At 35.9% G+C, this 44733-nt stretch carries 41 protein-coding genes (1 of these 41 running past the window's edge); 18 read left to right on the top strand and 23 right to left on the bottom strand.

All coding sequences use genetic code 11. The features are described 5' to 3' along the window. Positions 1 to 111 precede the first annotated feature (111 nt). From AC0QT4_RS03815 to AC0QT4_RS03785, 7 genes are all read right to left on the bottom strand, one after another. A complete protein-coding gene (locus AC0QT4_RS03815) occupies positions 112 to 771 on the bottom strand; it encodes a hypothetical protein (RefSeq protein ID WP_473200396.1) in 660 nt (219 codons plus the stop codon). After that, complete coding sequence (locus tag AC0QT4_RS03810) at positions 768 to 1178, bottom strand: hypothetical protein (protein WP_473200395.1); 411 nt, start codon at positions 1176 to 1178, stop codon at positions 768 to 770. Before AC0QT4_RS03810 ends, AC0QT4_RS03815 begins: the two co-directional genes overlap by 4 nt. Continuing rightward, a complete protein-coding gene (locus AC0QT4_RS03805) occupies positions 1166 to 1672 on the bottom strand; it encodes a hypothetical protein (RefSeq protein ID WP_473200394.1) in 507 nt (168 codons plus the stop codon). Before AC0QT4_RS03805 ends, AC0QT4_RS03810 begins: the two co-directional genes overlap by 13 nt. Before the next feature lie 65 nt (positions 1673 to 1737). Continuing rightward, positions 1738 to 2313, bottom strand: coding sequence for an MFS transporter (locus tag AC0QT4_RS03800; RefSeq protein WP_473200400.1), 576 nt, complete (start codon positions 2311 to 2313; stop codon positions 1738 to 1740). Positions 2314 to 3008: 695 nt separating this feature from the next. Then, the gene (locus AC0QT4_RS03795; RefSeq protein WP_473200393.1) at positions 3009 to 3827 is read right to left on the bottom strand and encodes an abortive infection family protein; all 819 of its coding nucleotides are present in this window, start codon (positions 3825 to 3827) and stop codon (positions 3009 to 3011) included. A gap of 1258 nt (positions 3828 to 5085) precedes the next feature. Continuing rightward, the gene (locus AC0QT4_RS03790) at positions 5086 to 6450 is read right to left on the bottom strand and encodes an MFS transporter (protein WP_473200392.1); all 1365 of its coding nucleotides are present in this window, start codon (positions 6448 to 6450) and stop codon (positions 5086 to 5088) included. A gap of 252 nt (positions 6451 to 6702) precedes the next feature. Further along, the gene (locus AC0QT4_RS03785; protein WP_473200391.1) at positions 6703 to 6951 is read right to left on the bottom strand and encodes a cytochrome P450; all 249 of its coding nucleotides are present in this window, start codon (positions 6949 to 6951) and stop codon (positions 6703 to 6705) included. A 509-nt stretch (positions 6952 to 7460) separates the two neighbouring features. On the opposite strand from AC0QT4_RS03785, the gene AC0QT4_RS03780 reads away from it, so the two are divergent. The 6 genes from AC0QT4_RS03780 (at position 7461) to AC0QT4_RS03755 (ending at position 17083) form a co-directional block, all read left to right on the top strand. Continuing rightward, positions 7461 to 7658: a hypothetical protein gene (locus AC0QT4_RS03780; protein WP_473200390.1), complete on the top strand. Its 198-nt coding sequence runs from the start codon at positions 7461 to 7463 to the stop codon at positions 7656 to 7658. A 378-nt stretch (positions 7659 to 8036) separates the two neighbouring features. Next, positions 8037 to 8444, top strand: coding sequence for a hypothetical protein (locus tag AC0QT4_RS03775; protein WP_473200389.1), 408 nt, complete (start codon positions 8037 to 8039; stop codon positions 8442 to 8444). A 1065-nt stretch (positions 8445 to 9509) separates the two neighbouring features. Then, on the top strand, positions 9510 to 12269 hold the full coding sequence (locus AC0QT4_RS03770; protein WP_473200388.1) for an autotransporter outer membrane beta-barrel domain-containing protein: 2760 nt from the start codon (positions 9510 to 9512) through the stop codon (positions 12267 to 12269). A gap of 995 nt (positions 12270 to 13264) precedes the next feature. Then, on the top strand, positions 13265 to 13576 hold the full coding sequence (locus AC0QT4_RS03765) for a hypothetical protein (protein WP_473200387.1): 312 nt from the start codon (positions 13265 to 13267) through the stop codon (positions 13574 to 13576). A 1031-nt stretch (positions 13577 to 14607) separates the two neighbouring features. Next, on the top strand, positions 14608 to 14817 hold the full coding sequence (locus AC0QT4_RS03760) for a hypothetical protein (protein WP_473200386.1): 210 nt from the start codon (positions 14608 to 14610) through the stop codon (positions 14815 to 14817). Between the two features lie 1900 nt (positions 14818 to 16717). Then, positions 16718 to 17083, top strand: a complete 366-nt coding sequence (locus AC0QT4_RS03755) for a response regulator (RefSeq protein ID WP_473200385.1) — start codon at positions 16718 to 16720, stop codon at positions 17081 to 17083. Between the two features lie 314 nt (positions 17084 to 17397). Here the strand turns inward: AC0QT4_RS03755 and rpsI are convergent, their stop codons facing one another. Together rpsI and rplM are read right to left on the bottom strand one after the other, a co-directional pair. Next, positions 17398 to 17883: a 30S ribosomal protein S9 gene (gene rpsI, locus AC0QT4_RS03750; RefSeq protein ID WP_473200384.1), complete on the bottom strand. Its 486-nt coding sequence runs from the start codon at positions 17881 to 17883 to the stop codon at positions 17398 to 17400. 2 nt (positions 17884 to 17885) lie between these two features. Further along, complete coding sequence (gene rplM, locus AC0QT4_RS03745) at positions 17886 to 18350, bottom strand: 50S ribosomal protein L13 (RefSeq protein WP_473200383.1); 465 nt, start codon at positions 18348 to 18350, stop codon at positions 17886 to 17888. A 307-nt stretch (positions 18351 to 18657) separates the two neighbouring features. On the opposite strand from rplM, the gene recJ reads away from it, so the two are divergent. Beyond that, on the top strand, positions 18658 to 20442 hold the full coding sequence (recJ, locus tag AC0QT4_RS03740; RefSeq protein WP_473200382.1) for a single-stranded-DNA-specific exonuclease RecJ: 1785 nt from the start codon (positions 18658 to 18660) through the stop codon (positions 20440 to 20442). A gap of 14 nt (positions 20443 to 20456) precedes the next feature. On the opposite strand, the gene parE is transcribed toward recJ, so the two are convergent. The 5 genes from parE to AC0QT4_RS03715 form a co-directional block, all read right to left on the bottom strand. Further along, positions 20457 to 22523 (bottom strand): DNA topoisomerase IV subunit B, encoded by a 2067-nt coding sequence (parE, locus tag AC0QT4_RS03735; RefSeq protein ID WP_473200381.1) that lies wholly within the window; start codon positions 22521 to 22523, stop codon positions 20457 to 20459. Between the two features lie 81 nt (positions 22524 to 22604). Beyond that, positions 22605 to 23330, bottom strand: a complete 726-nt coding sequence (gene lipB / locus AC0QT4_RS03730) for a lipoyl(octanoyl) transferase LipB (protein ID WP_473200380.1) — start codon at positions 23328 to 23330, stop codon at positions 22605 to 22607. Positions 23331 to 23480: 150 nt separating this feature from the next. Beyond that, a complete protein-coding gene (locus tag AC0QT4_RS03725; RefSeq protein WP_473200379.1) occupies positions 23481 to 24332 on the bottom strand; it encodes a TPM domain-containing protein in 852 nt (283 codons plus the stop codon). Beyond that, positions 24332 to 24973, bottom strand: coding sequence for a LemA family protein (locus tag AC0QT4_RS03720; RefSeq protein ID WP_473200378.1), 642 nt, complete (start codon positions 24971 to 24973; stop codon positions 24332 to 24334). Before AC0QT4_RS03720 ends, AC0QT4_RS03725 begins: the two co-directional genes overlap by 1 nt. 1039 nt (positions 24974 to 26012) lie before the next feature. Beyond that, a complete protein-coding gene (locus tag AC0QT4_RS03715; protein WP_473200377.1) occupies positions 26013 to 26423 on the bottom strand; it encodes a hypothetical protein in 411 nt (136 codons plus the stop codon). Positions 26424 to 26432: 9 nt separating this feature from the next. Between AC0QT4_RS03715 and AC0QT4_RS03710 the strand changes: the two genes are divergently transcribed. Beyond that, entirely contained in the window at positions 26433 to 26639 is a 207-nt protein-coding gene (locus AC0QT4_RS03710; RefSeq protein WP_473200376.1) for a nucleotidyl transferase AbiEii/AbiGii toxin family protein, read from the top strand. 351 nt (positions 26640 to 26990) lie between these two features. On the opposite strand, the gene AC0QT4_RS03705 is transcribed toward AC0QT4_RS03710, so the two are convergent. The 7 genes from AC0QT4_RS03705 to AC0QT4_RS03675 all read right to left on the bottom strand — a co-directional run bounded on the left by AC0QT4_RS03705 (position 26991) and on the right by AC0QT4_RS03675 (position 31604). Continuing rightward, complete coding sequence (locus AC0QT4_RS03705) at positions 26991 to 27230, bottom strand: hypothetical protein (RefSeq protein ID WP_473200375.1); 240 nt, start codon at positions 27228 to 27230, stop codon at positions 26991 to 26993. Positions 27231 to 27334: 104 nt separating this feature from the next. After that, on the bottom strand, positions 27335 to 27547 hold the full coding sequence (locus AC0QT4_RS03700; RefSeq protein WP_473200374.1) for a hypothetical protein: 213 nt from the start codon (positions 27545 to 27547) through the stop codon (positions 27335 to 27337). After that, complete coding sequence (locus AC0QT4_RS03695) at positions 27541 to 28437, bottom strand: hypothetical protein (protein WP_473200373.1); 897 nt, start codon at positions 28435 to 28437, stop codon at positions 27541 to 27543. Before AC0QT4_RS03695 ends, AC0QT4_RS03700 begins: the two co-directional genes overlap by 7 nt. Positions 28438 to 28440: 3 nt before the next feature. Then, positions 28441 to 28644 carry a P-loop NTPase family protein gene (locus tag AC0QT4_RS03690; protein ID WP_473200372.1) on the bottom strand — a complete coding sequence of 68 codons (204 nt, stop codon included), beginning with the start codon at positions 28642 to 28644 and terminating at the stop codon, positions 28441 to 28443. A 134-nt stretch (positions 28645 to 28778) separates the two neighbouring features. Further along, the gene (locus AC0QT4_RS03685) at positions 28779 to 29441 is read right to left on the bottom strand and encodes a DEAD/DEAH box helicase family protein (protein WP_473200371.1); all 663 of its coding nucleotides are present in this window, start codon (positions 29439 to 29441) and stop codon (positions 28779 to 28781) included. Positions 29442 to 29606: 165 nt separating this feature from the next. Beyond that, a complete protein-coding gene (locus AC0QT4_RS03680) occupies positions 29607 to 31238 on the bottom strand; it encodes a site-specific DNA-methyltransferase (RefSeq protein WP_473200370.1) in 1632 nt (543 codons plus the stop codon). Positions 31239 to 31262: 24 nt separating this feature from the next. Further along, positions 31263 to 31604 (bottom strand): helix-turn-helix domain-containing protein, encoded by a 342-nt coding sequence (locus tag AC0QT4_RS03675; RefSeq protein ID WP_473200369.1) that lies wholly within the window; start codon positions 31602 to 31604, stop codon positions 31263 to 31265. A 540-nt stretch (positions 31605 to 32144) separates the two neighbouring features. Here AC0QT4_RS03675 and AC0QT4_RS03670 point away from each other — a divergent pair. The 3 genes from AC0QT4_RS03670 (at position 32145) to AC0QT4_RS03660 (ending at position 32983) form a co-directional block, all read left to right on the top strand. Continuing rightward, a complete protein-coding gene (locus AC0QT4_RS03670) occupies positions 32145 to 32315 on the top strand; it encodes a hypothetical protein (protein WP_473200368.1) in 171 nt (56 codons plus the stop codon). Continuing rightward, positions 32305 to 32613 (top strand): transposase, encoded by a 309-nt coding sequence (locus AC0QT4_RS03665; protein ID WP_473200367.1) that lies wholly within the window; start codon positions 32305 to 32307, stop codon positions 32611 to 32613. Before AC0QT4_RS03670 ends, AC0QT4_RS03665 begins: the two co-directional genes overlap by 11 nt. Positions 32614 to 32752: 139 nt before the next feature. Further along, positions 32753 to 32983: a hypothetical protein gene (locus AC0QT4_RS03660; protein ID WP_473200366.1), complete on the top strand. Its 231-nt coding sequence runs from the start codon at positions 32753 to 32755 to the stop codon at positions 32981 to 32983. A gap of 294 nt (positions 32984 to 33277) precedes the next feature. Here the strand turns inward: AC0QT4_RS03660 and AC0QT4_RS03655 are convergent, their stop codons facing one another. Then, entirely contained in the window at positions 33278 to 33457 is a 180-nt protein-coding gene (locus AC0QT4_RS03655) for a hypothetical protein (protein WP_473200365.1), read from the bottom strand. A gap of 400 nt (positions 33458 to 33857) precedes the next feature. Between AC0QT4_RS03655 and AC0QT4_RS03650 the strand changes: the two genes are divergently transcribed. The 7 genes from AC0QT4_RS03650 (at position 33858) to AC0QT4_RS03620 (ending at position 43626) form a co-directional block, all read left to right on the top strand. Further along, the gene (locus AC0QT4_RS03650; protein ID WP_473200364.1) at positions 33858 to 34634 is read left to right on the top strand and encodes a class I SAM-dependent methyltransferase; all 777 of its coding nucleotides are present in this window, start codon (positions 33858 to 33860) and stop codon (positions 34632 to 34634) included. Positions 34635 to 36229: 1595 nt separating this feature from the next. Next, positions 36230 to 37855: an ABC transporter substrate-binding protein gene (locus AC0QT4_RS03645; protein ID WP_473200363.1), complete on the top strand. Its 1626-nt coding sequence runs from the start codon at positions 36230 to 36232 to the stop codon at positions 37853 to 37855. A 401-nt stretch (positions 37856 to 38256) separates the two neighbouring features. Continuing rightward, positions 38257 to 39873, top strand: coding sequence for an ABC transporter substrate-binding protein (locus AC0QT4_RS03640; protein WP_473200362.1), 1617 nt, complete (start codon positions 38257 to 38259; stop codon positions 39871 to 39873). 97 nt (positions 39874 to 39970) lie between these two features. After that, positions 39971 to 41044 (top strand): ABC transporter permease, encoded by a 1074-nt coding sequence (locus AC0QT4_RS03635; protein WP_473200361.1) that lies wholly within the window; start codon positions 39971 to 39973, stop codon positions 41042 to 41044. Positions 41045 to 41046: 2 nt separating this feature from the next. Then, the gene (locus AC0QT4_RS03630; protein ID WP_473200360.1) at positions 41047 to 41976 is read left to right on the top strand and encodes an ABC transporter permease; all 930 of its coding nucleotides are present in this window, start codon (positions 41047 to 41049) and stop codon (positions 41974 to 41976) included. Further along, positions 41969 to 42844 (top strand): ABC transporter ATP-binding protein, encoded by an 876-nt coding sequence (locus AC0QT4_RS03625; protein ID WP_473200359.1) that lies wholly within the window; start codon positions 41969 to 41971, stop codon positions 42842 to 42844. Before AC0QT4_RS03630 ends, AC0QT4_RS03625 begins: the two co-directional genes overlap by 8 nt. Further along, positions 42841 to 43626, top strand: coding sequence for an ABC transporter ATP-binding protein (locus tag AC0QT4_RS03620; protein ID WP_473200358.1), 786 nt, complete (start codon positions 42841 to 42843; stop codon positions 43624 to 43626). The genes AC0QT4_RS03625 and AC0QT4_RS03620 overlap by 4 nt, the downstream gene beginning before the upstream one ends. 609 nt (positions 43627 to 44235) lie before the next feature. Here AC0QT4_RS03620 and AC0QT4_RS03615 read toward each other — a convergent pair. Then, positions 44236 to 44733, bottom strand: partial view of an autotransporter outer membrane beta-barrel domain-containing protein gene (locus AC0QT4_RS03615; protein WP_473200357.1) — the final stretch only. It continues 4032 nt past the right edge of the window; only the last 498 of its 4530 coding nucleotides appear in the window; its start codon lies beyond the right edge, outside the window; its stop codon occupies positions 44236 to 44238.

The raw sequence follows: 44733 nt of genomic DNA, 5'->3' as shown, positions 1-44733 counted from the left end.
TTTTCTTAAGCAAAACACTAAAACTACACTGACAGAAAAGAGAAAAAAAGAATAAAGTAGAGAGGGAGAAGACAAAAATATTCATCTAAAGCTATAATCTCAGTCCTCAGCTTATTTAATTTTCATTAATTCCCCATCAATGATCAGAGGATAGTCAGGAGTTTGAACAAAAGATTTTATTTTTGCAGAGCTTGAGGACTGAATGAATTGCGATTTCCTTATAAAACAAATATGAAAAAATTGTGATTTATTGATGATATCTTTTATGAGGTAAGAAGATGAGAGCGATGATAAAAGAACACTTTTTTTAATCTTATAACTTGAATCAATGAACAATAAAATTCCAACACCGTGTTCAAATTTATTTATTATCATGCGTTGAATGTCTGCCGCTGAAATATTGCAGCCGTGAAGATTCAAAACATTTATGATATCGTGAATAGAAATTGAAGCACCCATGACATTATGAAAGGCTGGAGTTCTTCCTCTAAGATGTAAGGTGTGCCCGCGGTATCCACAAATACATGATTGATTACATGCAATGGTAGCAATATCGCCTGTAGCGTGCTCGAGTAACGGCTCATCATCAGGATAAAAAACCGATACAATGAGTTCATCATTTTCAGGATTTGATTTCACTTGAATGTGATCGTAAAGATGATAGAGGTCACCATCAATTTGGAAATACTGAAATCCTAGTGGACCAGTTTCTTGAGGCGTATAAGCAAGAGGCTTAATACGCAATTTAGGAATTATATTATTTGCTTTCAACGCAGATTGCGATTGAAAGGTTTCTCCAAGATAAAAGAGGGTTTTGAGAGATTGTCATTTTTTTCTCGAGAGACCGTAATAAGCTTATCCGCAAAACTTGGAAGGCATATTATAGGATCGCTGAAAAATTCTTCGATGGCTGAATTCAAAGTGTCATAATCAACGATAGATGCAAACGGATAATAGGTAACTTTGAGAAGGCGACAAATTTCATGGGCAAAGTAAAATTCATCCCATAGTCCTCCAGCTGTAAGGCAATTTGCAACGGAGCTTACAGAGCAGTTCTTGAAGACAGTTTTTAGATTCTTTGCGGTAGAGTGTGTTACAAACTCATAATTGAGCCACTTGTGGTGAAATCTTTTGGGAATTCTCGTTGTACCTCCAGTTGTGAAAACTATATATGACATTGAAAATCCTCGTTTTTTTTAGCTTGCATAAGGCACATGGAGGATGCAAATGTAGAGGCAATAATGATCATGAAAAAGATTAAAGAAACATGGCTGTTTAAATGGCTGATTATCCATCCACTCATCCATGAGCCTGCAGCTTGGCCAATATTTGAAACAACAAGGATATAACTAAAAATAACACTAGAAGATAAAAGTGCTGGTGTCTTTCCTGCATTATAATATATTTCTGGAATAATGACAGATTCGTAGACACTGTAAATTAAGGCAATCATGGCGGTAGAGACTCCACCTATGAGGTAGAATGAGGCTAAGCTTCCCGTAAGGCATATCAGATAAAAAGTTGTTTTATCGGAAAGGGTGAGATGTTTATTAATTATCCCCTGCCAGATACAAATACCGATCCCGACAGTTGAAAAGAAAAGACCACTATAAGGAGCGAGATTGCTATCAAATTTACTCAGAAGTGTCGTGGTTGTGAGGAAGATTCCCATAATGGACGAGCAAAGTAAAGCTGTGACCAGTAAATAACGAAGTGAACGATTCCTTATTATTTTTTTTAAAAAAGAAAGAAAAGCCGTTTGTGTTTTTTTCCTTTTTCAAGGGATCTTCTTTTCTGTGGGTAGTTGTAAACAATTTTTATAGAGAGAAAACAAAAAGACAAACCAACGACTACGAAAAAAAACATCATAAAAACGGATTCGTTGTATTTTATGGCACACGTTGCAACAAGAGGGGCAATAAAAACAGCAGCATTTTGAAAAAAAGAATAAAGGGTTAATGCACGTTTAAGAGCTTTTCCATTGAGATGTTCTGTTAAAATCTCTCTTAGAAATGGCTTTGAAATCGCTTTCGAAAGAGCTGTTAAAGTAAAAAAGGCTAACCAAGCAGAAGGCATGACTGATAGAGTCATAAGAAAAAAAGCTGCACTTCTTAAAATAAAGGCGGTAGTCATTAATAATTTACGAGAATATTTCTCAAGGTATTTTGTTGTCGTTACCATGAGAATGCTTTCAAGAATTACTGATCCAGAGAGATAAAAAGCAACATTTTCAGCAGTGATGAGAGAAGAGATTCCAAGAAGAGGGAGGACAAAGAAAAAGGAAAACTCAGAAAGAAAAACGGTACCATATATAAAAAAGTAATTTTATGTTTGCTCATGGGATTTCCTTATAAGCGCAGTTAAATGATCAAAAACGCTTTGTTGTCTATCTTGAGGGAGTTGCAAAAGCCGCTGTTTTAGCGGTGCACATTTCATTGAAAGTATCCCCCCTCTTGATTTCACTCGTCAGTCTCTTGCGAGAATATTGTTTTTTATTTCTTTTACAATGTTTTTAGAAACATCCAACATCTCAGTATAGAATTTTTTCTTGCTGCATGAGGTTATAAAATCTGCATGATTAAGAATAGTTTTTTTGGCCTCCGTGTGCACTGTTTCCAATAGTGCTTTTCCCTTGAAGTTTGCGGAATTCTACAAAAATCAGTTTTCCTGAGTGGAAGAAAAATCTTATATCTTGTGTCTTTTTTATAAAAGGCATTAAAAATATTGAGCAGAGGAGGTTGGGATAAAATTTCCTATACTTATTGCATGTTGTAATCCATCTGACTTAATAACACAAAATCTCATTTCTGAACTGACGGGTTTAAAAATAAAGGATTCATATTCTGATGAAATAAAAGATGGGATCGTAGGGACAGTTTGCTTGTGATAGCTGCCGTATCTTTGATGTCTAAACTATAAAAATATTGAAGTGGAGCAGAAAGGCGTGTATTTATGTTAAGCATCGCATCATTAAAAAATACTTACGATTTCTCAAATAAAATTTTTTATTATACTTCTTTTATGAATTCTAAAATATAGGCTGAAATGGTGTGTGCGGCATGAATAGCTAAACGCGCATGGCGGGGACGAATAGTGTTTTTCCTAAAATCTTCTTCTGACCTGCCATGAGCAGCACTTTTTTTATTTCTTAAATGCATAGTGCCTTTTACAATTTCATATAGTCCAGAGGCGATCTTTCTTACATCTTCATCAGAAAAATTTTTTGGCTGGAGACCAATGTGGGTAGCGACTTTGTCCCATAAATTGGAGAGTGTATCAGATTTTTCTTTATAGACGATAGAATGGTGATTGAGATAAGCTTTACAGGATGCTTCCAGTACAGTTGCGGCATATAGAGCTGCGTTTATTGGATCTTTTTCTACGGTTTCTAACGCTCTCTCAATTTCGATTCCTATTGCGGAGAGTTGCTGTTTTGCAACCTTATCTTGTAACTCTTGTGTAGAGAGGAGTCCTAATTTAGTGATATGTCCCCTACGCAAATACCGCAATCCATCTTTAGTTAAGGTTTCTAGGATTTTACATTGATTTTCTTCTAGTTTCTCCACTGCGTGTAGTGTTTTTTGATCATCAGGTTCTATATCCATAAAATCACCGAGTAGCTGACCAAGGACTTCAAGTGGTTCAGGGCATTCTTTATTGATTGCTTGGAGCCGTTTTTTAATCATAGTCGCTTTACTATCAGAAGGATCTGCGTTAAGAGCAGATGGTGTAAAAAAGAATAAATCATTCAACAGCTTCAATGTGTAATGCATTGATAATATTTGGCTAAGAAGTCCAATAGTTGCGGGAGGAATTTGTGATTTCATGAGAGAAATTTGTCAGAGAGGGTGATGACATATTTTTTATGACATTATAAAGTTTATGAGATTACCTTTTTGAGTGAGAGACTTATTCTCTTATCCTCATGGAGAGTTCTATAAGAGCCTTTGTTCTTAAGTATCGCACATTCTATTTTATAAAATGGTTCAAGAACATAGTGTTGGCTCTAATATCCATATCTTTTATCCAATAACAAAAAGCATATCATGCATGTTGAAAATTGCTTGAGATGAAGCGTATTTACTTTATACTAGGCAAAAACCCTATGAAAAGTTGTCTCAATCATATCTTTGGAAAGTATTACTAAATCTCTTTGCTTTTAACGTACGCGTTGATATTTATTTGCATAGCGTTGTAAAAGCCTCTTTCAATCCCTTGTGCAATTAAAGTCTGTCTTTGTAAAGAGAGGTATAAAAGTGAGGATGGCGGTTCTATAGTGGGAAGTTTCCTGCGTAAAAATGCGATTATGTTTCTTTTTGCATCACCCTCTAGCTTTTCCACTATGCGGTGAATAGCAGAAAGTTGGCTCTATCACACTATTGCTAGCTCCTAATCTTGTAATAGCTTTTGCATTTGAGAGTGTTCATGAGAAGCATTTGGTTGCTTTTCTTCAAGTGTTTTTATCTACATAGAGATCCTATTTGTCATGTGTAAGCGGGTGAGGTTGAGTGATCAACATAAATAGGCGTGAAAGGAGAGAATCTTGTGATATGCGGGATGCTAGTTCAACAGGGAAAACGATGAATTGTTTTTATCAATAAACCTGTTGCTACTATATTGATGATCAGACAAAGGGCGGAATATAGAGGGCGTTTGTTTGGGCTAGTGGTGTGAAAGTAGGGTGCGATTTTTATATCGCGATGCGTGGTAGAGATGGTTAGCATTGAGAGTTTTAGGGGAATCATATCTCTACTACGGCTATAGGGGGCTTTGTTATTGTGCTTAATGGATATAACCCACATTGAAAATGTGTGCTTCCCCCATGAATACCTCCAAGGATACTATCAGAAAATTTTATATTCCATTAGGTTTTTAGAGGTATTCAAAGGCATAAAGAAATCATAAAATGACCAGTTACGCAAGTTATCGGAGGTCCCCATTTAGGAAACCTGTCTGTTCAGTACCTTTCATAAAAATGATGACGAGTGAGATTTTAGTCCTAGCGTACTAGTATTCTTCCGCAATGGTAGAAGCTGTATAAGCTTATGCCATTGTCAATGTTATAAGGACTTTCAACAGAGTATATCATAAATCGGAGTTGTTCTCTTTACGTGATAAGGAGAATGCTAGGCAAAACAGTAAAAATGTAGAGATAGAGAATATGAAGAATATAAGATATGTTTGACTTAAGGAAAGGTATTCTTCTGTTAGAAAATGTATCAAAAAGCCAGCGAATATTCCCCCTAAGGCTCCACCTATTTGCTGTAATATGCGTGTAATAACTGCCGTATCTTTGACATATAAACTGTTGACATATTGGATGGGGGCAGACAGGCACACAATGGTGGTGATGCCAAGACCTATGCCTCTTAGCAAGAATCCTAACCCATCCATACTTATATTATAGCCGAAGCATAATAATCCAAAGCTTGATATGACCAAACCAATTCCGATCATGAAAAAGGGGGATTTTTCTTTCCATTTCTGGTAAATAAATTTTCTTCCAATCCATGCTCCTATCCCTTGTAAAGCAAGAACTGCGCCAATGATGAGAAGGCTATTTTCGTAGTTTCCTTCCATGGAAACAGCTATTGGGAAATAAACGAGGAAGCTATAAAAAAGAAATGAAGCGATAAGCCCCATTATCATGAGTAACGTGTAGCGCGCATTTTGAAACCCGCTAAAGACTATTAATTTGTTTTTTGCTTTCTGATTAGAAACAATGAATAATATGAGGGATGCCACCGCTATAAGTGCTATAATATATAAGGAGTTGTTGTTATTTATATTTCTGGCTTCTGTTAGGTAAAAAAACGAAATAAGAGATATGGAAAACGCTAAAAATGCAAATAAGTTAAATTTTGTTTTTGTTGTTTCGCTGCTCTTTAAATGTTTTGCTCCAAGGGTGAGTGCCAATAAAATGAGCGGAATATTTATAAAAAATAACAAACGCCAAGACACATACTGAGCAAGTGAGGCGCCCACCAGCGGTCCAAAGGCAGGAGCAAAAACCGTTGGTACTGCTATGGTGCCCATGGCTTGACGTACCCGTTGTTGTCCAAATTGCAAGGCAATAATGGTTTGGCTAAGGGGAAGCAAAAGACCTGTTCCAAAACCTTGAATAATACGGGCAGATATGATGGTTGGAAAATCATAGCTTAATCCTACCCCCAATGAGCCAAGCATAAAAATGAAATTTGCAAGGAGCCAAGTTTTTTTGATACCTATTCTTCCTTGTACAAAAGCTGCCATTAACAGCCCTGGCACGGTGGCTAGAAAATAAGATGTTACAACCCATTGTATATTATTTTCCTCCACTGAAAAATAATCAGCAAGGTCAGGAAGGATGACATTGACAATACTTCCATCCAGCAAGGGAAGTATGCTGGAAATAATGACAGTATATATTACATACCATTCTGATTCAGTGTAGGAATCTCCCTTTAGCATGATTATGCTCCCTCCAAGATATTATTTAAAATATCGGTCCTGCTCCATATATTACAGGGCCTTAAGAATGAAGATGTGTTGATGATGCTCTCGGCTCTGATGTTGGGACGAATGTGATCGATAGCGCTGATGGCCCCCTTGTATACAACCCCTCCTCCTCCAAAACAAAGCCATCGGTTAAGTTGATCTTAGTTAACCTATCAAGGAGTCTATTCGCTGTCAATTTACCCTGCATGAGAGCAAAAGCAGAACCTACATGGGAGGTGTATGCCTGCTCGAAAAGCTAAATGGTTCGCTGATCCTTGTAATCTTCGGCCCAGTTTTATAAATCCGTTTGCGCTCTGGTATAAAATTGTTGGGGTTCATAAAAACATCAGGATCACGGTTAGCTGCTTGAATCATGCAAAAAACCAGTGAATTAGCCGGCAACGAAATCCCTGCGAATTCCATTGCTTGATTGGTCTGGCGCGGTATAAGCTGAACCGGAGAAGTCAGGTGCAATGTTTCTGCGATTGCTTCGCCAAGAAGCATCCACTCTTTTTGGATCTTTTCTCATTCTTTCGGATTTGTGAGTCAATGGTAAAAAAGATAAGTTAATTTTACGGCAGGCTCTATGGCAGTCAATAGTACGTTAAGGACGAGCGCAACTCTTTTAGAAGTTGTTATGCTGTTGTCATCATTTGTTTTCTAACATAAGATAGAGATTAAATCTGCTGATGCGTTTTGGTCCCATTTTTCTATAAGGGGGTGGGAGATCAGAAAATATCTCTTTACTGTACCATAAACAAAATTTTTTTCTTCTTTTGATTAATGTAGGCTGGTAACAAAAGACGCAACCCCCTTATGCCATAGGAATATTTCGTTTGTAGCGAACTATCGGTAAGCTTAAGACCATGAATGTAACAAGCACACTATAATCCTTACTAAATTCATTGATAATATCTGTTTTTCCCTTTGGAAGATAGGGCAAGAGAAGTTGATCTATTGTTATTTTCAATAATTGAAGCAGTGTGTGTGAAGAATATTTTTCCAGTAAGTTTTTGAAAGTACGACTTGCCGCTTGCTATGGTGTTCATGCCTTTCCATTTGGCTTAATAGGCGGATCGCCCATTACTGGTTCTGCACGAACGGCTAAGGGTGCTATTGTAAAGCGGGTGTTCTTTAAAATTGCGTTGATATTTTCATATCGGTCTAAAAATAAACCTTAAGATCTTCATTCCAAAGAACAGAGTTAGAAGAATGTACAGTTTGGTGTGTATAGAGTATAGAAAGAAAAACAGATAGTAATTTTTTTGTTAGTTTTTAGTTCTTAACTTATGGTGAATACTTTAGGGAAACAGCGAGACATCCCAATACAGATCAGTTCAGAAAACATAAAAAAGCCATAAATGAGATGTTGTTTAAAGAGTCGGTTAACAGCAATTTTTCTCTAGTAGAATTCGTTTTTAATGAACCAGTGAAAAAGATAATCGATATAATACAGAATGGACGTTAACAACAGCTATAATTTTTTTCAAGTAAGAAACTATAATATGAAACATAGAGGGATTGTCTTGTAAGATGAGAGTTTATTTATAGAGAATAAAATGAAGAAAATATTAATATTATTGAGCGGGATGGCTTTGTTCACTATATCTGGATGTTTAACAGAAGAGCCTCCTTTAACTGCTTTTGATGCATGGGAAAAGTCTGGTGCGGATAAGCTGGAGGTAAAAAAAGCGGTGTTAGAATGTGGGCTGGAGTCCCTTTCTAGTTTTCCTACAGAAAAGGAGGACTTTCGTGAAAAAATCAATAGAGATGCATCAGTGGATGCATGCCTGATACGAGAAGGTTTTCGTGATAAATTTGGGGTGGTGAATTGGTGTGAGAAGTATAAAGCTGATAATCTTCCCATTTGTCAACCTGGTGCTGTTATTCCTCAGCGTAGTGTCACAAAACGTTTGAATAGTCCTTATTGTCAAGAGAATAAAGATCAACCGGAATGCCAGCCTTAAGTTTTGCTGTTGGTAATGATAAGTTCCCCTTGTTCTTGCTTTGATGTGCATGGGGTGGGTTGCTTTCTTAATGAACTCTTTTCAAGATAAAATATCAACAAGTTTAAGAACCTTCTCAGTAAATAAGCGCATTACAAGAGAGAAAGAAAATCTTGAAACTATTGAGTGGGATAGCGTTATCGTAGTGGGATTTCTAGCCGGCTTTCTCTATGGGGGTAGCTCTATGGAGAAGGCTTAAATTTTGATGGGTTTACAATTAAAAGCACTTTCACAATGTGATTGGATATCATCATAGATCTTTTTTTTGAAGAGACAAATGTGTGTATGAATTTGTTTCGGCTTTGAGTGCATAAATAACGCAGGACTCCAATACAAGTTGCAAGACTTAAAGAGGCTCTCTTGTTCATCATTTCTAAGGAATGAAGAACTCTTAGAGGATCTGATGATAGCGGAATATCAGCGGTTTATGAAAATATAATACATTTTGTGTAATAAATTTAAGTAAAAATGACTGTAAGCTGATGAAAAATATTGAGAATAATAGAAAAATTAGCAAACGAAAAAACTCTCGTAACTGTTTTATTAAGGTCTCTTATTTCATTCAGAAGTAATTTGATGAAGCAAAATCATAATGAGATAATGAGCAAAATAAAAGCACTTTCGTCTGCTCTTAAGTGAGTGGTTTCATTTAGGGGTTAAACTTGATATTGAAATTGAATATTGTATTGATATATAAATATTTTCTATATTTTTCTTACTCTTGTAGAGATGCATGTTATTCAATTTTATGGAGATTTCATTTTTTCTAGAAGCTGCTTTTTATAGCATTTTTCTTTATCGGAATAAGCTTATTGAGACTGATTTTTTGGTAATTTTCGTTACTCTCTTTAATTAGTATTTAAGATAATACTCTTTTAAAAATAACAGGAAATATTGACTTTTTTATTACAGCTTTACATAAAATACAAAACGTATTAAGCGTATATGCGCAATCAGGTAAGCTGTAAATACTCTTTTTTTAGCCTCCCTTTTTGTTTTGTTGAGAAAAAAGAAAGTTTGAAAAAAATGATCATCAAAGTATCTAAAAATCGCTTATATTCATGTATTTTTATGAGCGTTGTTTTTTGTTTTTTTTCAAACATAAATGGTGTTGAGGCGCGTTCTCATTCGTCTGTGTCACTTTCGTGTGATGAAGGCAAACTCCCTTATAGATGTAGTGATGGTGCAGAGCATAAGATTAGTGATCAAACGTACCAGTTTATCCTATCTCCTGAAGCAAAGAACGGAGATGATAATTCTTTTTTGTCGTCTGCTGCCATAGGAGCACAGAAGACAAATACAAGTATCCAAGCAACGCGTGTGAAAGTTGAAGCTGCTGGTAATAGAGAGGGTACCTATGGTGTCGTTGCAGCGCAAGGGGGAAAAGTTCTTTTAAGAGATTCAATTTTTAAAGGATTTTCAATGGGTCTCAAAGCTGAGAGTGGAGTGATAGAGGGGGAGCGCGGAGAAGTTGAAGTTACTCAAGTGGGTGTTTATGCAGACAAACAAGGGGCGTCTGTTGTTTTAAAGGATGTAAAAATTAAAGTAGAAGGTCAAGATACCGGTCAGGGAGTAGCTCTTTTCAGTGGTGCTGGCGCAGATATTAAGATGACGGGTGGCTCAATCGATGTGACGAATGCAGCTGCACTTTATGTGAAAACAAAGGGAAGAGCAGCTTTAGATGGTGTGACCATTACTTCAAAAAGTAAAAAAATAAATGAAGGAGATAATATTGTTCATGCTGTTTTCAATGTCAATCAACATGGTTCTATCTTGCTAAAGAATACCAATGTTGTTGCTACCGATGTTAGTGGTTTGTGGATCGGATTAGATGCTAATGCGCAATTAAGGAGAGGACCGGAAGGGAATATTTTAATTTCACGGGTTAATATTGAAGATTCAAAAATTACTCTGATGGGTAACAAGGTTGGGATACATTTCGATATGGACAAAGGAGAGAATGATGACGGACAAGGAATTGTTTTGTTAAAAAAGACAACCTTTGAGGTTCCAGAGGGTACGGCTCTTCACAGTCATAAAAGTAGTGGTTATATTGGAATCTCGGGAGGGACAAAAATCTCTGGAGATTTATTGTTAACAGCTGAAAAGAAAGCTTCTATGGCGGTTTTAGCTGATTCTTCTTCACTTGTAGGGGGAACCCGTGTTGCTGATGATTCCCTTGCTGAACTTTATTTGACAGGACATTCAAAATGGGTTCTCACAAAGAGGAAAGTAATAAATTTGCAAGATTCAGAGCGCTTAATTTCATCAATTTCGTTTTTAAAACTTGCTGATAGTCTCATTACTTTCGAAACTCCAACATCTCAAGAGTATCAGACGCTTCGTATTGGCAATGGGGAAGAAGAAGTTTATAGTGCGCAGGGGGATGCGCATCTTTATCTTAATACGTACCTCAATGGTGATGGTTCGCTCAATCATCAAAAGACTGATCGGCTTTTGATTGAGGGTGATGTTTCTGGACAGACGACGCTTCATGTGCAATTTATTCTAGGAAATAAAGGGGAAGCAGTAGACAGTGAAAGTGCGCACAGTGTTTCACTGATTCAAGTCTCTGGAAAAGCGGCAGAAGATTCTTTTCAGTTGAGTAGTCCTTATATCACATGGGGAGGGTTGCCTTACCAATACTATCTCCATGCATATGGTCCAAGTTCCTCTCTTGGAAATGCACGGACTGATCAAAGATTAGTTAAAGGTAATGCAGATTTTTGGGATTTTCGCCTCGAAAGTAAATATATCCAACCTGTTCCAGAGGGACCTGTTGTCATACCACCTAGCATTCCTCCTCATTTTAAATCAGAAATAAGAGAGGTTGTTCCACAAATACCGACTTATCTTCTTTTGCCGAATGCCTTGTTTCATGCTGGGCTGATAGATATAAGTAACCAAAATAAGTGGTTAGAGATTATGCGATCTGTTTCCAGTGGACTCGAGGCTAATAAGACTTTTGCTTTATCTGTTCAAGGTTATGGTGGAAGTTACTGTTATGTTTCCGATCTTTCCGCACTTGAATATGGTTACAGAGGTCATCTTGATTATAGTGCCATAGAGGCAGGTCTTTCATTGAAGACGGTTGAAAGTGCATATAGCACAACGTCTTTAGGGATCATGGCGACTTATGGGAAGATTTCTTTGCTCCCTCTTGATGTTGAACACAGTCAAAAAAGTACATTTCATAAATGGTCAATGACAGCATATGGGAATATCGAACATGATACTGGTTTTTATGTGAATGGACTTTTATCCTATGGTTTGTTTAAAGGTGATGTGTTGACTGTTGCAAGGGGAAAGACGGCAACATTAAAAGGAACTCCAGTGAATGTTTCTTTATCCGCTGGGAAAGCATTTATGGCAGGAAATAAAGATCTCACTTTTGATCCGCAGATTCAGCTTATTTATCAGCATCTTCAATTTGATAATGCTCGTGATATTGACAACTTTGATATTGAGATGGGAAAATTTCATCAATGGGTGATGCGTCTTGGTGGACGTTTAACCAAAACCCTCGCAGCCTCTAAAGAGGATCGCCTTCTTTCTTTCTATGGAAAACTTCATTTTACACATGGTTTTGGAAGAAAACAATTTGTGCATTTTAAAGATGCATTTTCGTTGGGTTCTTTTGGCTCTTCTTTAGAAGCTGGATTTGGTATTCATTCAAAACTGTCTTCAAAGATTATACTTCACAGTGATTTAATCTACCAGCATAAGCTTACTAAGGCTGGTTTTACTGGCATTCGTCTTTCTGGTAGATTGCGTTATCTTTTTTAGTCAATTTTGTGGAAAACTATCAATGACAATGAGCGCTCTGGTATCTTTGTGATTTTAAGACAAAAATGGACACTATAAATAGAAAATATAAGATGTATTGAGTCCATTAGAAATTTGGTAATGTTTTCTATAATGTTTTTGTTTTGTCTTTAGTTTTTTTTGTATTCTTTAAATTAATTTAAGCAATGTTGTTCGTGAAAACATGACAGTAAATGCAACGCTCAAATTCTAGTGTAAGCGGATTGGCTCAATAAAGCTCTAAAATGCCTGATAGAATGCTAAAAGGATTGTGCTAGGCACCACAGCTAGCAAATCAGGATCAAGCGTAACATAAAGGCTTTTTACTCGCTGAAATGTTGCGATAGTTCTTGTGTTGAAACAATTTATTAGAGGTGTTTTGCTTCTGTCTTAAACAGTTTTTTACCCATACACTGCTCCTGCCTATGATAGGCAAGTGAAGAGTTTTTTAATTCATTATGGGAGGTAATGAAATAAAAGAATCCCACGATACTTAGGGCTTTCATTCAATATTTAAAACTATAAATTACATTTGCAATCAATAATTTTATGGAGTGGATACGGTCTCTATTACCTGAAAAATACAAGGATTGTTTAATCAAGGAAAACGCAGGACAATAGCAGTAAGACTGAGTTTGATGACAGTGTAAAGCTCTTTCTTCATGACTTTTACTAACTAAGAGATGCCCCGAATTTTCGCGGGGATAATTCGTTTGTTTTATGCTTTTGTTAAGAAGAAACAGTGCTTCACGTCTCATATTTTAACAGTATTATAAATAATATTATTATTTAATTGAAGTATACATTACGTATAACTATATTATACATAATGTATTTGTTCATTGTGAACAATTTTTATTTCTAATTTAGAAAATATATTTTTACATTAATCTGGTATGCATGATAGCAAATTCTCTGTATTATAATGATACGTTTTGTAATAGAAACATTTGTAATAGAAATAATGGAGAATAATAATGGGTAGTTCAAGTTCCTCGAGTGATTCACACCTTTCATGTAGTCCTTCAGGCTTTTGGAATGAGGTGAAATCAACAGCACAATCAGGGGCAGATATAGGAGGAAACATTGGGTCAAAAGCAGGAGCAGTGGTTGGGGTAGTCGGAGCAACAGCCGCGACAGTTGAAACAGGTGGTGCTGCTTTGCCCGCTATCTTAGGGGCTGGTGCAGCTGGTGGCTACGTAGGTGAAAAAGCTGGGAATGTTGAAGGTGGATTAATAGGGGCAGGTGTAGGACTTGCACATCATAGTTATCTTTGTGTAACAAGGTAATTTACGAACTATTTATCGGTATATCTTTAGATTTATGATAATTTTGTAGACTTATTTATTAATATGTCTACAAATATTGATAAAATAAAATTTATAATAATTTAATAGATTTAAATTTGGAAATTTTATGCGTTATGGATAAATTAAATATTATTACTGATTTGTTGTTATATTTTTGTAGCTTATTTGTATTTATATATTTATTTAAAGTATATTATGGACATAGAGATTGTCGTAGCAATTTTATTATACAAAAATCATTAATAATAATAATTTCATTTTTTATATTATTCTTTATATTATTTTACTATGTTAAATTTTATGTAATTGATGATGTTTTTAAATAACGTTTTTTATAAAAGTATGATAATTTTGTAATAAATATTTATCATTTTTAAATAGGATATATTATGATTGATATTATTTTTACTATTAAAAATGCATTGTTTGCGACAAATATTTTTGTAGTTTTAAGTATATATTTCTATAGATTAACTTTTCCGACGTTATTTCAGTCTATCAGATTAGGATTAATGATTATTATTATTTATTTTACAATGTATTTTGGACTCTATTACTTGCTAAAATAATATTTATTTTTCATTTCTACAAAAAAATCCTCATATGAGGTAAGTGTATGCTATCGATTGATGTTGTTTAATATCTGTATATTTTAGTTTTTTATTGTTATGGTGGATGTTATTGATGTGGATGGATTTTGTTGATTTTATTGTAGAAATATTGCGTTCGATCCTTTTTGTAATTACTGTTATGTTTTTCATTATTTTTTCTTATGAATCTAAAGGTTATAGTAAAAAAGAAGCTAAGAAAATATTAGCATCAATAATAAAATTATTTCTTATAGTTTTTTCCATAACGTCTGTTGTAATAACATTTGTTGTTATATTTTATTTAATTTATTTAATGCTATATTAAATTTTATAAAGTAAATATTTTCTACTTTCTCTAATATTTCATCGATAAATTTTCCAAGAGATGGTTTAAAGGCTGGGTATACTGTTGAAGATTATTTGTCATCAGAAAATTCATCGAGAGTAGTAGGGAATGATATAGGACACAGTGCCGGAGTATTTATTGGAGGTATAGGTGGAGGGCTTTCATCAGGTGGAGCAGGGATCCTGCCTGGGGCTGCAGGTGGGGCTGTAATCGGTAGCGGCATTGGCTATGGGGCAGGGTCCGTTGTGGGATTTGGTTCTCGGTTTAATGCATGCTATTATTAATTTATAAAATATTTATCCGCATCTAAAACTGTGGTAATTTTGTAGACATATTAATAAATATGTCTACAAGTATTGATAAAATGTATTTTAGTAATATATTGATTAATGTTCTATTTTAATTAGGAATTTTATATTTTATGTATATTTTTAATACTTCTTCTGATTTAATTTATACAAGTGTTTGTTTAATTATATTTATGTCTTTATTTGAGTTTTATTACGAATCTAGAGATTCTGTAAAAAGAGGTATTAAAAAAAGGTCGTTTCTAGAAATTAAAAAAAGATCCTTTATAATGACAAGTTCATTTTTTATATTGTTCTTTTTCTTATTTTCTTTAGTTAATTTTTATATAACTTAGTATTTTTAAGTTTAATAGCTATATTTTTAATGTAATTTATTATGATTGATATTATGTTTAATATTACAAATGCGTTGCTTGCGACAAATATTTTTATTGTTTTAAGCATATTCTTTTATAAAGTAAAATTTCCTACTTGGCGGCAGGCTATAAAATTAGGAATTAATATAACTATTGTATATTTTTTGATATATTTTGGACTTTATTATATAATAAAATAGTATAATTATTTATTAATAAACTTATTTTTAATTTTATATTATCTAAAATTTAAACTAATATTATAACTTAATTAAAGTAATAATATTATTTGTAAATTTTTTAAATTGTTATTGTGATGGATATTGTTTATGTGGGGTGATTTTAGCAGCTTTATTGTAAATATGCTTTTTTCGATACTAAGCGTAACTACGATTTTATTTTATTTATATTTTTACTTGAGGTATAAAGGTTATAGTAAAAAAAAGCTACGAATGATAGCGATTTTAGTTCTTGTAATTTTTTTCACATTATTTTTTATAGTATCTTATATTTTTAACGTTTTTAAATTGCGCTAAATTATTTAATTCTGAATAAATTTAAAATGTTAAAATATATTATATATATAAATTTAATTGATATAAGAAGTTTTATCGCAATTTTTATTTGTATATCTTATTATATAATAAATTTATAGAGTGCGCTTATAGTTTTTGTTGAAGATGTAAAGAGTAAAGTTGACAGCCTCTCTTTCAATCAACAGATATGATCCTTTCATTTGATATGAGAAATAAATCGATAGCCATGTAAATATTGTTGCTTATCGGTGATAAAACAAACATAATTGATAGGATAGTGGTGATAAAAGACTGCAAGAATTTTTGTCTGTAATTCGTATCTTCTGACCAATAGTTAAAAAAAAATAACAAAGAGATCAGAAATGGTGAGAAAAGAGTAAGAATTTATAATAAAAATTTTTTACTTGCCATTATTGCTACCGCTTTTATATTTTACAATGCATTCTTTGCATGGGGAACATTCTAGGGTTTCATTGAAAAATTCAGAGATCGCCTTTATTTTAAGTTGTTATTGAATAGCTGTATTGATGGATAATAAAAGCGTCTGAAATAACAAAATATTATAACAATGTTCTCGTTTAATAGAGAAAGCATTGATTGCTTACAGATCAAATGATCTACATATAGCAACGTTACTTAAATTTTCTCTTCAAAAGCTGTTATGTGAATTGATTTGCAATGTTTTATATTTTTTTTAAGCTAAAAAACTTACGTGTTGGTTGCAATATCTATAGACCTTATCAGACTGAAAAATAAAGCCCATTAAAAAATATGCGGTATCACAAGCTACCACAATCTTAGGATTATTCTAGATTTCCTCTATGAACTGGAAAAGTGTCATGCTTAGAATTACAAATATTTGCGAAAAAATGCTTTTAGCATGAGTTGTTGCGTTTCTTTCTGGTTTACAATTTTTTTTATCATTTTATCTTAGTGAAAAGGTAAAGTGTCTTATTTTTTAGCTTAAAGGGTGGAATTATACGAATGTCAAAAAAAGTTATGATCGTGGAAGATAATGAACTGAATATGAAGTTATTCCGTGATCTTGTAGAGGCGAGTGGCTATGAAACAGTTGAAACGCGCAATGGTCTTATGGCATTAGATTTGGCTCGTTCATCAAGGCCTTCCCTTATTCTTGTGGATATCCAATTACCGGAGGTATCAGGGATTGATGTTATTAAACAATTAAAAGCAGATGAGGAACTGAGATCTATTCCTGTTATTGCTGTAACCGCTTTTGCTATGAAAGGGGATGAAGAACGAATTCGTGCAAGTGGTTGTGAAGAATATATGTCAAAGCCTATTTCTGTTCCTCATTTTATCTCAATGGTAAAGCACTTCTTAGATTGAAACTTTGTAAATGATGATGAAAAAAAGGAACTGAAAAGCTCTTGATATAACTAAAGTTATATTGCAAAGGTCTTTTTGAACAATTGTACGGATATAGCTGAATGAACAAAGTATAGCTTCTAAAAATTGAAATGAAAAATACGATGCTTTTTAGAACAATTTCTTCTTAGTTCTTCGCTAAAAAATTGTTGTTTTATATTTGTATTTTCTCCTGATAGATAGAGATTGATCGTTCTGTTCTCTTAAAAACCTGCTTTAGTAAACGCAAAAAGCCCCGTTTTGACGGGGCTCTAAAGAATGCATAAAAATTGAAATTAGCGTTTTGAGAATTGGAAAGAACGACGTGCTTTCGCTTTACCATATTTTTTACGCTCAACGACACGGCTATCACGGGTGAGAAATCCGCCCTTTTTCAAGATTGTGCGAAGTTCTGGTTCGTAATAGGTTAGTGCTTTGGAAATACCATGGCGCACAGCACCAGCTTGTCCAGAAAGACCACCACCTGCAACAGTTGCAACAATATCAAATTGCGTATCTCTGTTTGTCGCAACGATTGGTTGACAAAGAATCATTCTTAAAACAGGACGGGCAAAATATTTATCGAATTCTTTATTGTTAATGGTAATTTTTCCAGAGCCTGGTTTGATCCATACACGAGCAACGGCATCTTTACGTTTTCCTGTCGCATAGGCACGGCCTTGTGAATCGAGCTTCTGCACATGAACAGGAGCAGCATTTTCAGGTGCTTGCGCAATATTTGTTACAACGCTAAGCTCAGAAAGAGAATTAATTTCAGCCATAATCAAGCAATCCTTTTGTTTTTGCGGTTTAAAGCACCAACGTCAAGAGATTCGGGCTGTTGTGCTGCATGCGGGTGTTGGCTTCCAGCATAAACACGTAGATTCTTCAATTGACGACGACCAAGTGGTCCACGAGGAATCATACGCTCTACAGCTTTTTCAACAACGCGCTCAGGAAAACGGCCTTCAAGAATCTGACGCGCTGTACGCTCCTTGATTCCACCAATATAACCGGTATGCCAATAATATTTTTTGTCTGTATATTTCTTGCCGGTGAGAGATATTTTGTTTGCATTGATCACAATAACATTGTCACCATCATCGATATGTGGCGTAAATGTGGCTTTATGTTTGCCCCGTAAACGGTTAGCAACGAATGTGGCAAGACGACCTAAAACAAGGTTCTCGGCATCAATAATAACCCATTTTTTCACCACTTCAGTTGGCTTTTGTGAAAAAGTTGCCATAGAAGTATCCTTTGTTGAGACCCTTTATGAGGGCATTTTTGTTGCTTTGCTTTGTTGTTGTGCGTTGAAAATTGTTATCATAGCGAGATATTTAACGCATATTATCTGCTCTGATATAACGTCTTTTGAATTACGTCAAGATAAAATAAAAACTTGTAAAACAGTATCTTATAATTGAGGTATTATAATACCACTCTCTATGAGGTGCTTATGTATCTTTTATGCTAAAATTGATGCTGCGAAAGAGTATTTTGTCTCTAAAACCCTAATTGTCTTTCATTGGTTTTCATTGTAAGAATAAAGAGTGATGCAGCAGTCTCGTTATTTTCTCAATGTTGAATCTTCTTCTTGTGGTCAAGCATGGTTAGATGCTCTTGATATCCACGGGATCAATAATGCTCGTGCTATTTCTCAAAAATTTGGTTTTCCAGATGCGTTAGCGCGTGTTCTTTCGGCACGAGATGTGGACGAATTTGAAGCCGTTGCTTTTATCAATCCAACATTGCGCACGCTCATGCCTGATCCAGAAAGTTTTGCAGATATGCAATGTGCGGCAGAGCGCATCGTTAACGCTATTGTGAAAAAAGAAAAGGTTGCGGTTTTTGGCGATTATGATGTTGATGGTGCTTGTTCATCAGCACTTGTAGCACGGTTTCTGCGTTATTTTGGTGTAGAAGTAACAATTTATATTCCTGATCGTATTGTGGAAGGATATGGCCCTAATGAACAAGCGATGAGGATGCTCGCGCAAGAAGGTGCCCGTTTAATTATTACAGTTGATTGTGGTGCAAACAGTCCAGAAGCGGTGAAAGCAGCAAGGCTTGCTGGTGCCGATGTCGTGGTTTTAGATCATCATCAAATGTCTGAGGTTCATCAAGAAGCTGTTGCCCTTGTTAATCCTAATCGACCTGATGATTTTTCTGGACAAGGGCATTTATGTGCTGCTGGCGTGGTCTTTGTCACGTTAGCATGGGTTAATCATTTGTTGAAAAAAAAGAAGTTGAAAGAAGATCTTCCTGATCTTCTCAGTATGCTTGATCTTGTTGCATTGGCAACCGTTTGTGATGTTGTGCCTTTACAGGGGGTTAATCGTGCTTTTGTGGTTAAAGGGCTCCAAGTTGCACGTGCTATGTATAATTGCGGCATAGTGGCTTTAACAAAGGTTGCACGGATAGGGGAGCCGCTTAATAGTTTTCATTTGGGGTTTTTGTTAGGTCCTAGAATTAATGCGGGAGGGCGTATCGGTGATCAAGCTTTGGGAGCACGTTTGCTCAGCTGTGAGGATAAAGGTGAAGCTGAGAGAATAGCAGAACAATTGGATCAGCTTAATCAAGAACGCCAAGAAATGGAAAGTCTTCAATTGGCACAAGCAGAATCTTATATCGATGCTCTTTATCAAAATCAGGATACTCCTCTGTCACTTGTGATTGCCCATCAAGAATGGCACCCAGGAATTATTGGTATTCTTGCATCCCGCTTAAAAGAGCGTTTTTTTTGTCCTGTTTTTGCAATTGCTTTGAAAGAAGATGGAAGTGGCGTGGGATCAGGACGCTCAATAAGTGGTATTGATTTAGGAGCACTTGTCCGTGAAGCCGTTACCTTGAATTTATTAGAAAAGGGTGGGGGGCATAGTATGGCGGCAGGGATTACAATTCAAGCAACAAAAATTGAAACTTTTCGAAAATGGCTGGAAGAGAAAGTTTCTTTAATGGTATCACAGTTGCGTGCTAAAAAGTCTCTTAAGGTAGATGGTTGCCTTTCTGCTTCTGGTGTCAATAAAGAGCTTTTTGAGATGATCGAAAAAGCCGGGCCATTTGGTTCAGGGAATACGACACCTGTTTTCGTTCTGCCCTCTCACAGGTTAATCAATTTGAGTGAGGTGGGGAAGGGGCATCTTCGCCTCGTTGTTTCTAATGTTGAGGGAAAGAAACTACAAGGAATTGCTTTTCGTGCTGTAGGAACACCACTTGGTCATTTTCTTGCTGAAAATATTGGTGAAATGATCCATTTGGCTGGTAATCTCAGTTTGAATTATTGGAATGGAATGATTAATCCACAAATGCGCGTGATTGATGCCGCCGCGGTGGTTTAAAAGGGTCTTTTTAATTAAATGTCTAGATTGGAAGCAAAAGTAGAATTTTCTTGTATGAAACGAAACCGTGCTTCCGGTTTTGTCCCCATGAGACTTTCTACTGTATCTTTAGTTTCTTGCATTTCCATTGCATCAATAGAAACGCGGAGCAATGTACGCTTTTGAGGATGCATAGTGGTTTCTTTCAGTTGTTCAGCGCGCATCTCGCCAAGACCTTTAAAACGGCCAATTTCGATTTTAGCTTTTCCAGTAAATTGCGTCTTGAGCAATTCATCTTTATGGGTATCATCACGGGCATAGGCAACTTTCCCCCCTTGTGATATTCGGTACAGGGGAGGTACAGCAAGGTATAAATGTCCTTGACGAATAAGATCGGGCATCTCTTGAAAGAAGAAGGTAATGAGCAGTGAGGCAATGTGAGCACCATCAACATCTGCATCGGTCATAATGATGATACGTTCATATCTGAGATCTTTTTCGCGGTATTTAGAGCGTGTTCCGCATCCAAGAGCTAGGATAAGATCACTAATTGTTTGGCTTGAGTTCATTTTCTCATGTGCAGCACTGGCTACATTTAAGATTTTGCCACGAAGAGGTAAAATTGCTTGGTTTGCTCTGTTGCGCGCTTGTTTAGCAGAACCACCAGCGGAATCTCCTTCAACAATGAATAATTCGGCACCAGCAGCACAGTTTTGGCTGCAATCTGCGAGTTTGCCCGGCAGACGTAATTTACGGACAGCAGTTTTTCGAGTTATTTCTCTGTCTTGGCGTCGTTTAACGCGTTCTTCAGCACGTTCAATAACCCAATCAAGAAGTTTTGTTGATTCTTGAGGAGAATTAGTCAGCCAATGATCAAAAGGATCGCGTATTGCATTTTCAACGATACGCTGGGCTTCAATTGTCGCTAAGCGGTCTTTGGTTTGTCCAACAAATTCAGGATTTCTGATGAAGATTGAAAGTATTGCTGCTGTTGAAATCATGATATCATCAGATGTAATGATAGAAGCGCGTTTATTTCCTATCAACTCAGCATAGGATTTCAATCCGCGTAAAAGAGCCATCCTTAGTCCTGTTTCGTGTGTTCCTCCTTCTGCGGTAGGAATGGTATTACAGTAAGACTGTACACTGGCATCACCACCATGCCAAGCGATGGCCCATTCAACGGAGCCATGATCATTACAGTGTTTTGTTCTTCCAGAAAAAATTTCTGATGTTACGCGATATTCATCTTTTAATGATGAGACTAAATAGTCTTTAAGTCCGTCGGGGAAGTGAAAAACAGCTTTTTCAGGAATATTTTTTGTCCCCTCAAGGAGGGCGGGATCGCAATTCCAGCGAATTTTTACGCCACCAAAAAGATAGGCTTTAGAGCGTGTCATCTTATAAATTTTTTCTGGATCAAAAGCTGCTTTTTCACCAAAAATTTTACTATCAGGATGAAAGCGAACGCGCGTACCACGACGATTATAAACATCACCCAAATCTTCCAATTCAGATTGTGGAATACCACGTGAGAAGCGTTGTCGATAAAGTTTTCGTTCTCGTGCTACTTCAACTTCCATATCATCAGAAAGAGCATTAACGACAGAAATTCCTACTCCATGGAGGCCACCTGCGGTTTGATAAGCTTTTCCATCAAATTTCCCACCGGAATGAAGTTGCGTCATAATGACTTCAAGAGTAGACTTATTCGGCATTTGAGGATGATTTTCGACAGGAATACCGCGTCCATTATCTGTAACTGTTAAATAACCGTTTTTGTCTAAGAGGACATCAATTAAGTCTGCATAACCGGCAACGGCCTCATCCATGGCATTATCAATAATTTCAGCAAACAAATGATGCAAGGCTTTGCTATCTGTTCCACCAATATACATTCCAGGGCGTAAACGTACAGGTTCCAAGCCTTCAAGAACGCGAATAGAAGAGGCATCATAATTACCTTCTTGCTTATCTTTCGTACTTTTTTTCGAAGTTATCGCTTCTGAGTTGATTGGAGATTGCAGTTTTTTTTCTTTTATATTTACCCGAGACTGAACATTGTTTAAAATACTGAAAAGATCCTTGCTATTATCGCTCATGGCGTTTGATTATCCACCTCATAAATAAAAATCTCACTAGAATAAATTTTATGCCTGTTTTTTATTTAAAAATCAATGCAGTTAGGAAACATCAATTGTTGGACCAAAAATTTCTTCAAAAACTTGTTTTAGGGCAATATCAATATCACGCATTGTTATAGGGAAACCTAGATCAAGAAAGCTGGTTACACCATGGTTTGTGATCCCACAGGGAACAATTCCTGAATAATGCGCTAAATTAGGATTAACATTGATAGAAACGCCATGAAAGCTTACCCATTTTCGCACTCGAATGCCAATAGCAGCGATTTTATCTTCCGAAGAGACATTTGACGAGGAACTCGACCTTTTAATCCAGACCCCAACGCGATCTTCACGACGTTCACCTCTTATATTAAATTTCGCAAGGACTTGTATAATCCATTCTTCTAAGGCACTAATAAAGGCGCGGATGTCTTGTTTTCTACGTTTAAGATCAAGCATAATATAAGCAATACGTTGTCCTGGACCATGATAAGTAAATTCACCACCTCGTCCAGCTTCATAAACAGGAAATAAATTAGGTGTTAAAAGATCCTTTTTATTGGCACTGGTCCCAGCTGTATAAAGGGAAGGATGTTCAAGAAGCCAAACTTGCTCACGCGCATTTTTTGTAAAAATGTTTTCTACACGCTCTTGCATGTAACATAGGGCTTCAGGATATTCGACCAAGTTATGACTTATTTTCCATTCAACTGGTGGATTTCCAGGAAGTGCTTTGAAGTGATGCGGTAAGTGGTTACGATCAATCTGTTTGAATTCATACATGAGCAATATTTACATTGGTGTCCAAGTTCGTCGTGTAATCAGTAAAAGAATTACAGAGTAAAATATAGATTTTTTTATTAAAATGAAGATAATACAGTCATAAATTTTATTTATGAGAAAATTCACTTCATTGAAAAATCTACACGCGCTCTACCATCTTCCTGTAGCACCGCCACCACCAGAGGATCCACCACCACCGCTGAAGCCTCCTCCTCCTGGTGGACCACCAAATCCTCCAGGAGGATATCTACCGCCGGATCTTAAGTTAAGAAACCAAGGTGTGAAGATGATACCCATCCAGAGATATTTTTGTGGGCCTACTTTTTTCCCAAAAACCATGGCAAGAATAGGCAAACCAAATACGATAAAAAGAATGAAAAGCATAATTGTATTTGCTATCATTTGTTCTTTTTCAGCTTGTTTACGTTGCGCTTCAACAATTTTAGCCTTTTCTCTCATTCTAAAAGAAAATTCAGAATCACTTTCTGTAAGAACGTTGATTATTGCATGAACTGCTTCAATAACACCTTTTTGATAATTTCCTTCACGAAAATTGGGAAGAACAAAGCTATTAATGATCACTGAAGAAAGAGCGTCTGTTAGCACGCCTTCTAAACCATATCCCACTTCAATACGTGCTTCGCGCTCATTCGGTGCAATGACAAACAATACACCGTTATTGAGCTGTTTTTGCCCTAATCTCCATGTGCGAAAAAGAGCATTGCTATATGTTTCTATATCGTTTCCTGAAAGGGTAGGGAGAGTGACAATAACAATTTGGTCTCCAGTCTTCTCTTCGAGCTTCGTGAGCTTTTCTGTTAAATTTTGCTCAGTTGTCTTATCAAGCAAATGAGCGACATCGTTAACATAGCCCGTTAAGGGAGGAAATTTGGTTTGCGCGTAAGTGATATTGCTCAATGCAACGACCAACCATAGAGCGCTCAAAAAAGCCCATAGATATGGAAGAATACTGCGTTGCAGAGAATATCGAAACGATTTCATTAATTAAAATTGACCTTTGGTACTTGTTGGCTATTGGTGTCAATCGTAAAAGTTGGCATAGGTTTAGCATCACGAAACCATAGTTTTGCCCAAATCATCGTTGGCATTGTTTTGAGAGCAGTGTTGTAGACACGTACAGTTTCGATATAATCACGGCGTGCAACAGAAATCCGATTTTCAGTTCCTTCTAATTGTGATTGTAGAGCAAGAAAGTTCTGATTTGCTTTAAGATCAGGATAGTTTTCAACAACAGCCATAAGCCGTGAAAGTGCGCTTGATAAATTGGCTTGATTGTTGAGATATTGCTTCATTATTTCTGGGTTGTTCAACATATCTGCATTAATGTTTACTTGCGTTGCTTTGGCACGTGCTTCAATAACATTTGTAAAAACAGCTTGTTCATGCGCTGCATAAGCTTTGACAGTCTCCACGAGATTTGGAATGAGATCTGCACGACGCTGGTATTGATTCAGCACTTCGCTCCATGCCGCATGTGCTTTTTCTTCATTTGTTGGTATCGTATTAAATCCGCAGCCACTTAAAAATGGTAAAAGTGCTAAGAAAATAATGATTGAAAAGTATCTTAACATTTTAAACATAGGGTAAGGAAGCATCATTGAAGTCATTTGTCCATTTAGCATAAAAATATCTCCACAGCTGTTTTATTATCATATAGGATCTCACTTGTCAGTGGAAAGTCTTTTGAACTTCATAAATATATATTTTGTGAAGAAATTTATATTTCTATAAGTTTTAATTTTTTTGTGTATTTTAGTGATGAGCTTATATTACAATAATAATACTGTAAGACAAACTTATACAATATTAATATTAGTTCTTATCGCTGCTGCTTATCCTTTTCTACCTTTTGGTTCAGATATCGTTTGTTTTTCAAGCGAATAATTGAAAAAACATGTTTGAAAAATTTACAGGGCTCTGGAGATAAAAATAGAGATAAATCTTCCTCTTATTCATTGTTATAACGAGGTGTATTTTATACACTGTATTTTATGAATGAGAAGAACCGCACGGAGTTTATTTCAAGATATAAACCTTTATTCGTAACTATGTTTATACAGACCATCAGTTTTACTGTGAATTTACATTCGCGCTATAAATGCAATGGAGTACAGATGAAGTCTTTTCTTTTAGTTGCGCCAAAGTGGAAGAGGGATACGCTGAACCTCAGAGCAATTTTCTGATCTCATACGTTATTTTTACTTAGCTCTATTGCATGGAAGAGGTGGTGATGAGGGACTAGATCGGGTTAACGCAAGTCTTTTATGTCCTTGAAAGTAGATTCTTTGATGATGGAGGAGGGAGTGGAAATTACGATTATTAATCTCTTGTATTCTACTCTTTTTTTGAAAACTCAATTATTTATAGAAAGCCGTTACGCTGATCTATCGTTATGATCAGTCAAAACGGTGACATTACAAAATTTACACGAGAACCACCAAACAAGGAAAAACAGTTAAGAGGGAATGAAAGTAGCAGTGCTAGCGTATCTGTCGACAAACAGATGGAAGATTTGTTCTGTCTTCAGAAGGGGGAATTGGGGAAAATTCCGGTATTATGGAGAAGTTGCACAAAGTCCAAAAATTCAATCTAAACTGCATTAAAAATTTATAGGTAAAGGCATTTTACTTTAATTGTATATCAAATCCTATTTTAAGAATTCTAATTCTTCCTTAGTAAGTGGAACAGTTTTTTCCGATTTTTCCACGCTTTCATTTTCTCAAACATTCGATCTTCTATAATTTTTGGGTAAGTTTGTTCTGCTACGGTGATATAGTCTTGTTGAGTGAGACGTCTTTGTATTTTTGAGGGATAAGTTAAGTGTAGGCCATCTTCGGAAAAACTCATATTTGCGATGAAATTTCCACCAAATTGCACCTCAATGATAGCTGCAGCTGTCTGCTTATGCTCAATTTCATACGCACCATAAATGCTATGGTATTCAAATGGACGTGTAGAAACAGCTTTGCTTATTTTATAAAATGCATCATAAAATGGATAGCTATCACAGTTATCCCCACCCGAGTACAGAGCAGCTAATCCTTGTATAAATCCGTAAAAGATATGAGGCATAAAGATAAATTGAAATTAGAAATTTTGTACCGCACTTGTGCGTTTGATGAGCAAATTACCATAAAAGATGGTATTTGTTATTCCTCTGTTGAGCGTATTATTGACAATAAATTCAATGCGGCTTTTAATGGCAAAAATACTCGTGCAAATGGGCGTGATTTATATGATTTACACTTTTTGCTAAACTTTCTCCAAACAGTTTTGCGCTTGAATTAGCTGAAAGGTTAAACAGATTTTCACAAGACCCTGATAAGCTGGCTACGGCTTATGTCGCTAATATTGAAGCTGATCCATTGTTAAATAAAATTATGGATATTGAACAAGTTTCTCTTGCATTAAATGATATGGTGAGATTTTATTAAAATCTTCTTTAAGTCAATATGAAAAAAGACAGCTAGATACCGCATTAAACTATATGTCGAATAGAAATGATGATTTGTTTAGTGCAGTGATTAATTCACTAGAAAAAGCTGAGAATAAACAGAACGATGTTTGGAACATATTTATATGTTCAAGCCTTAGTTAATACCATCCTTCTGAGAAGACGGTGGTATTTAGTTTTAAAAATTAAGCTATTTTATCTATTAACTGCTTATTTAAATCTCGCTCCTTATCATCAGTTTTTACTGTCATAATAAACAAACATTGTCCATTGCTTAACTTTTCCCATTGGTTTGCAATTAAACATTTTTCTTTACTGTCATCATTGGTTTTATAAGGCTCGCTTTTGTATTCCATCACGAAAATGCATCCATCATTCAGTTCAGCAATAAAATCAGGATAGAAGTTATCTTTGGCTAAGGGCAAGAAAAAAAACCGTTTGACTGGGTTTCGTACCCAATATTTAATCTGTTTTAAGCTGTCTAAAGTCCTCGCACACTCAAATTCTTCGCCGCTGGCTTTTAAGGCTTTTATTTGGGCAAAATAATATTTTTAAATTGATAGCGTCCCTCGTAATAGGGGGGATTAGGCGTGTATTTTGTTAGATCAAACGGATATTGATGGTTTGCATTGAAGCAGACCTCAACATTATTATTATCTGAAAACAAACGTTGTTGATCGCAAGTGGTTAATGCTTGTTGGCGATAGCGATTAATTAAATGTTCGATTTCTTTTGCTAGCACAAATTGTTTTTTATCAATTGTGTGAGTGTGGTATTTGGTTTGGCAAGCAGATTGCTGATAATTTGATGCAAAAATTTTAGCGTAATTTTTTGTTTCATATCAGGGACACCAACCTGTTTAGCTAGCCAGTGAACTAGATCGTTTTCGCTTAACTCCAACCATTCATTAGAAAAAGAAAGTTGATATTTCCCTAAACGTCTGGCAAGTCGGTTGTTTTCCACATCAATCTCAAAGGTTGGACTATCCGTTTCTAAATTAAGGTTTTCCAAATTTGCAGAATAGTCTAATAAATTCCACCCATAATGGGCTAATAATTCATCGGGATCGGCTAATGTCAATTCCCCCTGAATATTGACGCATAGTTGCGCAATGGCTTTAAATTGTTCGCTTTTTTTCGCAGATGAAGCGAGTTGGGTAGCTTTGGCATTATGAAATTTAATTTGATTAATGATTTTTTCTTTTGCTTGACCTGTTGTGGTTTTGGTTAAGGTCTTTTCCAAGTTTTCACTGATATTGCCTGTAATTTGTAACACAAAAGTACCGTTTTCTTGTGTCCTTTTAACTTGTGATTTTTCATCATCGTTTAATGTTGTTAAATCAGGCATTTTAGACAAGCTAAATACCATTGTAGGTAGCTTTTGAAATAATGGAAAATCTGCTTCATCACTCTCAAAATAATGTTGTTTGGGTGTACGCAACATTTCTGTCATTTCTAACGATTCAACGCCCATCGTAATAAGTTTTTCTTCCATTTCTTGAACGGTTTTGCCAAATTTTGACGATGAAAGATGAGCGTAAGCATGGTTTAAACCCTCTATTTGTCGGCGTTTGGCATAAGGCATATGCAATACGCGTCCTAAAAGTTGTTCCGCTTCGAAGCTGGACGACACATTTTATACCGAGCAAAACATATACGCAAAAGGGCAATCCCAACCTTCTTTTAAGGCTTCAACGGTAATCACATAATTAATCGGACAGCTGCGATCAAATAAATTAATCTGATCGAGTTTATTTTGATTGCCTGTTGCAATGGCAATTTCCGCTTCATTAATTTTTAAATTTTCAATTAAATAGGCTTTTAATTTTTCAACGATCACTTCGCCGCTTTTATTTTCTGCCTGAAATAGTGCAATCGGGTGTTCATAATCTTGTTCATATTGGGCTTAGTGTGCCAATTCATTGCGATTGGCAACTGTACTATTAATCGCCTCTTGCCATGTTTTATGCTCATTTAACACATTGGCAGAAACATGGTATAGCACATTACTCCCTGTTTTTTTATCTGTATTCGGCGTTGCGGTAAATTCCAAATGGCGGCAGGTAATAGATTTGCCAATACATCAAAGGTTAAATCTGTGCGCGCATTGTGTGCTTCATCCACAATAATTAAGGGCTGAAAGGTTTTCAATAAATTGGCAAATGAACATTTCACCTTGCCTAATTGCTTATTTTGCAGACCATTTTGTTTTAAATCTGTTTGTTCGACTTTATCCAGCATTGCGTGGAACGTATTTGGCAACCGTTCAAAATGTGGTGTAAGTTTTTCATTAAACGCATAAATTTTTCGTCCTGCTTCATCTGGTTTATCAACACGAAAATTTTGAATGGTTGAAACCACCACAATCGCTTTTGAACCTAAATCTTGCGGACGAATTAGAGTGAAATCCTCTGATTCAATGACTCTTACTTCTCGATTAAAGGCTTCCTCTAAGGATTTTCGATATGGATGCTGCGGATTTTTAAGAGCTTTTGCGGTTTGTTTTTTAATGGTTTTGGTTGGGACAAGCCATAAAGTGATGGAGTATTCCTGTTCTAAAAACTGCTTAGCGATGTACGAAATGCTATATGCCGCTAATAAGGTTTTACCACCGCCAGTCGGAATACGCACGCACATAAGGAATATGTTTTAATGCCAGTTCTCACTTGGGATTTTTAAGGTATTAAAGGTTGAAATAATTGAAATGCTTTTTGTGCACCAACGTTAAGGCTTTCTGCAAAATAATCGCTTACACTGTTTAATGCTTCATGTTGATATTTTTTCAGTTTCATTGCTGGCTCTTTAAATATCATAAGGGATTTGTTTAAATGTGATTTTATATTCATTTAACGTCGTTTCTGTTAAACGACAGGCTTCTCCATAAATCACGATTTCCATTTGTTGGTTTACAAAATTAGAAAAGAGTGGGAGGTCTTCAAAAAGTTTTTTTGTTAAAACATTGCCGCTATTGGGATGTTTGTCGTCCAAAACACCGTTATAAAGTAAGTAATAAGCTTTTTGATTGTACACACCGAGAAGCGGTGGTTTTTCATTGATTTTTTGCAAAGGAATACAATTTTCTAAATACCAAATATGTGCAGCTAATTCATTAAATTGAATAGCAGGATTGATCGAACCAAACTCATCAAAGACGGTTTCGCCCAATTCGCAAAAACGAAATGCACCGCTCCCCTGCCAATTAACCGCTTTAGAAATACCACCTTGTTCACCATCAATTACTTTCTTCAAGCGTGGTACAACGTGTGTTTTAGCCTGCTCTCCCATTTCAATACCGATATAACGGCGATTCATTTTATGGGCAACTGCGATGGTCGTTCCCGAGCCGAGAAAACTGTCTAAGACGAGATCGTTTTCGTTGGTGGCAACTTCTAGGACAAATTGAACCAATTTTTCAGGTTTAGGATAATCAAAAGAATCTTCTGATTTTTTTTCACTAAATAATATTAAATGTTCATTTGCTGAATCCTCATTCGTTGCCATATCATAATGACTTCGACTAATTAAATTATGAATTTTTTTCCTTTCGACATTTCTTTCAAATACTCGTCTTGGGCGAAAATCTAAACTTTTAATAATATAATAATCACCATTTTCAAATTGTTCATTGAGTGACTTTTGGCTATATCTCCATTCTCCCTCAATGGTTACTTCATTTTTATTCCACTGATTTTCAATAATTAAATTGCTAATCAATTTCACTGTACTTGTTTTCTTGGCAAAAGTTGCTGGTTGATAAATACCATCAGAATGTTTTAAAAATTTTAAAGTATGAGGAGGAAAAACTAACTTAGCACGAGTATTTCCAGCATTGTATAATGGATAAGTTTCATTCCCTGAAGTTTCTTTAAAAGTTAATTCTTCAAGTTTCATTTTATTTTTTGCATAGCAAAATAAATTATCGGTAACTTTAGCAATTTTTCCTAAATAGGAGGGTTTCCTCTTTTTCTCCCAAATTAAATTAGATATAAAATTCTGCCGTCCAAAAATCTCATCCATGATCACTTTAAAATAATGGCTTTCATTGTCATCAAGCGTTACCCAAATTGAGCCTTCTTCTGCCAATAGTTTATGTAATAATTCAAGTCGTGGATACATCATTGATAACCAAAGACTATGCTCTAAGTTATCATCATAGTGGGTAAAGGAATTTTTTGTATTGTAGGGAGGATCGATGAAAATACATTTGACTTGCCCTGCATAAAAGGGCAAAAGAGATTTCAAGGCATCTAGATTATCGCCTTGAATAATAAGGTTATGCTTGATGGGATCAGAAAGTCCAAGAGGATCTGTTGTCTGCTGTCCACTTTCGGTAAAATTGTATGAAAATTCAGGTACTTCACGCAATAGACGGTAAGGTGTTTGTTTCACTTTTTTAACTGCTTTATCTTTGCCATACCAATGTAATATTGTCATATAAATACTTTAATGAAAAAATAGTTAGTTCGTTAATTTTCTTGAAATTTCTTTAAATGAAATCGAAAATGCATCTTTCAAATTTACGGGCATAGAACGATAGTCTGCAATCAAATTTTCTTCTTGACTAGACATATCACTTTCTTGTGTAATGGCTTGGAACATTGCTCCATTACCTGTTAATAACCAAGTAATGCTGATACCGAGAGCATTGTGGATTTTAACTAACCCTTCTACATTTGGATTACACCCTTCATTGAGATAATTCATTGTTGAACGATAGGAGATACCAGTTATATCAGAAAATTCTTTGATACTCATATTTTTTGTTTCTAAGATTTGTTTTAACCTATTAGGTATGGACATTGTTTCACATTCCTATTGATGCATTGTCAATGATTGTGATATATTATGCATAATCTATATGAATAGTTTTTCATTTTAATATAAATTAAATTCAACCGCAAAGAATATATAACTCAACACTTCCTCCTTAATCCGAAAGCGAAAACGCTTTCAACGCTTCAGATAGTACGCCTATCTGATGAGTAAGCGCTCGATTTGCCTTGTGAAATGCGTTGAGGAAGGAAAGAGAATGTCATTTGTCTGAAATGTGGTCTACAACATCAGGCTTATTTTATTTCTAGCCGTAAATAATGGAGACGCAAATATTGCAATCATACCTTTTCGGTTACGTCAGGCGCAATTTTTGCTAATCGCAAGGCATCTATTCAAACCTCCCTGTATGTATTAGCTCGATTTGTTAATGCAGTTAAAGGTGTTTTCTTCTTAAAGATCTCTCGTGATGCCAAAATAAACTATTGCACTGCTTTTGTTTTAATTCATAAATTGTGTAAGGTATTACTTGAAAAGTGTACTATTCAATCCTTATCAGGTAAAATTGATATGGACGGTACATACGTTTACCCTGCACCTTGCAAAGCAAATAAGAGAACTGACTATTTAGACTATCGTTTAAAGAAAAATCACCCCCCTAATAAACGTTGTGTAATTGCTGTTCGTGAGCATTTTTCTGCTGATGAAAAGGCAGAAAGTGATTTAAATCGTGGAGCTTAAGCGCTTTCACGTTTTTATTGCCTACACAGAAAGCCAATTCTTTGTTAAGAATTTTGCAAACAAATTTATTCAGCGTAACAACCGTATCACTACCGATAAAAGTTATGCTTATGGTATTCTATTAGACGATTATGATTTACGCACTGTAAACTATAAAGACGAATATTGTAGTGATTTTGGTGTAACCAACAATCAAGCAGAAAGTTTCTTTAGCCGTTTTAAACATATGGACTATGGAAATGTTCACAAAATAAATAACACCTATCTACTCAATTATAGCAACGAAATAGCTTATTGAGAAGATAATCGCTGAAAATCAAACGGCTGGCAATTCAACGATATTCTCTTGGTAAAGGCTTAGCCAATACCAAGCAAAATGATGAATAGTGTGGTTCTTGGCAGCGTAAAATTATTCATCAAGAAATGGTATGCCAATAATGGCTTATCAATTCGACCGCAAAATAAAAAAACTTGAATTTGAACGGAAACAAATGGTGCATCATCTTGTCTTGCTTGATACCAATATTGATAGACTCAAGAAAGCGATAGCTTTAATGCAAAGTGAAAATGATGTGAGTTTATATAACACGGAAAACTTTATTTTCCGCCGCAAATTTAGGCTATTTAAAGGCAAAATTCGTAAGTACATTCTACAAAATATTGCGTAATGAACCAATAAAAGTTTTATTATCGTTAAACTAACGCAACGTATTTTTATAATTGAAAAAAATGTCGATACACCACCATTAGAAAAGCACTTTGATTCTGTTCGTAAGCACCTCAACGTCTTTTATCAACAAAGGCTAATCACTCGCACACAAATCAATTGTCAGAAAGTTTATTGGCCATGGAACGCAAAATAATACTATTTATTATTAACCGAAAATAATAATTCATAATTTCTTGAGTTGTCTTAACTTTACTCTAATCTCTTGGTATTCTTTGCTATCCAATTCATGAAATTAGCATTGTTCGTTAAAAGCAACTGTTTTTGCCGTTATTTCAGCAACTGAAATCGGATTATTCCTATTTTCCTGTAAAATTTGAGCAAGTAATTCAGAAAGCGGACGAGTAAAAATTCGTTTTCGTGGAGTAGATTTAGATTGTAATTTAGCTAAAAACTGTTGAATGTTTTGCGACATAACGTAAGCTTAGTGTGTCAATTTACCTTGCTTAGCTTGCAACACTAATAATGTTTCAATAATTTCAGTTTTCAGCGCTAATTCCTCCTATAACAAAAAGTCCTTGTTATTATATTAACGAGGATTTTAAGGCAATTTAGCGAGAGTAGCTTTGTGTAAGTGCTCCATAATACTGTAAAAATCAATGATGACCAAATTTGTGATAAACTACAGTTGCGATTGGACTTTACAGGATATCCTTTGAAGAAAAGAGACATGCAAGAAGCAATCATAGAGAAGAAAAGACAGAAGGTATAAAGAAAGTTCCCCTTCGGCTCCTCTTTCGAATGTCTGTTAATACCCTAGTCAAATGAGGGTTTTTCAATTATTTCTGTCAGCAATTGCAGGGAGGGCAGCACCCATGAGACAGGGTATTCAACCACACCGTGAAAAGTTTGATGGATTGGCTGATGATTATGATCGCTATCGTCCGCGCTATCCTCTCATCTTATTTAAAACCATGCTACTTCCTTTTAAGGATAAAAAGCATTTGTCCATCGTGGATGTCGGAGCTGGAACAGGGATTGCTTTAGAGGGGATTACCAAGATTTTGGGGTATGACCACCAATATCATGCTATCGATGTATCGATAGATATGATTAAGCAGGGGCAAAGAAAGCTTCCTACTGTGCAGTGGTATCAGGGGCAAGCCGAAAATCTATTGCCCAAAATCGGCGATATTGATCTTATCGTTGCAGCACAAGCATTTCAGTGGATGGATCGTCCTAAGTTGCTTTACGCCGTCTCAAATCAACTTCGCGCTGGTGGTGTCATGGCGGTCACTCAAAATAATCGCGATTTTAAGCAGAGCAAATTTCTAGCTGCTTATGAGACGTTGTTGGAGGAAATGAGCCCTAACTATTCTCGTTATTATCGTGATTTTGATTTTTTACAGGAAATGAGCAATGGCTTTGGGGTAAATCCAGAAAAGATTGCTTTACATACCCACAATTGGACGATGAGGATTCCATCTGAAGTCTTTATTGGAATGAGCCGTTCTTCAACTCAAGTGCAACGCGCCATTGCTAACCACGGGGAAGAATATTTGCGAAAATTGGTTGCGTTGATAAAGCAACATGAAGTGCGGGGAGGTTTGGAGCTTTTATATCGAAGTGAACTCTACATCTCAGCAAGATAATCTCTATGGTTGTCATTCGATATTAATGTTATATTCATATGGGACATAGATGATTATCTCAAGACTTTAAATCTTTAAATGGTAGCTAAAGAAGTGAACTCGAAATCTTTTAAAAAAATATTTTAAAAGAGGTCTTTATTCCTAATTCATGGAAGATGAGAAACTGAAATTTTCTGCTAGATCAAAATAAATATTACTTCTTAATAGAATTTTTTAGGCTTACACGATTGGGTTAAATCTTCCGCATATTTTGATTGATCATGCTGAATGTATTTGAGATACGGTTGAGAAATGTGTTGTGTCGATGGCGTTTTTACCTTCTGTAGAGATTGAGAAAAAATCTGATTGGACTCTCTTAATTTAGATAAAAGAACATAAAATACGCTTAAAAAGTGAAGCTTATACTTGTCATGAGAGTTTTACACTAAAGCTTTTTGATCTATTAAGTTATGAAATTGTTTACATGTTTATTAGCATTTTAAATGGTTTTCCGCAAATTGATTTAGAAAAGATTAGCAAAAAATTTGCGCTTTAATAGACGCATGTTGTATATATTCTTTCCTTGTATTGTTTGTGCATCTATCTCTCTAAAAAATAAGAATAAACAAAGTGTTATTTATAGAAGAGGACATTTTTTATTATTTGTATGGTGTCTCCTTATCAAATGCTTGTATTAGGTTCTATTATCTGATAGTTTTCTTCTTGAGAGAGTGTTTTTGCTGCGTATGAGTTACCGTTTTTAGGGGAAGGATATCTTTAGCTCGGAAGGTTTTTTCTACCACCTTTGTTCGCTAAATCTCTAAATTTGGAGTTGAAGGCAAGAATTACGGTGAGGTATTCTTTAGAGTCTTTTTGTGGTAGTTGTAAAGCAGTGATGAACCTCAAAATTGGAAACGGTTTATAGTCAATCATGTTTTTTGCGGGGGGTATGATAAATTTTGTTTTTACCAATAGAAATACGTTTTACTGTTTATTCTTTTATTGGTGGTGATTTCTTTGAAAAGATAAAGCTTAGAAGAATTGGTCTTTTGTACTGCAATTTTATTTCTGTTGACTTGTTTAGTATTTTATAAAAAAGAAGTTACATTTTTAAATTAAATTTCAAAGAATTAAGCAGTTTTTATGGAATATAAAGTTCTAGCAAAGATGTTTTTTTAGTTTTTTATTTGTTGTGTTTAGTCTTGATGGCAGTAAGGATGGGGATGGGCATTTTGAAACTGAGTGTTTGAGATGATACGGTTATTTTTAAGATTTGCGTATTATTATTTTTAGTATAGTTTAAAGGAATGGAATAGTGAAATTATGGATCTGTGTGCGATGTCTTTTCACAAGGCTTATAGTTTCGATACGAGAATAAGATGTCGTTTATTGTGGTGGGCAAGCGAACTATTGTGGTGCAGATAGGATATTGGCTGTCGAAAGATATTTTGCGTGTTTGCTCTGCTTTAATGGGGATTGAGCGAGTGAATTTAAAAGTGAAAGACTCTGTAGAGATGGTCAGGTGTTTATTCAAGCTTTGTTGTTATAAATTTGCTGTGTCAGTTTAGAATAATTATTAGAATATTTGATATGATAAACTTTAAAAGGAAAAGTCTATGAATATAAAGAGAAAAATACTGAAAAGCAGCACTTCTTTTGTTTCTGCTGTTGTTGCACTGGGGATGTTTGTACAACATGTTTCTGCAAAAACACCCGCTGATACGCTTGTAATGGCTTGGAATATCGATGCAATAAGTACATTTGATCCCGCAAAAATCAATGACGTTTATGGAAATGAAGTCGTTCTTAATGTTTGTGATAATTTGGTTAGTACGGCTACAGATGATCCAGCTAAATCAGTTCCTGCTTTGGCAACCCATTGGGATGTTTCAGGTGATGATAAGAGTACGGTGATTACTTTTCATTTGCGTGAAGGATTAAAGTTTAACGATGGTAGGCTCGCTCATGCCAGTGATATTGTTTGGGGGATGAAACGAATTGTTAAATTAAAAATGGCTAGAGCGTCGCTCTTTAATGACTATGGTATTACAGAACAAAACATGGATGATGCTCTTCAAGCACCGGACGACAAAACGGTGGTGATGAAATTTGATAAACCTTATCCAGCAGAGCTCATTCTTAACAATATTGTTGCGAGTCACGCCACTGCTTTGCTTGATCGTAAAACAATTATGAAACACGAAAAAAATGCTGATATGGGAAACCAATATTTAGCCAATCATGCTGCGTGTGTTGGTCCCTATCAGATAAGAAGTTGGCGTCCTGGGGAAGCTCTTTTGTTGCGTGCAACTCCTAATTATTGGGGGAAAGCACCTAAATTGAAGAAGATTTTAATTCGCCATGTTGCAGAGCCTGGAACGCAACGTTTATTGTTGCAAAAACATGATATTGATGTTGCACGGAATTTGACGCCTGTCGATCTCGCAGATCTCCAAGCAAAAACCGATATTAAGGTTGAAACAGTGTTGGAGCCCTCCATGATGTATTGGGGCTTCAATATGACAAATCCGATTTTTTCCAGTGAAAAAGTGCGTTTGGCAATGCGTTATCTTATCGATTATGAAGAACTTGGAAAGACTCTTCTTAAAGGTGTTGGTATTCCCCGTGCAAGCTTTATTCCTCTTGGTAATCTTGGCGCTTTGGATGAAAAAGAAGGACAACCCTTTAAACTTGATCTTCAAAAAGCCAAGCAGCTTTTAACGGAGGCAGGGTATCCAAATGGTTTTGAGGTCAATTTTCTAGTAGGGACATCTCCTTATGCTTTGTCAATTGCTCAGTCCATCCAAGACAATGCAAAAAAGGTGGGAGTGAATCTTAAAATTGAACGTTTGGCAGGGACACAGTTGTTTTCAAAGCTTTATGCACGTGCTTTTGATACGATTTTTGTCGGATGGAATAATGACTCTGCAGATCCCCATGCGATGGCTGCATACATTGTTTACAATCCTGATAATCGATTGGAGGCTAAAAAAACAGCCTATCCGAGTTGGCAGCACGGATTTTTTGATGCAGAGATGAATAAAAAGGTTGATACAGCATTGTTTCAAAAAGATCCACAGAAACGGATAGAGATATATGGCGATTTGCAGCGTGAACTTATGCAAAAAGGCCCCTATGCTTTTATCTTTCAGAAATATGGTGTTGTCGCTATGACACCTAATGTTAAAAAATGGGTTTGGAATAGTGCACCACGTATTTTTTATAGCGCAATTGAAAAATAAACACGTATTAAGTGTTCTGAAATACAAAAAGAACGTGATTATAAAGTAAATGATGAAAATATTCCCCCTGCGAAGTTTTTTAAGCTTAAGGTGTAAAATTGCAGGGGGCTTCTTGTTCAATATATGATTATATTATTAAGATCATTTTATGGGGGAAAGTGATATTGATAAGTATAAACGGTAGTCTTTTAAGTATAGGTGATAATCTTTCTTAAGGTATCATTGATTGTAGTACAGATGGTATGCAATTTTATTAGAGTCTGATGCTTGAAAGATAATTTTATGGATGTCAATCAGTGAAGGTGATCGTGTTGCGTTGTGTTGTTTAAGAAATGAAATAGCAAAATCAGAAGTATTTTTTGTCAAAAAGCTAAAATGAAATGCGAAAGGTAAAGAATGAAATGACAAAAAAAGGATTGTTGAAAAACTTTTGTTTTTTATTAGGTCTCATTGGTTTTTTTAATGGCTCTCTTTCATCAGCGCTAAGTGTATCATCTAAAGATACATTGACAATGGCTTGGAATATTGATTCAATTAGCGGTTTTGATCCAGCACAAACGGTAGAGGTTGTAGCAAGTGAATTGTTGACGAATATTTGCAGTGCGCTGGTGCAATATGATAAGCATGATCCTACAAAAATTCGTCCAGCTATGGCAAAATCTTGGGATGTGTTAGATAATGGAAAAAGAATAGTTTTTCATCTTCGTGATGATTTAAAGTTTGATGATGGAAGGGTTGCAACAGCCCAAGATCTCGCGTGGTCAATGCAACGAATTCTTAAATTAGGATTGAGTTATGCTCAATCTTTGATCGATTATGGGTTTACGAAAGATAATGCCGAAGTAAATATTCAGGCTCTTGATCATAAAACGTTACAACTAAAATTAGAGAAGCCTTATCCTGTTCAGCTTATCCTGACGGTGATTGGACAATCCTATGCTTCTGCTTTGCTTGATCGGCAAACACTTGAAGCACAGAGTATTAATGGGGATATGGGTAATAAATATTTGGCTACGCATTCGGCTTGTGTCGGACCTTATAAATTGGTACGCTGGTCTCCAGGAGAAAAAGTTGTATTAGAAGCTAGCCAACATTACTGGGGAGATATGCCTAAAGTTAAGCAGATTGTTGTGCAACATGTTGCTGAATCTGCAAGTCAAAGACTTCTTTTAGAAAAAGGGGATGTGGATATCGCACGTGATCTCTCTTCAGAAGATGTTTTGGATATTGAAAAACAGGGGGGACCAGTTAAAATTAATCGTGTTTTGCGACCACAGATTATTTATCTATCATTGAACAACAAGAATGCTGTTTTTGCTCATGAAAAAGTAAGATTAGCCCTTCGTTATTTGATTGATTATGAAGGTCTTGGTAACACTGTTTTAAAGGGTATAGCAATTCCACGGGCAAGTTATATGCCATTGGGTATTCCAGGTGCTTTGGATGAAAAAGAGGGGCTACCGTTTAAGTTAGATTTAAAGAAGGCAAAACAGTTAATTACTGAGGCCGGTTATCCTCATGGTTTTAAGGCTAATCTTTTGGTTGGCAGCCTTAGTTATATGTCATCTGTTGCGCAGTCTATTCAAGCCAATGCACGCAAAATTGGTGTTGAGCTCACAATTAAAAAAATGGCACAAAATCAGTTGTTAAGCCGTGTGCGTGGTGGAAATTATGATACTGCTATTATGGGGTGGGGGAGTGCTGATCCTGATGGACATCCCCCTTCATTAAATCACGTTTTTAATCCTGATCCAACATTTACAAAAAAACACAGTATGTATTTGGCTTGGCGCGCTGGGTATTATGATGAAAATATCAATAAAATGGTGATGGATGCTTTGTTTGAACAAGATCAAAATAAGCGTATTTCGCAATATCATGCTCTACAGCATTATGTGTTTGAGCATGGTCCTATGGTCTATTTATTCCAGACATATTATACCGTTGGTGTGGGACCCGCAGTAAAAAAATGGGTTTGGAATATGTTTAGACTTTATTACAATGATGTAGAAAAATAACGCATGTTATCATGTTATGAAGAAGAGGCTAGGGTTTTCCTAATTATATAAAAAGGTGTTAGCGTTATGTTTGGTAGCTATGGAGGGGGATATTATAATGGTTTTACCATTTTCAGAATCTGAAAAAAGTGTATCACAACAGCGGAAAGAAATGTTGGTATGGGACTTTTTTTCCAAGGGATTAAAATTGCTCATTTCAGTTTTTTTCACGTTACTTGGTCTGGTAACGATCACTTTTTTTATTGGTCATCTTCTTCCTTTAGATCCTGTGCTTGCTATTCTTGGTGATAATATCAGTCAAGAAGCTTATGATGCAATGTTTTATAAGTTGGGTCTTGATAAGCCGTTGATTGTTCAATACTGGAATTATCTTCACAATATATTTTTGTTTGATTTTGGGGATGCTTTAACTTCAGGACGTCCTGTTTTAACAGATATTATGCGCGTGTTTCCTGCAACGTTAGAACTTGCTACAGTTGCTATTGTTATTGGTACGACTCTTGGTATTCCATTTGGTGTTTTTGCGGCAATGTATCGCGATTCATTTATTGACTATTTTGTTCGTACTTTTACACTTCTGAGTTATTCTACTCCTACCTTTTGGCTTGGGTTAATGGCCTTATTGATATTTTACGCCAAGCTTGGTTGGATCGGTGGTCCAGGGCGTATCGATTTTATTTATGAATATTCTTTTGAACCTAAAACAGGATTTTTTCTTTGGGATACTGCTCGTCAGGGGCAGTGGGAGGCTTTTGGAAATGCCTTCAGTCATATTATTATGCCTGCTTTAATCTTAGCGTCCGGTGCTATGGCTTACATTAGCCGTATGACTCGTGGGTTTATGATTGAACAGCTCAATCAGGAATATATCATTACTGCACGTGTGAAGGGATTATCATTGGCTCGAACAGTTTGGGGGCATGCCTTTCGAAATGCTGCCGTTCAGATTATCACTGTTGTGACGCTTTCTTATGCTTTTTTATTAGAAGGTGCTGTATTAACAGAAACAGTTTTTGCGTGGCCTGGCTTTGGGCATTACTTGACCAATGCTCTTTTGGCTGGAGATATGAATGCCGTTGTTGGATGTACTCTCCTTGTAGGCTTTCTCTTTGTCGTTATTAATTTATTTTCTGATTTACTCTATCGAATCTTTGATCCAAGGACACGTTGAATATGACAATAGTTAATCATCACAAATCACAATCGTTATTTTCTTTGGGGCGTTGGTTAAATGAAGCTGTTCCACGGTCAGTCTTTCAGGCAAACGTACAAAGAATTTATCATGCATTGATCAAGTTTTCTCATAATTTTTCAGCCCTATTCGGTCTGATTATTATTTTTATTATTATCTTATGTGCACTGTTCGCTCCTTGGATTGCTCCTTATGATTTTGTTAGCAATGATCTTGCACATCGATTGCAGCCACCCTCTATGGTGCATTATTTTGGCACGGATGAATTAGGGCGTGATATTTTTAGTCGTCTTATTTTTGGTGCGCGTATTACTCTTTATATTGTTTTTCTTACGACAATTATTGTGGGTCCAATAGGGCTGATTGTAGGGACCGTCTCTGGCTATATAGGAGGATGGGTTGATATCGTTTTGATGCGTATTGTTGATATTTTTCTTGCTTTTCCAGCTTTAATTTTAGCTCTTGCGTTTTCAGCAGCGCTAGGACCAGGGATTGAAAATGCATCTATTGCAATTTCAATCGCAGCATGGCCGCCAATAGCGCGTTTGGCACGTGCTGAAACTTTGACTATCCGTTCCTCTGATTATGTCTCGGCAGTTCGTTTGCAAGGGGCCTCTGCTTTACGGATCATTTTATTTCATGTTGCACCTATGTGTATTCCTTCAGTGGTGGTACGATTAACATTAGATATGTCTGGAATTATTTTAACGGCTGCTGGTCTTGGTTTTTTAGGATTAGGAGCTCAACTTCCAAGTCCTGAATGGGGTGCGATGCTCTCATCTGGTCGTGAATTTATGATGACAAATTGGTGGTTAGCAGCAATACCAGGTTGTGCAATATTGTTAGCAAGTCTTGCTTTCAATTTGTTGGGTGATGGACTTCGTGATGTATTGGATCCACGCAATGGCTAAAAAATTATTAGAGATAGAAGATTTACGTATTTCTTTTCCGACAACGCGTGGGCTTTCAGAAGTTGTACGTGGTGTTAGCTTTTCTGTCGGGAAAGAAAAAATTGGAATTGTTGGTGAATCTGGGTCTGGAAAATCAATGACTGGGCGTGCGATACTCAAATTGAGTCCAAGAGCAGCAATTGTCAAAGCTAAAAAAATGTGTTTTGATGGTATAGATTTATTGCGGGCAAGTGAACCTCAGATGCGCACTATCCGAGGGAAGCGTATTTCAATGATTCTACAGGATCCAAAATATTCGCTTAATCCATTAATAAGAATTGGCGAACAGATTATGGAGGCTTATCGTATACATTACCGTGTTTCAAAAGTTGATGCGCGAGAACGCACCATCGCTATGTTAGAATCTGTTCATATTCGTGATCCTGAACATGTGATGAGATTATTCCCTCATGAAATATCAGGTGGAATGGGGCAACGTGTGATGATTGCGATGATGCTTATTCCTAAGCCTGATTTAATTATTGCAGATGAGCCAACTTCTGCACTGGATATTACTGTAAGGCGCCAAGTCTTATCCGTATTGGATGAACTTGTGACTAAATCTGGAACGGGACTTATTTTTATTAGCCATGACTTGAATATGATTGCTGATTTTTGTGATCGTGTTTTGGTTATGTATGCTGGCCGAGTGTTAGAAGAATTGCCTGCCTGTAATTTATCTCGTGCTTGCCATCCTTATACTAAAGCTTTGCTAGCAAGTTTGCCACGGCTTGATAATCCTGTTGATGTTTTAGCTGTTCCTGAACGTGATCCTGATTGGTTGCATAATCCTACCATTGTTAATGGTGTTGAAGGAGTTGCCCTATGACCAATTGTAAGAATATCCTTGATGTTTCTAATTTATCGGTAACTTTTGGGCATAGGCACAAGGCAGTAACGGTTGTTAAAAATGTTAATTTTCATGTTAAGCGTGGTGAAGCTTATGGTTTGATTGGTGAATCAGGCTGTGGAAAATCAACGATTTTGAATACATTGGTTGGGCTTATTCCAGAGTATAGTGGACGCTTCATTTTTGATGGAGAAGAGGTTGCAAAAAAAAGAGATAAGAATTTTCTACGCCGTATTCAAATGGTTTTTCAAGATCCTTATGCTTCGCTTCATCCAAGAAAAATGGTTCATACTGTTCTTTCTGAAACTCTCAAAATTCACGGGATGGATAGTCCAAGAGAACGGGTACGCGATGTTTTAAATTCCGTTGGTTTAAATTCTTCCTTTCTTTATCGTTATCCGCATGAATTATCTGGAGGACAACGCCAGCGTATTGCTCTTGCACGTGCTCTCATTATTGAGCCAGAGGTTTTGTTACTGGATGAGCCAACATCTGCATTGGATGTGTCAGTACAGGCTGAAATTTTAAATTTGTTGAAATCATTACGAGAAGAAAAAAGGCTTACTTATTTGATGGTATCCCATGATCTTGCTGTTGTTGCACACATCTGTGAACGTGTTGGAATTATGCATAAAGGGGTTATTCTTGAAGAGCTTAGCAATGATGATTTGCGCAATTTGCACGCGCAACATCACTATACGAAGATGTTTTTTGAAGCAAGTATAGAGCCTATTGTTCATAGAGAGGAAAGAGTCGGATAGATTTTATAAAAGAGAAAGTGGAATTCTCTCTGTTATAGGTTTCTATGAATATTTTACATTGTTATTGCAACGGAGAGTTTGTCTATTTGTATAGTATGAAATTTTACCCGTATAATTTGCTGAGAGAAGTTAGCAATATACTTTAATTTTGTTAGGCGTACTATGTTATGAGATGTGCAGATGACTCATAACATGTCTTATTTTATGGTATTATTAGACTGTTTTTTTGATTATAAATTATATTTAGAAGTTTTTATTATATAAATTTTGAGTATTCGATTTGTAAGAGATTACAGCGGAGTCATAATGATGCTGTATTTTTCAGAAAAATTGACTCTTTTGGGTGTCGTTTGATTTATTGTGTCTTTTTTACAGTTTTAGATTTTGTTTAACCAAAAAGGCTGCGTTTTATTCTTTTCAAAAGAAGAAGTTATTATGAAAATTTTTCAATGATACATGATAATGATTCAATCATTTTTGCTGTTTTCTATTCTTGAAAAGAGATTTTTGAAAGAAAAACAGATTTTATGACTAAAGAGGGCAACATAGTCTGTTGCCCTTGTTAGTGAAGCGTATAGAATAATATACGCTTATTTCTACAATCTTGCTTTAAAAGTGATAGCGTACTCCACCAGAAAAACTTGCTCCCGAGATTCCGGTTTTTTGAAGTTTTTGTTGGTAACTCATATCACCATGTAGAGAGAAATTGTGGGAGAGTTGCGCATTGATGCCAACGCCGCCTTCAAGGGCAGGTCCCATCGGATCAAGGTCAAAGTCTCTACCAATATGAATGCTACCATCATCCCCAAAAGTTTTGATAAAGTTTACTTTTCCATACAAAGATACAGGACGGTTGTTTTCAGTGGCAATGGCTTTTGTCAAGCGTCCACCAACACGGATCAACCATTGAGAAGGATTGTTTATATCAATGGTCAGATTATCAGCATCTTCAATGGGTTTAAACATCAAATGTTGATAGGCAAGTTGTGCTTGCGGTTCAAAGGTTAAGCCTTCCATTCCGGTAGCAAATTGTTTGCCAATGGTGCTGGAGAGACTGAACATTTTGGCATCGTTTAACTTTGCTGTTTTGCCCCTGATGGCATTGCC

The sequence above is a fragment of the Bartonella sp. EBT8 genome, from assembly GCF_055796165.1.
This window is presented reverse-complemented; position numbering and strand designations above follow the sequence as displayed.

Bases quoted from the DNA above. Each gene is read 5' to 3' on its own strand.
- AC0QT4_RS03810 (WP_473200395.1), bottom strand. From the start codon at position 1,178: ATGTCATATATAGTTTTCACAACTGGAGGTACAACGAGAATTCCCAAA.
- AC0QT4_RS03805 (WP_473200394.1), bottom strand. From the start codon at position 1,672: ATGGGAATCTTCCTCACAACCACGACACTTCTGAGTAAATTTGATAGC.
- AC0QT4_RS03795 (WP_473200393.1), bottom strand. From the start codon at position 3,827: ATGAAATCACAAATTCCTCCCGCAACTATTGGACTTCTTAGCCAAATA.
- AC0QT4_RS03790 (WP_473200392.1), bottom strand. From the start codon at position 6,450: ATGCTAAAGGGAGATTCCTACACTGAATCAGAATGGTATGTAATATAT.
- AC0QT4_RS03775 (WP_473200389.1), top strand. From the start codon at position 8,037: ATGAAGAAAATATTAATATTATTGAGCGGGATGGCTTTGTTCACTATA.
- AC0QT4_RS03770 (WP_473200388.1), top strand. From the start codon at position 9,510: ATGATCATCAAAGTATCTAAAAATCGCTTATATTCATGTATTTTTATG.
- AC0QT4_RS03765 (WP_473200387.1), top strand. From the start codon at position 13,265: ATGGGTAGTTCAAGTTCCTCGAGTGATTCACACCTTTCATGTAGTCCT.
- AC0QT4_RS03755 (WP_473200385.1), top strand. From the start codon at position 16,718: ATGTCAAAAAAAGTTATGATCGTGGAAGATAATGAACTGAATATGAAG.
- rpsI (WP_473200384.1), bottom strand. From the start codon at position 17,883: ATGGCTGAAATTAATTCTCTTTCTGAGCTTAGCGTTGTAACAAATATT.
- rplM (WP_473200383.1), bottom strand. From the start codon at position 18,350: ATGGCAACTTTTTCACAAAAGCCAACTGAAGTGGTGAAAAAATGGGTT.
- recJ (WP_473200382.1), top strand. From the start codon at position 18,658: ATGCAGCAGTCTCGTTATTTTCTCAATGTTGAATCTTCTTCTTGTGGT.
- parE (WP_473200381.1), bottom strand. From the start codon at position 22,523: ATGAGCGATAATAGCAAGGATCTTTTCAGTATTTTAAACAATGTTCAG.
- lipB (WP_473200380.1), bottom strand. From the start codon at position 23,330: ATGTATGAATTCAAACAGATTGATCGTAACCACTTACCGCATCACTTC.
- AC0QT4_RS03725 (WP_473200379.1), bottom strand. From the start codon at position 24,332: ATGAAATCGTTTCGATATTCTCTGCAACGCAGTATTCTTCCATATCTA.
- AC0QT4_RS03720 (WP_473200378.1), bottom strand. From the start codon at position 24,973: ATGCTAAATGGACAAATGACTTCAATGATGCTTCCTTACCCTATGTTT.
- AC0QT4_RS03715 (WP_473200377.1), bottom strand. From the start codon at position 26,423: ATGCCTCATATCTTTTACGGATTTATACAAGGATTAGCTGCTCTGTAC.
- AC0QT4_RS03685 (WP_473200371.1), bottom strand. From the start codon at position 29,441: ATGTGCGTGCGTATTCCGACTGGCGGTGGTAAAACCTTATTAGCGGCA.
- AC0QT4_RS03680 (WP_473200370.1), bottom strand. From the start codon at position 31,238: ATGACAATATTACATTGGTATGGCAAAGATAAAGCAGTTAAAAAAGTG.
- AC0QT4_RS03675 (WP_473200369.1), bottom strand. From the start codon at position 31,604: ATGTCCATACCTAATAGGTTAAAACAAATCTTAGAAACAAAAAATATG.
- AC0QT4_RS03670 (WP_473200368.1), top strand. From the start codon at position 32,145: ATGGACGGTACATACGTTTACCCTGCACCTTGCAAAGCAAATAAGAGA.
- AC0QT4_RS03660 (WP_473200366.1), top strand. From the start codon at position 32,753: ATGGCTTATCAATTCGACCGCAAAATAAAAAAACTTGAATTTGAACGG.
- AC0QT4_RS03655 (WP_473200365.1), bottom strand. From the start codon at position 33,457: ATGTCGCAAAACATTCAACAGTTTTTAGCTAAATTACAATCTAAATCT.
- AC0QT4_RS03650 (WP_473200364.1), top strand. From the start codon at position 33,858: ATGAGACAGGGTATTCAACCACACCGTGAAAAGTTTGATGGATTGGCT.
- AC0QT4_RS03645 (WP_473200363.1), top strand. From the start codon at position 36,230: ATGAATATAAAGAGAAAAATACTGAAAAGCAGCACTTCTTTTGTTTCT.
- AC0QT4_RS03640 (WP_473200362.1), top strand. From the start codon at position 38,257: ATGACAAAAAAAGGATTGTTGAAAAACTTTTGTTTTTTATTAGGTCTC.
- AC0QT4_RS03635 (WP_473200361.1), top strand. From the start codon at position 39,971: ATGGTTTTACCATTTTCAGAATCTGAAAAAAGTGTATCACAACAGCGG.
- AC0QT4_RS03630 (WP_473200360.1), top strand. From the start codon at position 41,047: ATGACAATAGTTAATCATCACAAATCACAATCGTTATTTTCTTTGGGG.
- AC0QT4_RS03625 (WP_473200359.1), top strand. From the start codon at position 41,969: ATGGCTAAAAAATTATTAGAGATAGAAGATTTACGTATTTCTTTTCCG.
- AC0QT4_RS03620 (WP_473200358.1), top strand. From the start codon at position 42,841: ATGACCAATTGTAAGAATATCCTTGATGTTTCTAATTTATCGGTAACT.